Origin of the sequence: Blautia sp. JLR.GB0024, assembly GCF_037000545.1 — a bacterium.
Taxonomy (GTDB): Bacteria; Bacillota; Clostridia; order Lachnospirales; family Lachnospiraceae; genus Blautia; species Blautia celeris.
Window position 1 is genome coordinate 57,672 of record NZ_JBANBF010000010.1, and the last position, 57,671, is coordinate 115,342.

Genomic DNA, 57,671 nt, shown 5'->3' on the forward strand with positions numbered 1-57,671 from the left:
ATTTCCGGACTGCAGGAATACGAAGCCTTATCTTGAAAAAATCGGTGTTCCCTGTCCTGTCTGCGGGAAAGATGTGGTGCTGCGCAGGAGTAAGAAGGGGCGCCGGTATTATGGATGTGAGAATAATCCGGAATGCGAGTTTATGTCATGGCAGAAGCCTTCTAAGGAGAAATGCCCGAATTGCGGTGGGTATATGCTGGAGAAGGGGAATAAGATTGTTTGTGCGGATGAGCATTGTGGGTTTGTGATGATACGGAAGAAGGATGAGGTGGAGCAGGAGGCCTGATTTGTGTAAGTGAGAGGGTGGCAGGAGCGGAGGTTGTCTAAGGCGGACGATACCTGCCGCACAAAGTCCCTGGAGGCCAGTCGGCAGATGGGGATGGACTAATGGAAAAAAGCGGGAAGAATGGGTGAACCGGATAGAACCGCAGACAAAACTGATGTTTTGTCTGCTCAGCTATCCTTAGAATTTGCTTTTGTGAAGCAAATTCTATCACCCATTCTTCCCGCTTTTTCCCATAAGTCCATCCAGCCATCTGCCTCCAATGGCCCCCAGGGACTTTGTGCGGCAGGTATCTGGCAGTGAGAAAAACAGTGCGTGCGGAAAGTGCTGGATGGGTGTTTACACAGGTATTTGGTAGAGAGAAAAGAGATGTGGGAGGTGCTGGATAGATGGTCCACAGGTATCTGGTAGTGAGAAAAACAGTGCATGCGGAAAGTGCTGGATAGGTGTTAATACAGGTATCTGGAAGTGGGAAAGGCAGTGTATGTGGAAGGTGCTGGATGGGGGGCACACAGGTATTTGGCAGTGAGAAAAGGGATGTGTGGGGAAAGAGGAGTTGGGGGTAAGGTTGGGGGAAAAGGGGGTGGTATCTGACATTGGGGGATGGGGGGAGAGAAGAGTTGGAGAATGGGGGAAAGTATCTGACAGACGGGGAAAGTAAGGGAAGTCTGGGAAATTTCAATTGTTTTGAAAGTTAAGTTTGTGGGAAAGAGATAAATAGACAGAAAATAAAAAAATCATGCATTGATTTCAGAATAATTGTGTGTTAAAATAAAAAAGGATATAGAGAATAGAAATTAGCGGTTATATTCTGTAGGAATAGAGTGAAAGGAGGTCGCTATGAGCGTACAGTTATTGGATAAAACCAGAAAGATTAACAAACTGCTTCATAACAACAATTCTTCTAAGGTGCTGTTCAACGACATTTGTGAGGTGATGGTGGAGACTTTGGATTCTAATATCCTGGTTATCAGCCGGAAAGGAAAGGTGCTTGGTGTAGGTACCTGTCCGGGCGTGGAGGAGATTACGGAATTGATTGACAGTGAAGTGGGAGGATATATTGATAAACTGCTCAATGAACGTCTGCTGGGCGTGCTGTCAACAAAGGAGAACGTGAATCTCCAGACACTGGGATTTGAAGGCGAGAACATCAGTAAGTATATGGCGATCATCAGCCCCATTGATATTGCCGGCGAGAGACTGGGTACCCTTTTTATGTACAGGGATCAGAAAGGGTATGATATTGAGGATATTATTGTAAGTGAATATGGAACAACAGTGGTTGGGCTGGAAATGATGCGTTCTGTACATGAGGAGAATGCAGAGGAGAACCGGAAGATCCAGGTTGTGAAATCTGCGTTCAATACGCTTTCTTTCTCAGAATTGGAAGCGATCATCCATATTTTTGATGAGCTGGACGGGGACGAAGGAATTCTGGTTGCCAGCAAGATCGCAGACAGAGTGGGAATCACACGTTCCGTGATCGTCAATGCGCTGAGAAAATTCGAGAGTGCCGGCGTTATTGAGTCCAGGTCCTCAGGCATGAAAGGAACCTATATCAAAGTGCTCAATGAAGTGATCTTTGATGAATTGGAAGAGATCAAGAAACGCAAACTGGTGAAAAAACAGTAAATGCATGGAAAGAAAACCGGAGGTTATTCATATAGTAGGAAATAACCTCCGGTTTTCTTTGGGTTTTTATATTTTTACGGAAAATACTGTATGCGGTCAGCAGATTTGGGCTAAACTTTTGCTATGGGATGGCCCGGAACCCGGTTTTCATGCGGAAATATAAAGATTCTAAAATAAATATAAAATTCAATGAAAATTAAAAAGATGAGATAAAACGAGAATACAAGAGAAAAAATGAGAAATAATTAGTATTAACTCAATTAATTGGAGATGAAAGAAGTTGCAGAAATGCGGCAGATTCACTAATATATGACTAACGGTTAGCACTCGAATCAAATGAGTGCTAATAACAAGCAGAGAATTCTAAAAGGAGGCAATAGATATGAAATTAGTACCATTAGGAGACAGAGTTGTATTAAAACAGTTGGTTGCAGAAGAGACCACAAAATCCGGAATCGTGTTACCGGGCCAGGCACAGGAAAAGCCACAGCAGGCAGAAGTTGTAGCAGTAGGACCGGGCGGAGTGATTGACGGCAAAGAGATCAAAATGGAAGTTGCCGAAGGTGACCAGGTGATCTACTCCAAATATGCTGGTACAGAAGTGAAGCTTGACGGCGAAGAGTACATCATCGTTAAGCAGAGCGATATCCTTGCAGTAGTAAAATAACAGGAAGCTGTCGGCGAAGAGACAGCAGCAGAAGCTGATTTTACGGAAACTCTATTAACATGAATAAAACCAGAAAACAGAAATAGACATTATTTTAATTTCAGGAGGAATCGAATCATGGCAAAAGAAATCAAATACGGCGCAGAAGCAAGAGCTGCCCTTGAAAGTGGTGTAAACCAGTTAGCTGATACCGTTCGTGTAACTTTAGGACCGAAAGGAAGAAACGTTGTTCTTGACAAATCTTTCGGCGCTCCGCTTATCACAAACGACGGTGTTACAATCGCAAAAGAGATCGAGCTGGCAGACGGATTTGAAAACCAGGGTGCTCAGCTGATCAAAGAAGTTGCATCCAAGACAAACGATGTAGCAGGTGATGGTACCACCACAGCAACTGTTCTGGCACAGGCAATGGTAAACGAAGGTATGAAGAACCTGGCAGCAGGCGCTAACCCGATCATCCTGAGAAAAGGTATGAAGAAAGCAACAGATGTTGCAGTTGACGCTATTCAGAAGATGAGCGGCAAGATCGAAAGAAAAGACCAGATCGCAAGAGTAGCAGCTATCTCCGCCGGCGATGATGAAGTGGGCGAAATGGTAGCAGATGCTATGGAAAAAGTAAGCAATGACGGTGTTATCACAATTGAAGAATCCAAGACCATGAAGACAGAGCTGGATCTGGTAGAAGGTATGCAGTTTGACAGAGGTTATATCTCCGCATACATGGCTACAGATATGGATAAGATGGAAGCTGTTCTGGATGATCCTTATATTCTGATCACTGACAAGAAGATCTCCAACATCCAGGATTTACTTCCTATTTTAGAGCAGATCGTAAAATCAGGCGCAAAACTGCTGATCATCGCTGAAGACATTGAAGGCGAAGCTCTGACAACCCTGATCGTAAATAAATTAAGAGGAACCTTCTCCGTGGCAGCAGTCAAAGCTCCGGGATATGGTGACAGAAGAAAAGAGATGCTGCAGGATATCGCGATCCTGACAAACGGTACTGTGATCTCCGACGAACTGGGTCTGGAATTAAAAGACGTTACCATGGATCAGTTAGGACGTGCAAAATCTGTTAAAGTACAGAAAGAAAGCACAGTTATCGTTGACGGCGAAGGCAACAAAGAAGATATCAATGCAAGAATCGCTCAGATCAAACATCAGATCACTGAGACAACATCTGAATTTGATAAAGAGAAATTACAGGAAAGACTTGCAAAACTGGCCGGCGGCGTTGCTGTTATCCGTGTAGGTGCTGCTACCGAGACAGAGATGAAAGAAGCAAAACTGCGTATGGAAGATGCCCTGAATGCTACAAGAGCAGCAGTTGAGGAAGGTATCATCGCAGGCGGCGGATCTGCTTACATCCACGCATCCAAAGAAGTTGAGAAACTGATCGCAGGACTGGACGGAGACGAGAAGACAGGTGCTAAGGTTGTTCTGAAAGCTCTGGAATCCCCGCTGTACCACATTGCAGCAAATGCCGGTCTGGAAGGTTCTGTTATCATCAACAAAGTAAAAGAATCCGAGACAGGTGTAGGATTTGACGCATTAAACGAGAAATATGTGGATATGGTCAAAGAAGGTATCCTGGATCCTACAAAAGTTACAAGAAGCGCACTGCAGAACGCAACAAGCGTTGCAGGTACTCTGCTGACAACAGAAGCTGTTGTTTCCAACATCAAAGAAGAAACACCGGCTATGCCGGCAGGCGGTGCTCCTGGAATGGGAATGATGTAATATATAATAGAAATTTCACATTTCTTATGCCGGTGTCATATGGACACCGGCATTTCTTTGTGATAGACTTATAAGCAAAAGCTGATACTAAAGGAGGAAAACATGAACGACGCGTACTCAGAGCTGCTCGTGAAAAAGGAGCAGACGATGAAGGAGAAGGCAATCAAGGTACTGGTTATCGCATTGATCGTACTGGCTGCAGTTGCCGGTATTTTATTTACACCGATTGCCTTGGTTGTAGCTGTGGTTCTGGGAGTGGCTGCCTATTTTCTGCTGCCGAACCTGGATCTGGAATTTGAATATCTCTATGTGAATGGAGAACTGGACATTGACAGGATCGCTTCCAAGGCAAAGAGAAAGAGAATAAAGAGCCTGGACCTTTCAAAGATGGAAATTATGGCACCCCTCAAGTCACATCGTCTGGACTACCAGAATCATAATAAAAATATGAAGGTTTTTGATTTTTCATCCGGAAATCCATCTCATAATATTTATGCCATGATCATCCCGGACGACAAAGAGGTTTGTAAAGTGCTGATCGAGCCGGACATGGAATTGATCAAAAATATTGAAAAAAGCTGTCCGAGAAAAGTTTTTACGGATTGACAGGTTTGTCGTAATTTGTTATATTATTTTACTATAAACAAACGAAGGGAGAACGAAAATGGGTAAGATTATTGGTGAAGGCATTACTTTTGACGATGTGCTGCTGGTTCCGGCATATTCCGAAGTAATCCCCAATCAGGTTGATTTGTCGACGAATCTGACAAAAAAAGTGAAGTTAAATATTCCGATGATGAGTGCAGGAATGGATACAGTTACCGAATATCGTATGGCGATCGCCATGGCGAGACAGGGAGGTATCGGTATCATTCATAAAAATATGTCTATAGAAGCACAGGCAGATGAGGTGGACAAGGTAAAACGTTCCGAGAACGGTGTTATCACAGATCCTTTCTATCTCTCACCTGAACATACTCTGGAGGATGCCAACAATCTGATGGCAAAATTCCGTATTTCTGGTGTTCCCATTACTGAGGGCAGGAAGCTGGTAGGTATCATCACCAACCGTGATCTGAAATTTGAAGAGGATTTCAGTAAGAAGATCAAAGAGAGCATGACATCAGAGAATCTGGTCACAGCCAGAGAAGGAGTGACTTTAGAGGAAGCAAAAAAAATCCTGGCAAAATCAAGAAAAGAAAAACTTCCGATTGTCGATGAAAACTTCAACTTAAAAGGTCTTATTACCATTAAAGATATTGAGAAACAGATAAAATATCCGTTATCCGCAAAGGACGAGCAGGGAAGACTGCTGTGCGGTGCCGCAGTGGGTATCACAGCCAATGTCATGGCACGTGTTGACGCGTTAGTGGAGGCACAGGTCGATGTTGTTGTTGTGGACTCAGCCCACGGACATTCCGCCAACATTCTCAAAGCAGTCAGAGAAATCAAAACAAAACATCCGAATCTGCAGGTAGTTGCAGGTAATGTGGCAACCGGAGCAGCTACAAAAGCCCTGATCGAGGCTGGTGTGGATGCTGTCAAGGTTGGTATCGGACCCGGTTCCATCTGTACCACACGTGTGGTTGCAGGTATCGGTGTACCGCAGATCACTGCAATTATGGAATGCTATGCTGCCGCAAAAGAGGCAGGCATCCCGATCATCGCAGACGGCGGTATCAAGTATTCAGGAGATATGACAAAAGCCATTGCGGCAGGAGCCAATGTCTGCATGATGGGCAGTATCTTCGCAGGATGTGACGAAAGCCCCGGAGATTTTGAATTATACCAGGGAAGAAAATACAAAGTTTACCGCGGCATGGGTTCCATTGCGGCAATGGAGAACGGCAGCAAGGACCGTTACTTCCAGCAGGATGCCAAGAAACTGGTTCCGGAAGGCGTGGAAGGACGAGTTGCTTACAAAGGCCATGTGGAGGATACCGTATTCCAGTTAGTGGGTGGTCTCCGCTCCGGAATGGGTTACTGCGGTGCAAAAGATATCGAGACTCTGAAGCAGACCGGTCAGTTTGTAAAAATCACAGCTGCGTCTCTGAAAGAATCTCATCCGCACGACATTCACATTACAAAAGAAGCACCGAATTACAGTGTAGACGAATAATAGGAAGCACAGGCATTGTGTATCTCCTATCGATACAAGAACAGAGGCTGTTGCTAAAGTGGCAACAGCCTTTTGTCTTATAAAGGGGAAGCCTGTGATACAGGAAATGTACATAAATGGGGAGAAACGCTTATGGGACAAAGGAGAGGAAATACCAGAAGGGATTACAGAAGGATAAACAGAAGGAAACAGAGAAACAGAAGGCTCATGCTTTTCGGCCTGGTCCTGCTGGGAATCATTTTCGCAATAGGGGTTATAAAAATAATGACAGGAAAGATACAGGAGGCCAAACTGGAAAAACTGCAGGCCCAGGTCACCCAGGAGAACGGCAGTTTTATCGGCGCGCCGCCTTTTGACGTGAACCTGCTGGATGTAAACGAGTATTCCAGGCCGGGTATCCCTCTGAAGAAAATAAAAGGCGTTGTGGTGCATTATACCGCCAATCCGGGAAGCACGGCAGCGGAAAACAGAAACTATTTTGAGGGCCTGAAGGACAGCCACGAGACAAAAGTGAGCAGCCATTTCGTCATAGGAATCGAGGGCGAGATCGTCCAGTGTATTCCCAGTTCAGAGATCGCCTATGCCTCCAATTCCCGCAATGACGACACCTTGTCCATCGAGTGCTGCCACAAGGATGAGACCGGCGAATTTACCCAGGCAACCTATGACTCCCTTGTGAAGCTGGTTGGATGGCTCTGCTACCGTTTTGATTTAAAGAGCAGTGATGTGATCCGCCACTACGATGTGACAGAGAAAATCTGCCCCAAATACTTTGTGGACCACCCCGATGCCTGGGAGCAGTTTAAAAAGGATGTGGACGGGCAGATCCAGGTGGTGGCTGAGGAAGTGAAGGCGGCGGAAGGGTAACATCGTTTGGTCTTAAGGAGCCACCAGGGTGTGAACGCACTAACGGTATGGCTGTAAAAAGAAAAGGGGGGATTCGATGCGTATATACAGAAAGATAAAGACATATTTTGAAGAGCATATCGTTTCTTCTTTTGTTCTTGTGTTCACGCTGGCGGTTCTGGTGATGGCACTGGTTTTTCAGGGATATCTGAAAAATGAGTACCTGAACTATCTTGTGGAACAAAGCTTTGAAACAGAGAATGCAGTATTGGTATCTGTTCAGAAAAATGTGAATTATTCTATTAAAGAGCATATAAATTTTGGCAGTGAGATGGTGGTATCTGCGGATATATATAATAAAGTCCAATCTTTTTATGACAGCAATGGATATAGTGCATTATATAATACCCTGTCAGACTATGATTATATTAAGAATACAGTTGCCGTAGCCATTGTGGGTGAGGATGGCCTGATGTGCCAGTATGACCGTTATAAGCGTTCCGACGGGGCTATGTGGGATGATGACAACGATAAGTATCTGCGTGAAATGTTTCAGGAGGTCATGAACAATACGAATAACTACTATATTCCCCTGTACATGGCATCCACAGAGCCAAGTGTGCATCCGCAGGATTCTGACCTGCGCCTTTTTCACGTGGCATATCCTTTGATCGGCAACAGGACCGGGCTTAAAAAAGTGAAAAATGTTCTGATCGTCAGCTATAATATGGATGTCTTTAAAGAATTTTTAAACACAGTGGAGATACCAAAAGTTAAATATGCGCAGGGCTACATCGCAGATGAGAACGGACAGATTCTCTACCATAATATGGATAAATATATCGGTACCGCAGAGGACAGCCTGGTGCGTGATGATGAGATACAGGTGATCAGCCGTGAGCTGGGCTATTTTGGCTGGACTATGAATATTTTGATGGATGAGCATAAAATGCAGGAGCATGTGGACCAGATTTACAACAGGGGTGTCATCATCTATATTCTGATTCTGGCGGCCTACATATTTCTGACTGTTTTTTTCATGCGTTATCTTCTCAAGCCTGTGACAAAGATTTCAGAGTCTATTAAGACAGTGAAAAAAGGAAATTTCCACAGTAAGATTTCCATAGAAGGAAAACATGAAATCTGGCAGCTTGCGGATGAGTACAATAGAATGATCGAAGCACTGGAAGAGAAAAATCTTGCCATGAAACGACAGCATGAGGAGACACTGGCGTCCATTGAGCGCCAGCATCAGGCAGAGCGGGAGGCCCTGGAATCCCAGATCAATGCACATTTCATATGTAATACACTGGGTACGATCAACTATGAAGCTATAGAGGCGGGAAATCGTCAGGTATCTGTGCTGATCAAAAAGCTTTCCAACATACTACGCTATACCTTTGACCAGAAATGCCAGGATGTATATCTGTATCAGGAGATAGCCTGGATTGACCAGTATCTTTATCTGCAGAAGACAAGATTTGAGAATGTATTTGATTATTCTATTGATTTTGAAGAGGAATACGGTTATTGGCCATGCTGTAAGCTGATGTTCCAGCCATTTGTAGAAAATTCCATCCTTCATGGGTTTGAGGGAAGACATGAGGGGGGAATGGTGAAGATCACTGTTTCAGAGGAAAAAGGCCGCTTAAGAATAGAGATAAAAGATAATGGAAGCGGAATAGATTCTGAAACTGAAAAGGTAATAAAAAATATCCTGGAGTCAAAAGGAATGGCACCTGTGCTGCAGCGTCAGAAGGTAGGGATAGGAATATTAAATGTTGTTACAAGAATGCGTATGTATTATGGAGAAAATCTGGATATCCAAATGCAGACAAATCTGGATTCAGGAACCTCCTTTATATTCTGGATTCCAATCCCGGAATCAGAGTTGAAAAAACAGAGTGAGATATGCCAGGAGGAGGAATTAGTGTGAGAATACTTATAGCAGAAGATGAGAAGAGGGCCAGCAGAGGACTCAGAAATCTGATCATGATGGCTTCGGATAAGCATGAGGTCGTGGGTGAGGCGGCGGACGGAAAAGAGGCATTTGAACTCATGAAGCTATTAGAGCCTGATGTGGTCTTTACTGATATTAAAATGCCCTATATGGATGGAATCTCTCTGATTAGAGCAGCAAGAGCTCAGGATATGAAGACTAAGTTTGTGATCATCAGCGCGTATGAGGAATTTGAACTGGCCAGGCAGGCCATCTCTCTTGGGGTCACGGATTATCTGGTGAAGCCTCTGGTCCCTGAGGACATTGAGGATATTATACACAGACTGGAGGAGCACAACAGTGTGGTCTGGGATAAAGAGAACAGGGATTTAAAAAGCAGATATCCCAATGCGCATCCGCTTATTTTAAAGGCAATGCATATTATAGAATGCTCTTATGCATCTAAAATTTCACAGAAAGATCTGGCTGCAGACCTGGGTGTCAGTGCGGAATATTTCAGTTATCTGTTCAGCAGAGATGTGGGAGAGAATTTTTCCAGGTTCCTTCGGAGATACCGGATTGAGAAAGCCCAGGAACTTTTGCTGGAAGGGGAAATTTCTAAGGACGAGGTACTGTATAGTGTGGGATTTTCAGATCCCAAGTATTTTAACAAATGCTTCAAAGAAGAGACTGGAGTCAATGTGACGGAGTTTATAAAGGCGAGACGTTAGTGTCTCGCTTTTTTGTGTGTAAAATGCTGTCAATATATGCTGCAAATGTACAATATATACAATGAAAAATAAAAAATATTAATTTTTTACTCCAATATTAAAAAAATACCCTAAAAAATTAATCCGAATCTTAAAAGCGGCGGTTTTTGAAATATCATTTAAACGCTATAATAAGGACATCCTAAGAAACAAAAAAACAAAAGGAGGAAACAAAATGAAGAGGAAAGTTGTTAAGACATTGGCACTGACCATGACATCTGCAATGGTATTGACCATGACAGCAGGCTGCGGCAGTTCGGGAGGCAGCGACACTAAGACTGACAGTACAGATACCGGTACAGAGGATACCGCAGATGATGCGGACACCGGTTCCACAGAGACTGAAACAGGAACAAAAGCTACTGCAGCAGACATAGGTGAGCCCAATGGCGGAAAAGAAGTTACCCTCTGGCATTATTTTGAGCATGAGGCTGACGCATTAAATGCAGTTGTAAAGAAATACAACGAAGAGCAAAGTGATATCTACATTGTACCTACTTTTGTATCACGTGATGAATTGATGAAACAGTATACGATCGGTGCTGTATCAGGAGAGCTTCCTGACATCGGTATGGTAGATTCACCGGATATGGCTTCCTACATTTCTTTGGGAGTATTTGCGGACATCACCGAATATCTGGAGGGATGGTCTGATCTGGACCAGTTCTATGAAGGACCTCTGAGCAGTTGTATGGATGCTGACGGCAAATACTACGGACTGCCGAACAACTCAAACTGTCTGGCATTACTCTGCAACATGGACCTTTTAAAAGCTGCAGGAATTGAAAATCCGCCGACAACATGGGATGAATTCAAAGAAGCATGCGAGAAGACCACAGATGAGGCAAATGGTGTCTATGGATTTGCCATGTCAGCAATCGCCAATGAAGAGGGAACCTTCCAGTTCATTCCGTGGCTGTATGGAGCAGGAGCAGACATCACAGATGTTTCCAGTGACAAGGCAGTAAATGCGCTGACATTCTTAAGTGATCTGGTAAAAGACGGATATATGAGTAAAGAAGCTGTAAACTGGGGACAGGGCGATGCTTACAATGCCTGGATCGCAGGTAAAGCGGCAATGCTGGAATCCGGTACATGGCAAATTGCTACATTAGATACCGATAATAAAGACGATGTAACATGGGAATACAAATATACTCCAATGCCAAAAGGCGAGCAGCAGGCAACCGTTATCGGCGGCGAAAACTTCGGTGTATGCAGCGGTTCTGAAAATGTAGAAGAGTGTGCAGAATTCCTGAAATATATGCAGTCCGCACAGAACACGGCAGACTGGTGTGAAATCGCAGGAAAATTACCGGTTCGTGCAGATGCAGTTGAACTGAAAGACTTCTGGACAGCAGATGAAAGATACAAAGTATTCAACGATTCCATGGAATTTGCAGTAGCAAGGGGACCTCACGAGTCCTGGCCGACCATTTCCGAAGCCCTGTACAAAGCAGAGCAGGCAGCTTTACTGGGTGACAAAGACCCGGCAGAAGCTTTGAAAGAAGCCCAGGCAACGATTTCACCTATTTTGGAAGAAACACCTATTGCAGTACAGAAGTAATACAGAATAAGTCTGGATGCTGACTGTAAAACAAGGTTTAAGGTGTATCCCGGCGATACATCTTAAACCTTTTTAAAAGAAACAGATAGGAATTTGGAAGAGGGGTGAAATCCATGAAAATGTCGATGGCGGCAAAAAAAAGAAGAGAAGGCTATACCTTTATCCTTCCAGGATTCATTTATATGCTGGTGGTTCTTGGGTATCCGCTGATTTATAACTTTGTGCTCAGTTTCAGGAATGTAAATGTTAAAACGTTCAAAGGCGGAACCGATGTCTTTGTAGGTTTGTCCAACTACATAGAGTTATTCCACAATGAAACATTTTTGATGGTATTTAAAAATACATTTATATTTACCATTGGATGTTTGGTTGTACAGTTTACTATAGGATTTATATTTGCACTGTTTTTCTCAAAGAAGTTTACACTTGCCGGACCCATCCGTGGTATGATCTTGGTAGGTTATATGATGCCCATGTCTGTTACGGCTTTGCTGGGCAAGAATATGTTCGATGTATCCAGTGGTGTGATCAATGACCTGTTTATGAAGATTGGGCTGATCAACGCTCCGGTGGAATGGCTGCTGAACGGAAGTACAGCTATGATCGCGATCATTGCAGTGAACTGCTGGGTTGGAATTCCGTTCAATATGCTGCTGCTGACTTCCGGCCTGACAGGGATTTCCACGGAGATTTATGAGAGTGCGGAGGTTGACGGTGCTAATCCGTTCCAGCGATTCCTCTATATCACACTTCCGCTTATGAAACCGGCTATTTTGTCTGTGCTTATGTTAGGTTTTATTTATACCTTCAAAGCATTCGATTTGATGTTTGTTATGACAAGCGGCGGTCCTCTGAACTCTACTGATGTTCTTGGTACTTACGCTTATACATTGTCCTTCAAACAGTATGAATTCTCCTTAGGTTCTACAGCGGCGATCATCTTGTTCGCATGCCTGTTCATTGTCGGACTATTCTACTTGCGTCTCATATCAAAGGAGGATGATTAGAATGGCAGGAAAAGTGAAAATAACAAGCTCCAAAGAAAAAAGAAGAAATTTGATCAACTGTGTTATCGCAGTTATTGTTGCCATTCTGTTCCTGTTTCCGATTTACTGGATTCTTGCAATGTCCTTTAAATCAGATGCGGAATCGTTCGGCAAACTTGTGACATATTATCCGCACAATTTTACCTTAGAGCCCTGGATCAAGAACTTCCAGGATGCAGAATTCCTGTCTTCCCTGAAGAACAGTATCTGTATTGCTTTTTTATCCATGGTAATCTCACTGGTATTTGGTATTCCGGCAGCTTACGGCATGGGACGTTATAAAGTACCGGGCAGAAAAGTATTCCTGCTTACCTTCCTGGTAACCCAGATGCTTCCTGCATCCCTGATGCTGACTCCTATGTATCTGATCTTTAACAAGCTGCATTTATTAGGAACATATTTAGGACCATCCCTGGCAATTGCTTCAGGATCTGTTCCGTTTATCGTTGTAACTTTGAGACCTTATTTCAAGAGCGTGCCCACATCCCTGGATGATGCTGCCAGAATTGACGGCTGCGGTGTGTTCCGTTCCTTCTTCAAGATCATGATTCCGGCGATCAAGACAGGTGTTATCACAGTAGTAGTTATCTCCTTCCTGGGCGGCTGGAATGACCTGGCATACTCCATGACATTTAACGTAAAACCGGATATGCGTCCATTGACAGCAAATATCTATAAATTCCAGAGTAAATACGGAACCAAGTGGAACTGTATTATGGCATACGGAGCAATTTTGGTACTGCCTGTTATCCTGTTGTTTGTATTCCTGCAGAAATACATTGTAGGCGGCCTGACGGCAGGTGCAGTAAAAGAATAAGAAGTATAGGACAGTGAGGACAAAAAATGACGGATATTATAAAAAAAGAAGGTGCATCCACCGGAGATTTCCGTTCGGACAATCATTTTTTACTGGGATATTTTGAGGAAAAGGATCATGCATTGTATTACCGTTATGATGCGGAGCGCGTGATCGTGGAACCCTGGGGAAAGAACAGTCTCCGGGTCCGCGCCTCCAAGATGCCCGAGATGCCGGATGAGCTCTGGGCATTAGATGGAAAACCGGAGGGACGCGAAGAGGCAAGTATTGCAATACATGATTTTTCCGCAGAAATTACAAACGGAAAGATCAGGGCAGTAGTGAACAATATCGGAAAGCTTACTTTTTACAACCAAAAGGGGGAAGTACTGCTTGAGGAATATGTCCGCAACAGAGAGGATATGTTTGCGGATACTTGCAGCTCCCTGGAGGTTGAAGCAAGGGAATTCAAACCGATCATCGGGGGCGATTATCAGCTCACCATGCGTTTTGAATCCAATCCAAACGAGAAGATTTACGGTATGGGCCAGTATCAGCAGAAATTCCTAAATGTCAAAGGTGCAGAACTGGAACTGGCACACAGAAATTCCCAGGCAAGTGTTCCTTTTGCATTGTCTTCCCTTGGATATGGATTTTTGTGGAACAATCCTGCAATCGGGCGTGTCAGCTTCAATAAAAATATTACCACATGGGAAGCAAAATCCACAAAGAAATTGGATTATTGGATCACTGCAGGCGATACACCGGCTGAAATTGAGGAAGCTTACGCAGATGTAGCGGGAAAAGTTCCCATGATGCCGGAATACGGAATGGGATTCTGGCAGTGTAAACTCAGATATCAGACACAGGAAGAGCTTCTGGAGGTGGCAAGAGAATACAAACGCCGTCAGATTCCTATTGATGTCATTGTAGTGGATTTCTTCCACTGGCCGAAGCAGGGTGACTGGCGATTTGACGAGACATACTGGCCGGACCCGGATGCCATGATCGCGGAACTGAAGGAGATGGGTATTGAACTTATGGTATCCATCTGGCCTATGGTGGATTATAAGAGTGAGAATTTTGAGGAGATGAAGGCAAAAGGTCTCCTGACACGGGTGGAAAAAGGTGTCCGTATTGACAACACTTATATGGGCAATACCATCCAGTATGACCCGACGAATCCGGAAGCCAGAGAGTATGTGTGGAACAAGGCAAAACAGAATTATTATGACAAGGGTGTGAAGATTTTCTGGCTGGATGAAGCGGAACCGGAATATACGGTGTATGATTTTGAAAATTATCGTTATCATCTGGGACCGAATGTCCAGATCGGAAATGTCTATCCGGTAATGTATGCACAGACCTTCTTTGAAGGCATGAAAAAAGAAGGACAGGAAAACATCGTGAATCTGCTGCGCTGTGCATGGGCCGGAAGCCAGAGATACGGGGCACTTGTGTGGTCAGGTGATATCCATTCTTCCTTTGAAAGTCTTCAGAACCAGTTTGCAGCAGGCCTCAATATGGGAATCGCAGGGATTCCCTGGTGGACAACAGATATCGGGGGATTTTTCGGGGCTAATATCTATGATGAGGATTTCCATGAGGTTCTGATCAGATGGTTTGAATACGGTACGTTCTGTCCTGTTATGAGACTGCATGGCTATCGCATGCCGTATCAGCCTCAGTACGGAACAACCGGAGGCGCGGAGTGCGTATCCGGAGCGCCGAATGAAATCTGGTCTGATAGTGTCAAGTGATGTATGAAAAAACTGAGCCGAAAAAATAGGCTCAAATGAACCTTGAAAACTGCAGATATTTATACTTGAGCTCTCCAAGGGCATAGGGCTTTGCCCTATGTACCCACAAGGGACAAGTCCCTTGACCCATGATCGGGCTCTGCCCGAACCCGTCCTCGCCGGAAGGCAGGAAAAGGGCGCAGTTGCCCCTTTTCTTTGTAAAAAGGATCATCCGTGAACCTTATGTCAAGTAACTTTCGCGGCATAACGGAACTTCGTTCCATTATTCCACGCTTCACCTGACAACGGCTCCGCTCCGTTATGCTGATACCTGGTTCTGAAGATTCAGGATCGTCTGTTGTCCAAGAAAAATGAGAAGCTGCCACTTGCCCGGCATATTGTCCGCATCTTTGAGCATCTCAACCTCATTCAGGACTTTATAGCCAGCATGTTTATGAGGCCGGAGAAAGTTATAGTAGGCAACCCAGAGAGTCAGGTCATAGTTGGCACCGTCGATGTTATCAAAACCATTCGTAGATCTGTAAGTAGCCTTGTATGTACGGTTCAGCCGTTCAATCATCTGTTTGAACGGACGAAATTCTTCGGACACTTCATCGTCGTTGGTAAGCCCAATTACCTGAGTGATCTCAAACTTGAACTTTTCGCCAAACTCATGGAAGAACTGCTGGGCAGCGAGAGGGTAGGCACTATAGCCGTCAGCAATAAAACGGAAGTTCTTTGGAAGCTCCGTTAAGTGACGAAACGCCATTCTCATGGCAAGAATACAGGGGCCAACTCCACGGTTGTCAGATACCTGATAGCCGATGATGGAACGTTTGGCGGCATCCATGATGAACCAGATGTAAGCCTTAATACCACGGATTTTGATATAGGTTTCATCAGCAGTGAAGACACTGCCAGAGCCGTAATCGTAATGATCGACAAAGGGTTTCACACAGATAGCGGCTGTTTTGCAGTAATTCGCTATCTGCTGATGTGAGATGGAGATATTATACAAGTCCTTTAAAGCCTGGGAAGTTTTTCTGAGAGACAATCCAAGATTTACGTGGAGAGTCAGGCACAGAGCCATTGTGTTGGAGTCAAACTTACTGAACTTCAGGGAGGAGGCATTCTTTGGCAGGGAGTTTAAATCCATGCGAAAAAAATCTATCGTGAATTCACGGTAGATATAGTGGAGTTTGTATTTATTCCTGCCATAGTCCTCATCCAGATCTTTTTTATCAACTTTCCGAAGGTTGTGAAGATAGTAAGGGCATTTGGGATTCACACATTTATGGATGATGAAGTGTTTCCTGTTCTTTTTTGGAACAAGAGCATTTCCACAATGGGGACAACGCAGCTTAACTGAGGAAAAACGGCTTTGTTCCGGAGAGAATCTGGTATCACAGATCTTGCAGAGGACCTGCCCTTTGGAACCATTATTTTTGTATAGAAATGGTTTAGGAGCACCACAGCGTGGGCAGCAGCATTCGTCTGGGATATCACACTCGGACCGGCGGCTGACGGGACGGATCTTCTTACCATACCGTTTTTCAAAGTAAGGGATCAGCTCCTTATAAGTCCAGTCCTGACGGAAATCTGTAATGAGAGGAAGCGCATCCGTTTTGAATTTCTGATACTTCGGAGAGTGGGAATCATCAAAAGCCCACTGTCTGAGTGGTATATATCTGCAGATAAAAGAAAAAAGATAGCGGATAATTCGCTGTTGGTATTGAATGTAGTTAAGTAAATAAAGTATAATGTCCATGAGCAATGAAATCCTTTGGTATTTTGGTGTTTGTGGTGAACTCATTATACTATAAAAAGGGAGGTCATTGCTCTTTTTGTTGCAAACTCCCATTAAATCAAGGTTTAACAATAAAAAATGGTAGTGAAACTTGACACTACCTCTGGTCTTACGGAGATAAGGTTTATGAAATCTGTAAGAAATACATTGAAATGCGTGAGGCCATGCGTCCTTATGTGCGCAGGCTGATGGAAGAAGCGCATGAAAAAGGTACACCGGTCATGAGACCTCTGTTTTATGATTTCCCGGAGGATAAGACATGCTGGGAGAATGAGACACAGTACATGTTCGGACCTGAAATTTTAGTCGCTCCTGTTATGGAAAAAGGACAGGAGGAAAGAGAGGTCTATCTTCCCGCAGGGGCGGAATGGAAAAATGTGTGGACGGGCGAGTGCTTTAAAGGCGGACAGACAGTAACTGCGGCTGCACCTATCGAACAGATTCCACTGTTTACAAAAAATGAATTTGAACTGAACTTCTAAACGAAAAGGGTTGCTGCACGTAAAACTGGGGCAGCCCTTTCATAAAATAAGAAAGTCAATCAGGAGGAGGTATTTGAATGCTGAAACAAGTGGGCAACAAGTTATACAGGAGACAGGACAAGGAACTGCTCCTCATCGAACCATGGGGGAAAAACAGCCTGCGCGTGCGCGCAACACAGCGCAGTGAGTTTATCCCGGATACGGACAGCGCGCTTTTAGAACCGGAAGATACAGAGGTACAGATCACCATTGAAGGGAAAAAAGCAGTTATCACCAATGGGAAATTAACCTGTAAAATCATGGACAACGGGGTACTCCAATATTATAATCAGAATGGAAAGCTTCTTTTGGAGGAGTATGACCGCACCAGAGATATGTATGAGGGAAGTGATAAGTTCGCAAGCGCATTGGAGATCGTGCCGCGTACCTTTAACCCACGGCAGTGCTCTGATAATTTCAAATTGACAGTCCGGTTTGAGGCATATAAAGATGAGAAGATTTTCGGTATGGGACAGTATCAGCAGCCGTATCTGGATGTGAAAGGCTGTATCATTGAGCTGGCCCATAGAAATTCCCAGGCAAGTGTTCCGTTTGCCTTGTCAGACAGAGGGTACGGTATTCTGTGGAATAATCCGGCAATCGGTCAGGTGACATTTGGAAAGAACGTTACAGAGTGGATCGCTGAGTCAACAAAACAGATGGATTACTGGATCACAGCGGGAGATACCCCGGCTGAGATCGAAGAAGCCTATGCAGATGCCACGGGTAAGGTTCCCATGATGCCGGATTACGGAATGGGATTCTGGCAGTGTAAGCTGCGTTACCAGACACAGGATGAGATTCTGGAAGTTGCCAGGGAGTATAAGAGAAGAGGTCTTCCCATTGATGTCATTGTAGTGGATTTCTTCCACTGGCCCCATCAAGGCGACTGGAAGTTCGATAAAGATTATTGGCCGGACCCTGCAGCAATGGTGAGGGAATTAAAGGAGATGGGCATTGAACTGATGGTATCCATCTGGCCTACCGTTGACGCGGAGAGTGAAAATTATGAGGAGATGACAGAGCTGGGATACCTGACCCGTTCTGAGTACGGGAAACGGATCGGACAGCTTGGAGATGCCTGCATTATAGATGTGACCAATCCTGACGGAAGAAATTATGTGTGGGAGAAGATAAAGAAAAATTATTATGACCTGGGCATTAAGATTTTCTGGTTAGATGAGGCGGAGCCTGAGTTTACCGGATACGAATTTGAACATTACCGCTATTTCCTGGGAGCTGATATGGAAGTGGGAAATTTATATCCGAAATATTATGCCCGTATGGCATATGAGGGAATGGAAGCAGAGGGACAGAAAAATATTGTCAATCTTCTTCGCTGTGCATGGGCAGGGAGCCAGAAATACGGTGCGTTGGTATGGTCCGGTGATATTGACTCTTCTTTCCGTGCCCTGAGAAACCAGTTGGCAGCAGGATTGAATATGGGCATTTCCGGTATTCCGTGGTGGACAACCGATATCGGCGGTTTCCACGGCGGTAATATCCATGATGATGCATTTAAAGAATGTTTTGTCAGATGGTTTGCTTTCGGTGCATTCTGTCCGGTTATGAGGCTGCATGGATTCCGTGAACCATTCAAAGAACCTCTCGGCACTACAGGTGGAGGGAAACACATAAGCGGAGCAGAAAACGAGGTATGGAGCTACGGTGAAGAAGTATATGAGATCTGCAGGAAGTATATGGAGCTTCGCGAAAAGATGCGTCCTTATGTGAAGACTCTGATGCAGGATGCCCACGAAAAAGGAACACCGATCATGCGTCCCCTGTTCTATGATTTTCCGGAAGACAAAAAAGCCTGGGAAATTGAAGATCAGTACATGTTCGGCAGCAAGGTACTTGTCTGCCCGGTATTGTATGAAGGTGTTCGGGAACGTAAGGTATATTTGCCGGAAGGAAAATGGAAAAATATCAACGACAACAGGTTATATGAAGGCGGTGCAGAATATGTATGTGACGCGCCGTATGAGAGTATTCCTGTATTTGTAAAAGCAGGGGAACTGGAAGAGATTTTTTAAACAGTGATTGAAAAGGAAAGCAGGGATGACATATGGGCAATGGTACAATATTTGGTTATGACGGTAAGTATGTAAAGGTGATTGATAAGATATTCAATACAATAGTATTGAGTTTATTTTGGCTGATTGGATGCCTCCCCATCATAACGATTGGTGTATCTACAACTGCTATGTACTATACTGCAGTGAAGGTTATTAAAAATGAAGAGGGATATGTGCTGGAGCAGTTTCTGAAATCATACCGGAGAAACTTGAAAGACGGCATTCTTCTTGAAATACTCTTCGCCGTGGTTTTGTTTATCCTGCAGTTAAACGTGGGGATATTACAGGCGAAGACTTCAGGAAACGTGGGATTATTTTTTATCTGCCTTTACTATGGAGTCAGTATCTACGCGGCAGGAATGCTCTGCTATGTATTCCCTGCGCTTTCCAGATTTGAAATGCCTATGGGATGGATTTTAAAGCTGTCCATGTTCATGACAGGACGTTATTTCCTGACAACTGTTATGCTGCTGTTTATTTTAGTGTCCTCTGCTGCGATAGTGGCATGGATACCCTATACCATGATAGTTGTGCCCGGAGCTGCATCCCTGCTCTGCTCTGAATTTATGGAACGGGTATTGAAGAAGCATGAACCAAAAATAGAAGAACTGGAGGAACCACAGCTATGAAATTTACCAATGGATATTGGCTGTTAAAAGACGAAATGACCCCCGCCTACGCTGTAGAGTACGGCGGTCATACCGTAAAGGGAGATGAACTGACTGTTTATCTGCCCGGAAAACATATTGCAGGCAGAGGGGATGCCCTGAACATTCCCATGCTGACGGTCAAACTTTCCACACCTATGGAGGGCGTGATCAAGGTGTCTGCCGTCCACCACGCAGGAGCACTTTATAAAGGGCCTTTTGCGGAGATCACAAATGATCATCCCCATGCTCAGATCACAGAGACAGAGGAATGTCTGACCTTCGCCAGCGGAAGTTTAAGGGCAGTGATCGACAAGACGCCGAATGCGTATAAGCTGGCTTTTTATGAGGGGGACAAGTTCCTGACAGAGTCCAGCTTCCGCAACCTGGCACATATGCACAACAGGGAAACCGGAAAGAACTATATGGTGGAACAGCTTCTCATTGATGTGGATGAGTATGTTTACGGTCTTGGCGAACGGTTTACACCTTTCGTGAAAAACGGACAGACTGTGGAAATGTGGAATGAAGACGGCGGCACAGCCAGTGAGATTGCCTACAAAAACATTCCGTTTTATATTACCAACAAGGGGTACGGTGTCCTGGTGGATAATGAGGGCGACGTGGCTTATGAGATTGCCAGTGAGAAAGTGGAGAGAATCCAGTTCTCCGTGGAAGGGGAGCGTCTGGACTATTATTTCATCAGCGGTCAAAGCCCAATGGGAACCGTGGAGAAATACACAGAACTGACAGGGAAGCCTGCGCTGCCTCCTGCCTGGTCCTTCGGCCTCTGGCTCACCACATCCTTTACGACGGATTATGATGAGAATACTACGTCCGGTTTTATACAGGGAATGGCAGACAGGGATATCCCGCTGCATGTGTTCCATTTTGATTGTTACTGGATGGAGGCTTTTGAGTGGTGTAACTTCAAATGGGACCCCAATGTGACCACGGATCCCAAATCCATGCTGCAGAGATACCACGACAAGGGCCTGAAGATCTGTGTATGGATCAACCCTTATATCGGTCAGAAATCCTGCCTGTTTGAGGAGGGCAGCGAGAAAGGCTATCTGCTGAAACGCACGGACGGAAGCGTATGGCAGACAGATCTGTGGCAGCCGGGGATGGGGCTTGTGGACTTTACGAATCCTGATGCCTGCGCCTGGTACCAGAGCAAATTAAGGACACTTCTGGACATGGGTGTGGACTGTTTTAAGACAGACTTTGGTGAGAGGGTTCCGGTGAAGGATATCGCTTATTTTGACGGCTCAGATCCGGTTAAAATGCATAATTATTATACCTATTTATATAATCAGACCGTATTCCGGCTTTTGGAGGAAGTCAGAGGTGAGGGGGATGCCGTACTCTTTGCACGTTCCGCAACGGTTGGCGGGCAGAAGTTCCCGGCTCACTGGGGCGGCGACTGCTCCGCTACTTATGTTTCCATGGCTGAGACGCTGCGGGGCGGATTGTCTCTTTCCCTCAGTGGATTTGGATTCTGGAGCCATGACATCAGCGGATTTGAACAGACAGCTCCGGCAGATATTTACAAACGCTGGTGCCAGTTCGGGCTTTTGAGCTCACACAGCCGTCTGCATGGGTCTTCTTCCTACCGCGTGCCGTGGCTATTTGATGAGGAAGCCTGTGTAGTGCTGAAAGAGTTTGTGAATCTGAAATGCCGCCTGATGCCGTATCTGTACGGACAGGCTGTCCGTGCCCATGAATACGGCACACCGGTTCTGCGGCCCATGTTCCTGGATTTCCCTGAGGACAGAGCCTGTGATACCCTGGACCGTCAGTATATGTTCGGTTCTTCCCTGCTGGCGGCGCCTGTATTTAAAGAATCCGGTGAGGTGGATTATTATCTGCCGAAGGGAACCTGGGTGAATCTGATCACCGGGGAGACAAGAGAGGGCGGAACCTGGTACAGGGAAGTTTACGATTACCATTCCATGCCGCTTATGGTGAAGGAAAATACGATCCTGCCTGTCGGAAAGAATGACCGGGAAGCGGAATATGACTTTGCGGACGGTGTGACACTTCTGTTGTCTGTATTTGCCGATGGAAAAGAAGCAGATGTGGAGATACCGGACTGCAGAGGCAAAATTGTGATGAAAGCCCATGCAGAATGCAGGGACGGAGAGATTCTTGTACATATTGAAGGCGGAAACGATAACTATATGGTAAAGAGCCTTGGCGGACAGAAGTTTAAAATGGTATAAGAAAGTATAAAAGAAAATAAAAAGATGGCGCAGTACCGGAAAAAACGGTTCCTGCGCCATTTCTTTAAACAAATTTTACTGCGGTGCCGTAAGCCATGATCTCAGCTGCGGCCTGGGCAACAGAGGCAGATGAGTAGCGTACGCATACAATGGCATCTGCTCCCATGGACTGGGCTTCCTCCGCCATGCGTTTGGTTGCCAGGGCTCTGGCCTCATTCATCATCTCATTATATGAGGTCAGTTCGCCGCCCACCAGAGTCTTGAATCCGTTCATGATATCTTTGCCCATGTGCACGGTCTGGATGGTGCTGCCTTTTACCAGGCCAAGCATTTCAACATTTTTTCCGGTTATGTGATCTGTTGTGACTATCAGCATAAGCATTTCCCCCTTTTGATTATAAAAGTGTGATCATATGTCTTTATTCTACTCCAGGTTCAGTCTTTTTGACAAGATATATCTGCTTCCAAAGAAGAAGAAAATACCGGCTGCCAGATACCAGAGGGTTTCTATGATATAGGAATAATTAGTGACTCTTTCACCGGCACGTGTGATCATCATTACGGTTCCGAATCCGCCCGGAAGGGTAATACTTGTAATAATAAGGTCTACGATATTGCATAAAATTATAATACCAAAGAAAGATAACACGGACCCCATAACTTTGTGGGTCTTGAACTGGCTTCCGAGGCAGACAGCGAAGATCAAAAGCCCTGTGGAGAAGATGAAAAATTCTATACAGAGGGACAGCAGATATACAATATTGTTCAGGATATCCGACAGTCCGCTCAGGGAGGTCAGTGTGTGCCACATCTCCCGGAATCCGTAAACGATGGCGGGCCAGGTCTCTTTGTTCACCAGAAGGATGGCAATGGATGCAGCAACAAAGATCAGGTCAAGTATTGTCCATACCCAGTAAATAAATATTTTGGACAACAAAAGCTGTGTGGGAGATACCGGAAGCGTGTGCGTCAGGTAGCCTTCATCTGAAAAGAAACTTTTCTGTATGTGTATTGCCAGATACAGCATGGTCATAAGCAGGACTGCCATGATCCCGAATACGTAGACGACCACATAAAACATGGTTGTTATGCCCATAACGGTATTGGATGAGTCAGAAAGAAATTTTGAAAAATAAATTTGATATCCAATGCGCCCGATGAGTGCATAAACTAAAAGCGCTCCGTGTACAATTAATAGTAGCGTGGAAACAGATTTCCACTCATATTTGAATAGTTTCTTTAACATTTGAACACCTCCCGGAACAGACTGTCCACAGATACTCCTTTGGCCATGCGGATATTGTCCACGCTGTCCTGCATGCGGATATGCCCGTTCTGAATAAAAATCACATCATCCAGAATGTTTTCCACATCTGAGATCAAATGGGTGGAAATGAGGATGGTAGCATTTTCATCATAGTTGTTGATGATCGTGGAAAGGATATAATCCCTGGCAGCAGGGTCAACACCTGCAATCGGTTCATCCAGGCAGTACAGACTGGCTCTGCGGCTCATGACCAGAATGAGCTGTACTTTTTCCTTTGTACCCTTTGACATGGTGCTTAGACGGTCGTTGGGGTTGATATTCAGCTTCTGCAGCATGTCATAGGCCCGTGACCTGTCGAAGTCTTCATAAAAGTCACAGAAATAGGATATAAGATCTGAAACCCGCATCCAGCGGTTCAGATAGGTGCGTTCCGGCAGATAGGATACAATCCTCTTTGTCTCCACACCGGGTGCCTTGCCGTCAACAAAGATCTCTCCCTCAGTGGGAACCAAAAGGCCGTTCAGCAGTTTGATTAATGTGGTTTTGCCGCTGCCGTTTGGGCCCAGCAGACCGATGATCTTACCACGGTCCAGTGATAAGTCGATGTGGTCAAGTGCCAGTTTATTGCCATAACGTTTTGTCAGGCCCCGGCAGTCCAGAATCGTACTCATTTTTTCTCCTCCTCGCTCACTTTATTGATCAGCCCTATGATGTCCTCTTTAGACAGGCCTATTTTTTCCATTTTTTCAAGAAACTCCTTGATTTGTTCAGATGCAAGTTCTGTTTTCAGATCATCTATCATACTAAGGTCCTCCGTAATGAATCTTCCGCTGGTTCTCTGGCTGTACACCAGATTGGTACGCTCCATCTCTGACAGGGCTTTCTGCATAGTGTTGGGATTGACGCCTGCTGTCTGCGCCAAATCCCGCACAGATGGAAGTTTGCTTCCCGGCGGATAGATGCCAGCGATGATATCTGTTGTGATACGCTCGATCAGCTGTACATAGACAGGCCGATCAGGATTCAGTTTCCACGACATATAATGTAACACCTCCTGTATTACTGTACTAATTGCTTAATACAATAATACGCATTTACAGGTACTTTGTCAATAGGTTTTTAAAAAAATACAAAAGAATTTGAAAAACCATCCATTTAGGCATTGCAATTCCCCGATTATATGTTACAATATTGTTACGGAAAAATTAAAAGGTGAGAGTATGAACTTATACGAAGCGATATTTTCAAGAAAATCTGTCCGAAGCTATGAGATGGAACCGGTAAAGGCGGCTCTGCTGAGTGAGGTCAGAGAGTATTACAGCCAGATTGAAGGGTTGAATCCGGGTATCCATACGGAGATTTCTATTATAGATAATACTAAGGGACAAAATAAAAGAATACATCTGCTGGGAGCGAAGGCACCTTATTACATTGCCTTTTACTCAGAGGATAAAGACCGCGCTATGATGAACGCGGGATATATTATGGAGCAGCTTGCGCTCTTTATGTGTGCAAAAGGGCTGGGGACATGTTTTTTAAGCGGTGTGAAGCCAAAGGCAGGAAACCCTCACAAGGGGAATCTGAAATTTGTGATTCTCATGGCTTTCGGATACAGCCGGGGCAGCCATACAAGAAAGGCTGTGGAAGCAAAGCGCATGGATCTGCAGGAGCTTTGTGTGTACAAGGAGGTTCCGAGACAGTGGATGAAGCAGCTTCTGGATTCCGCACGCCTGGCGCCGTCCAGTATGAACAGCCAGCCATGGCGGTTTGTGGTTTACGATAACAGAATTCACGTATTTGCCAAGAAGCATAATATGAATCACCTGGGCAGGTATGAGGAGTTTAATTTTGGTATCATGTTTTCTCATCTTATGATCGTTGCAGAAGAATTGTGGCTGGACGTGGATTTGATACGCCTGGAGGATATCACACATAAGAATTTCCCCAACAGCCAGTATATATTGAGTGCTATTTTAAGGACGTGATGAAGAGTCACGTCCTTTTTTTCTGAATTCACGTACAATTATGCGCGCCGCGGCATATTGTGTAATGAGACATGCGTGTGAAGGAAGAGGGAATGCATGATAACTGTGAGTTTATGTATGATCGTTAAGGATGAGGAGGAGGTTCTGGATCGCTGTCTTTCAGGGATGAAAGACCTGGTGGATGAAATGATCATTGTGGATACAGGATCAAAGGACAGGACAAAGGAGATTGCAGGACGGTATACTGACAAAGTATTTACATTTGAATGGACAGATGATTTTTCGGCTGCCAGGAACTTTTCTTTTTCCAAAGCATCTATGGAATACTGTATGTGGATGGACGCGGATGATGTGCTGCTCGAGAAGGACAGAATGGCTTTTTTGACAATGAAACGTGATTTGTCTTTGGACACGGATATTGTGATGATGCGGTATCATACGGCATTTGACGAGAAAGGAAATGCAGTATTCTGGTATTACAGAGAGCGTCTGATCCGGAACGGACGTGGATTTTTATGGCAGGGCGCAGTACATGAGGTCATAACGCCCGGCGGAAATATTGTATACTCAGAGGCTGCTGTTTCACATAAAAAGATCGGTGCAGGGGACCCGGACAGGAACCTCAATATATATAAGAAGATGCTGGCACAGGGGAAGGTCCTGAATGCAAGAGAACTCTATTATTATGCCCGGGAACTATATTACCATGGGGCTTACGGGGAAGCTGTCGAGGCATTCGGCAGCTTTTTAAGGCAGCCGGATGCCTGGCTGGAAAATAAGATAGAGGCATGCCAGGTCATGGCGCAGTGTTATGAAAAAGAAGGAAACAGGGCAGCATCTCTGCAGGCGCTCTTAAGGAGCCTGGAATATGATGTGCCGAGAGCAGAAGTCTGCTGTGACATCGGGAAGCATTTTATGGAAGAGGATCAGTACGAAACGGCTGTCTTCTGGTATAAAACAGCTCTGGAATGCAGGCCGGATATCGAAAGAGGGGGTTTTGTCCTCCCAGACTGCTATGGGTATATTCCGGCAATGCAGCTCTGTGTCTGCTGTGATAAACTGGGAAGATACGCGGAGGCGGAGGCATATAACGAGAGGGGCGGGAAATATAAACCGGATTCCGCGGCTTACTTATACAATAGGGAATACTTTCGTGGAAAAAACATAAATTCCCAAAATTCTTAACATCCATTGGACAGCAACATACAATGTATTAGCAGTCTTGAACTGCTAATAGAAATGGATGTGATAATATGAAAGATAATTGTAGATATGGAAAAGAAGAGAGTGCTGCGGCAGAGAGAAATAATGATGTGCATGCAGCAGGATGCCAGGACACAAGATGTTGTCCGGTTTGTCATGAGAGAAGATGCTGCTGCCCGGGGCCTACAGGTCCCATGGGACCCATGGGGCCTATAGGTCCGAGAGGGCCTATCGGCCCAAGAGGTGCTACCGGTGCTGCGGGAGTTCCGGGAATGCGGGGAGCCACAGGACCTACAGGGCCAAGCGGAGCTACAGGCGCTAACGGAATGCGTGGTGCCACAGGCCCAACCGGAGCCCCTGGAATTGCAGGTGTAACGGGGGCCACAGGGCCTGCAGGAAAGACGCCTGTGATTACCGTGGCAGGTACAGTGACGGGAGAACCCGGCACAGAGGCGTCTGTTGATGAAACGTTTACACCGGATGGCGCTGAGTTGTTCTATACGATTCCGGCTGGTCCCACAGGTCCGACCGGAGCAGCAGGAGCGGCAGGAGTTACCGGGGCTACAGGGGCAACCGGTTCGGAAGGCGCTGCCGGTCCCACAGGTCCTACAGGTCCCACAGGTCCGACAGGTCCCACAGGTCCGACAGGTCCCACCGGAGCTACGGGTCCGACCGGAGCTGCCGGTCCAACGGGGCCGACCGGGCTCATAGGCCCTACGGGTCCCACCGGAGCCAATGGAGTCGCGGGAGCCACCGGAGCTACGGGAAATACAGGAGCCAACGGAGCAACCGGCCCAACCGGAGCCACAGGGGCAGCCGGGGCCACAGGCCCCACTGGGCCAATGGGAGCAAAAGGTGATACCGGAGCCAATGGAGCAACCGGCCCGACAGGTGCCGCAGGCCCTACGGGTCCCACCGGAGCCAATGGAGCCGTCGGAGCTACCGGAGCTGCAGGCCCAACCGGTCCGACCGGAGCCACAGGGCCTACAGGTATGAATGGAGCAGCGGGAGCCACAGGAGCCACCGGAAATACAGGAGCCACCGGAGCACCAGGACCTATGGGAGCCACAGGAGCTACCGGGGCCAACGGAGCTACGGGTCCGACAGGAGCAACCGGCCCGACCGGAGCCAATGGGGTAATGGGAGCTACAGGAGCAACCGGCGCTACCGGGGCCACCGGAGCCACAGGGAATACCGGAGCTACAGGCGCGACAGGTCCTGCAGGAGATACGGCATGTTGTGCATGTGTTGCGCAGATGAGAAACATCCTTCAGCAGATCATCACGCTTTATCCAACAGAAAATCTTGTGATATCCATGGAAAGCGGCAACAATGTGAGCGGCCGTCCGGGAAGCCTTCTTCCTGCCCCGAACACAAATCCAAATGCCGGTCTTTTCCAGATAGTAAACAGCCAGGGCGCAGCACAGGAGGCGGTATCAATCTGCAGAATCGCAGCCGTCAGAATCACCAGTGCTGCCTATAATAACGGAATCACGTATCTTCCGGCACCTGCTCCGGCACCTACAGGCTGCTGCGCAAACTGTGAGGCTGCTGTCCGTTCTTATCTGCCGGTGGGTACAACAGGAGCCGCTGTCAAGGCAGGCGGTCAGACCGTCGGACAGGGCAGTGTGCTGAGAAACGAATATGGCGTAGTGGTTCTTGTCGGCGCCAATAACAGTGATCCGACCTTTATCTCCACCTGCAAGGCCGAAAGTGTCACAAAGTAATTATTTACAAGGAATAAGCTTTAAACCATACGGGGGAGAAAATCTGTATATCAGGTTTTCTCCTCCTGTTTTTTATACTTTGATTGGAGGGCACTTGTTCCTTTTTGAGCGAAAGTATTTTCTTTTATCATAAGATGGTGAAAAGTTCCGATCAATCGATAAATGTTTCTTGACAAGTGAAAGTGTAACTGATATAGTTACAGTATAAGAGTAACAAAAAAAGTTACAGTAGCGTGATGAGGATTTATATTCTGAGTCATGGGCTCAGAAAGGAGCAGTTATGAATACGAAAGAACACGAAGTTATGAAAATGAGAGGCAGTGCAGATGTATCATATCTTGGGCAGAGCGTAGACTCCATGATATGGGAGTTTATGAAGGAAAAGGGGATTCCGGGACTTACCCTGGCAATTGTTCAGGCCCCCTATATTCCGAGAGTAGTGGGGTATGGGTTGTCAGATACAGGTGAGAGAAGGCTGGCTTCAGCCAATACAATGTGGCCGGCAGGCCCCATTTCCCAGGCGTTTGCGGCTGTGGCAGTCATGCAGCTTTTTGAGGATGGAAAACTGGGGCTGGAAGATAAACTGGGTGATCATATACCGGAGGTACCGGAGGAATGGTATGATATTGAGATTTTGCAGATGCTCCGCCATGCGTCGGGTCTGCCTGACTGCCAGACGGATGGATTTGACATTTACAGAGAATGGGAGTTTAAAGAGGTTCTTGATTTAATAAGCAAAGAAGCCCTGCATTTTACTCCGGGTACAGAGGTGGAATGGAGTGCGTCAAATTTCCTGATGCTGACAGAGATCGTGGAACGTGTAAGCGGTGAGACATATCATGATTTTGTGACAGAAAGGCAGATCCATTTCCTTGGACTGAAGAGGACAGGATTTGCGGAGGACCTGGAAAATTTCAGGCATGAGGATGTATCCCTGACGGAGAACATCCATCAGTTGTTTAAAAAAGACGGGACATACATTGACCCCACAGAACCGGCCGCAAGCTATGACGAACTCGGCAGAAGGACAGGGCGGGCAGCGTCTTCAGCCCTCAGGGGCGTGGGGGATGTCTGGGCGTCCGCGCAGGATATTTCCTTCTGGGATATCGGGCTGGCAGGAGGAGTGCTGATCCATGAGCCTGAGCACAGAAAGCTTGTCTACGCCCCGTGGAACCTGCCGGACGGCAGAGAGGTGCCGGGAGTGGCAGGCTGGCAGTTTTATAAGCACAGAGGACTGATGGATATCAAAGGTTCTGTTCCCGGGTATTCTTCTTTCCTGAGCAGGTTTACCCATCCGGATGAACTGGTGTGCGTTACGCTGCTGGCAAATAAGGAAGGTATTGACTTTACGAATCTGGGAAGAAGAATTGCGGGGGCGTTCGGAGATCTGCTGTCCACCAATTATGATGATAATAAATTGTATCTCTTTGAAGGGCAGTTTCCGGTAAAGGATATGGTCAGACGATTGAAAAACGTTCTGGAAGAAAAGAAAATTCCGGTATTTGCAGAATTTGACCATGCGAAAAATGCAGAGGAGGCAGGTCTGTCCCTGCGGCCGACCACAGTGGTCGTCTTTGGTGCTCCAAAAGTGGGAACCGGGCTGATGCAGGAGGATCAGAGCATTTCCCTGGAACTTCCGCTCAGGATTGCCCTCTGGGAGGATGAGACGGGCAGTACCTGGCTGGCATTTCCAAGAATGGAACGGCTGGCAGGAGAATATGGACTGGGCAGTCATCCGGTGGTTGGGAAGATGCAGGAGCTGCTGGAGGAACTTGTGAGAAAAGCGGGGAGTGTTTATGCATAGATAAATGCAGAACGCAAAAGGACGGACATCTTTTTGAGATGTCCGTCCTTTTCAAGAAATAAAAAGAGCGCGAGACGGGACTCGAACCCGCGGCCTCGACCTTGGCAAGGTCGCGCTCCACCAACTGAGCCACTCGCGCATGTCTTAACGACAAAACATAATATACTATATCTTTCGTCAAATGTCAACACGTTTTTTGAAAAAAATTAAAAAATATTTCTGGGGTATTTACCCTGTAAAAAAAGGAGGGCCGGGCTTTTTATAAAGCCCGGCGTATGAAAAAGAAAATTTTTATATAAAGGTGATTGCCTTTCTATGTATCTAATAATAAAGCACAAATGTGATGAAACTGTGGTGAAATATTAAAAGAATTGTGAATGGAATTTGAATGTTTTGTGAAAGGAGAAAATAATTTTCCATTATGCTCAATTTATGCTATAATAGACGAAAAGCTGGTCAGACGCCCACCGGCGCCTGGGGTCTGTGATAAGACCGGACGGGGGCAGAGAGCAGCACTGCATTAGGAGGTGCTTCATTATGAAAATGATTTTTGCGATCGTGCACAAGGAAGATGAAGGATTCGTGGTAGAACGTCTGAATAAGGAACGCATCAGTGTGACAAAACTTGCCAGTACAGGCGGATTTTTGAGAAAAGGAAATGCCACGCTGATGATAGGAACTGAGGACGACAAGGTGGAAATGGTGCTCCAGGTCATCAAGGAAGAGTGTTCCAGAAGAAAAGAGATGCTCATCAATCCAACTTATTCCGCCGGGACAAAAGGTCCGGTGCTGGGATATTCCGCACCGCCGGTCACCATTGATGTGGGCGGCGCTACAGTATTTATTGTGAATGTGGAACAATACCTGAAACTGTAAAGGCGGATACGAGAGATGATAGGAACACTGGTAAACTGCGCTACGATTTTGACAGGGAGCTTTATCGGCAGCAGATTGAAAAAAGGAATACGGGAGGAGCATCAGGAGATCATGATGCAGGCCATGGGGCTGGCAGCCACAGCGCTGGGAATCAATGCCATAGTCAAGTACATGCCCCAGAGTGAATACCCGGTTCTGTTTATTGTGAGTCTGGCACTTGGCGGGCTTCTCGGAGAGAAGATACATCTGGAGGACAAGTTTAAGAAGTTTGTCACCGGGTTTTCCAATGGGAATCTGGCTCAGGGCTTATCCACGGCGATATTGCTGTTCTGCGTGGGAACCCTGTCCATTCTGGGGCCCATGGAGAGCGCATTGAGAGGGGACAATACTTACCTGTTCACCAATGCCATGCTGGATTTTGTCACATCCTCTGTGCTGGCATCCACCTTTGGATTCGGTATCGCACTGGCAGCCATTGTCTTGTTTTTCTGGCAGGGATTTTTCTACTGCCTGGCACTGCTGCTGGCCGGTGTCATGAGTCCGGCGATCATGGCGGAGATTTCCATTATCGGAGGTATCCTGATCTTTAGTTCAGGCCTCAGCATCCTGGGAATCAAGAATTTCAGAACCATGAATATGCTTCCCGCATTTCTGGTTCCCGCAGTGTTCTTTATCGTCAAATCATTTTTATAAACAGAAAATCCACCCCCGGTCATAAGGGATGGATGCTATACGACAGAAGAAAGGGGATCAACATCGTGGTCAGAAAGACAAATGTAGTGGAACAGCAGAATGTGCGGGGCGGAGAAGGTACCGTGGAATTCCATCATATCCTGAAGGAGGAAGAGCTTTACGGACACGGCAAGTTATATGCCAAAGTAGTGTTAAAGCCGCACAGCTCCATCGGTATGCATCAGCATGTGGGCAACACAGAGCCGTATTTTGTGCTGAAGGGAACAGGAGTTTTCGTGGACAATGACGGCAGCCGTACAGAAGTGCATCCCGGAGATGTATGTGTCATTGAGCCGGGACAGAGCCACAGCATGGAGAATAATACAGACGAAGATTTTGAAATGATGGCTCTCATTTACAACGAAGCAGCAAAATAGACAGGACAGATTTTGCGGAGGAGAAAAGCCTCTGACGAAATCTGACAAAAAGGACGTTTTCGCATGGGCGGGAATGTCCTTTTTTGTAAAATGCACTTGTGAAACATAATATATAATGTTAAAATTGTCACATAAGCATATGCTTGTGTATGCTTCTTGGGCATACGAAAATTTCAGGAAAAAAGCGGAGGAATTCAAGATGAAAAAACTGAAAGTGACAAAAGGCGCAAAGTGTATGGCATGTCTGGAATGTGTAAGAGCCTGTTCAACAAGCTTTTACAAGGAGTTTGACCCGGACAAATCCTGTATCCAGATCATTGACAAAAAGGGCGATGCAAAACCGATGGTCTGCGTACAGTGCGGAAAGTGCGCAGAGGCCTGTCCAGAAGGTGCGATCACACAGAATGCAAAGGGCGTTTACATGATCAACAAGAAAAAATGTACCGGATGCGGCAAATGTGTTGAGGCATGTCCTTTCCATGTAATGGTGAAGGCAGAGGATTCACCGACAAGCAGCAAATGTATCGCTTGCGGTATCTGTGCGAAAGCATGTCCGATGGACGTACTGGAAGTTGTAGAGAGCTAAGCATATGTAACGGGGCTGCCGCGGGAATCATGCGGCGGCCTTTTGTGTTTTTGGATACCGGGAGATATTGGAAGAAAAGGGGGTTTTTGCATGGTACACGGTACAGCGGTACTGAAATCAGAATACGACGGCCTGGGGCTGTCCGTTTTATGGGTCGTGCCAAATGAGGGGACAAAAGGTGTGGTACAGATATCCCACGGCATGAGCGAGAACAAGGAGCGGTATCTGCCGTTTATGGAATACCTGGCCGAACGGGGATACATCTGTGTGATCCATGACCATCGCGGGCATGGCGGCAGTGTACATAACCGGGAGGAGCTGGGATATCTCTACGGCGGTAAAAATAAAGCCATGGTGGAGGATCTTCATCAGATCACCATCTGGATTAAAGAGATATTTCCGGATCTTCCGGTGTATCTTCTGGGGCACAGCATGGGCACACTGGTAGCCAGGAATTACCTGAAATATTTTGACAATGAGCTGGAAAAACTGATCCTTACCGGGCCGCCATGTGAGAATCCGGCAGTGGATCTGGGCCTGCTCATAGCCAGAACACAGAAAAGGCACAGAGGAGGCCGCTATCGCAGCAAACTTTTAGAGACCATGTCCTTTGGTACCTTTGCCAGCCGTTTTGCAGGGGAGAAGAGCCGGTTTGCCTGGATCTGTTCCGATGAGGAAGTGGTGAAGGCGTATGAGGAATCACCCCTGTGCGGTTTCACTTTTACGGCGGATGGGTTTGAGGGGCTTTTGATGCTCCTGAAGGAAACCTACAGGAAAGAGGGCTGGAGGCTGCAGAATCCCCAGCTGCCCATTCTGTTTCTGGGGGGCGAAGAGGACCCCTGTATCGGAAACGGCAGAAAGTTTGTGAAAGAGCTTCAGTACATGAGGCAGGTGGGCTACCGCCACGTGACGGGAAAGCTCTATCCGGGCATGCGCCATGAGATTTTAAATGAAAAAGATAAACTGACAGTATATCGGAATATTTATCAATATCTGGAAAAATAAGGCGATTATTTTGAAATTATCTCCAATATGCCGGTTGAAAAACAAAAAATATAATGTTATAGTTAATTTGTACTCATAAATAAAAAGAAAGTACAGGTGTTATAAAAGGAGGACGAGCATGAAGAAGAAAATTTTAGGTATCGTGTTATCTCTGACAATGGTCGGTGCCATGCTGGCAGGCTGCGGACAGCAGCAGGGAGCTGAGGACAAGAAGGAAGAAACCAAGACAGAAGATACGAGCAAAGAAGATACCAATGCGGACGACGCCGAAAAAGCGGATGATACGGACAAAAAAGAAGATGCTGCTGACGACAGTAAGACAGAAGCCAGCGGTAAATTCGCTCCGGTTGCAAAAGAAGACCTGAAGGTGGGCGTTATCCATATTTCCGATCCGGCAGAGGGTTCCGGATACACTTACACACATGACCAGGGCATCGTTGAGATGCAGAAGGAACTGGGACTGGAAGACAGCCAGATCATCCGTAAGAACAATATCCCGGATACAGACCCAACCATGACAGAACAGGCGATCAGGGAATGTATCGAGGACGGATGCCAGATCATTTTCGCCACCAGCTTTAACTACATGGACACCTGTGAGCAGCTTGCGCAGGAATTCCCGGATGTGATCTTCTCTCACGGCACAGGATATAAGTCCAATGATACAAACTTTAACAACTACTTCGGAAGAATTTACCAGGCAAGATATTTATCCGGTATCGTTGCAGGTATGAAGACAGAGAGCAACAAGATCGGCTATGTGGCAGCCATGGGTTCTGAGAACTCAGAGGTTACCGGCGGTATCGACGCATTTGCCATCGGTGTTGCAGAGGTGAACCCGGACGCGGAGATCCACGTAAAAGTAACGAACAGCTGGTTCTCACCCACAGAGGAGACCAACGCGGCAAAAGCTCTGATCGCAGAGGGCTGTGACGTGATCGGACAGCACTGTGACACACCCAACCCGCAGACTGAGGCAGAATCCGCAGGCGTATGGGGCGTAGGATACAATTCTGATATGAGTAAGGATGCTCCGGATGCTACACTTACCTCTGTTATCTGGAACTGGGGCGTATATTATACACAGGCAGTGCAGAAAGTCATTGACGGAACCTGGACACCGGAGATCTACTTCGGCGGAATGGATGACGGTCTGGTAGATATCACTCCTATCAATGAGGAGCTGTGCGCACCGGGAACAAAAGAGAAAGTGGAAGAAGCCAGAAGAAAGATCATGGAAGAAGGCTTCAATGTATTTGACGGAGTTCTGGAGACAAACGACGGCAAAGCTGTGGGAACAGAAGGCGGCACACTGGATGATGCGACCATTACCGGAGGAATCAACTGGTATTATAAGAATGTAATCGTAGATTGATCCATATTTCTTGTTTAGTGAAAAATACAAAGAGGGAATACAAAATGTGAAAAATCATTTTGTATTCCCTCTTTTCTTATGATACAATTATCCTGTATGTTTGTGTCTAAAATTGTAACGGATGGTGTATGCGTTACCAAAACAGAAAGAAACGAGAGGTGACACAGTTGGCTTTAGACAAGGTAGAGAATGCCATTGAGCTGAGAGGTATCACAAAGACATTTGGCAGTGTTGTGGCGAACGACCATATTGACCTGGATGTGAGAAGGGGAGAGATCTTAGCGCTTCTTGGTGAGAACGGGTCCGGAAAAACCACATTGATGAATATGATTTCAGGCATTTACCACCCCGATGAGGGCAGCATCCATGTAAATGGCAGGGAAGTGGTGATCAATTCCCCCATGGATGCCAAGAAGCTGGGAATCGGCATGATCCATCAGCATTTTAAGCTGGTGGATGTATTTTCAGCCATGGATAATGTGGTGATCGGTGCAGAGGGAAAAAGGATTAAGCCCAGGGAGCTGAAAGAGAAAATCCTGGAGCTGACCAAAAAATTCGGTCTTGAGGTTGACCCGGAGAAGAAGATATACAATATGTCCGTCAGTGAGAAGCAGACCGTGGAAATTCTGAAGGTACTGTACAGAAATGCGGATATTTTAATCTTAGACGAGCCTACAGCAGTGCTCACGCCCCAGGAGACCCAGAAGCTTTTTGCCATTCTGCGCAGAATGAAAGAGCAGGGAAGCGCCATTATCATTATCACCCACAAGCTGAACGAGGTTATGGAGATCAGCGACCGGGTGACGATCCTCAGAAAAGGAAAAAGTATAGACACGGTAAACACAGCCGAGACCAATGAAAAGCAGCTCACCGAGCTGATGGTGGGCCGTCCGGTCACCCTGGAGATAGACCGGCCGAAATGTGAGAATGTGCACACCAGGTTAAAAGTGGTGGATCTGTCTGTGAAGAAAGCGGACGGGACCATGGCCCTTAAGGATCTGTCCTTTGAGATTAAGGCGGGAGAGATCCTGGGCGTAGCAGGGATCGCCGGCAGCGGACAGAAGGAGCTGTGCGAGGCCATTGCGGGTCTTGTGCCTGTGGAGACAGGTGCAGTCCTGCACAATAAAGAAAATATCATCGGCAAGACGCCGAAGCAGATCAACAACCTGGGAATCAGCCTGGGCTTTGTGCCTGAGGACAGGCTGGGCATGGGGCTTGTGGCGTCCATGGGTATGGTGGACAACATGCTGCTGAAATCCTATGACAAGGCAAAGGGCATCTTTGTGGACAGAAAGCCCGCCAAAAAACTGGCTGAGGAGCTGGTAGAACGCCTGGAGATCATGACCCCCAATGTGGAGACGCCTGTGCGCCTGCTCTCGGGCGGTAATGTGCAGAAGGTTCTGCTTGGGCGGGAAATCGAATCAGAGCCGTCAGTGCTGATCACCGCTTACCCGGTCAGAGGTCTGGATATTAACTCTTCCTACACGATCTATGACCTGCTGAATGAGCAGAAGAAAAAGGGTGTTGCCGTTATGTTTATCGGTGAGGATTTGGACGTGCTTCTGGAAATCTCTGACAGGATCATGGTGCTCTGCCATGGAGAGGCGACCGGAATCGTGGATGCTGCCGTTACTACAAAGGAAGAACTTGGACTGATGATGACAGGATCAAAAAGGGAAGGGGTGAAGGCTGATGGATGAGACAAGAAAGAAAGAGCCTCTGATTCGTGTTGAGAAGAGAAAAGAGCGCCCCGCAAAACAGGTTCGGCTGCTGCGTCTGGCCTCAGTGCTGCTTGCCATTGTTGCCGGCGGCCTCTTTATCCTCTGTATCGGATATAATCCGTTTTCTGTGTATGCTACCATTGTATCAGGTGCATTCAGAAGCAGCATGGCATTCCAGGCGACGATCAAACTTATGGTGCCGCTGCTCATACCGGCGCTGGGACTTACCCTGGCATTTAAGATGCGTTTCTGGAATATCGGAGCTGAGGGGCAGATCATCATGGGCGCTGTGTTTGCCACATTTTTTGCCCTGTTCTGCTGGGATTTCCCTCATTGGCTTCTCATGATCTGCATGTTTTTGGCAGGTATGCTGGGAGGCGCTCTGTGGGGAATCATTCCCGCGTTTTTTAAGGCAAAATTCGGTACCAATGAGACACTTTTCACATTGATGCTGAACTATATTGCGCTGTATCTGATTTCCTTCTTAAGGGATGGTCCGTGGCAGGACCCCAACTCTTCGGGATTTCCTAAAATCGCCAGGTTTGGGGAGAATGCGCAGCTTGACAAGCTGTTCGGCGTGCATGTGGGATGGCTGATCGGGCTTGTTCTGGTAGTCATTGTGTATATCTATCTGAAATACACAAAACAGGGCTACGAGATCAGCGTGGTAGGCGAGAGCCGCGCCACAGCCCAGTATGCGGGCATGAACTATAAGAAGATCGTGCTGCGCACCATGGCATTTTCAGGTGCCATCTGTGGTATCGCAGGCATGGTACAGGCCAGCGGTTCGGACCTGACCCTTACCACTTCAGTGGCAGGCGGCGTGGGATTTACAGCTATCATCGTGGCATGGCTGGCCCAGCTTAATCCGGTGGGAATCCTGGTGGTTTCCCTGCTGTTCAGTGTGCTGGAAAAGGGAAGTACGGTTATGCAGTCCTCCTATGGGCTGTCCGCCTACTCGGCAGATGTGCTGCAGGGGATCATCCTGTTTTTCGTGCTGGGATGTGAATTTTTCGTCAGATACCGTTTTGTGACCCGTAAGAAGGGAGGAAAGGCGTAATGAATTTTTTTACTAACTTTTTTGTGGCGGCAGTTCTTGCCGGTACTCCGCTTTTGTTCGGGATCTTAGGTGAGATCATCAATGAAAAGTCAGGACATCTGAATCTGGGCGTGGAGGGCATGATGTCCATCGGTGCATGCGCAGGCTTCATGATGGGATATAAGACAGATAATCTGCTTCTGGCACTGATCGCCGCATTTGCGGCAGGTATGCTGGGCGCACTCATCTATGCTGTGCTCACCGTTACCTTTATGGCAGACCAGAATGTTACCGGATTGACGCTCACTATTTTCGGTATCGGCCTGAGCAACTTCTTCGGTGATTTTGTACGGGAGAAGTCAGGGGCCACCTCTCTGAAACTGCCGTCCGACATTTTAGACAGCCTTGGCAAAGTGGAGATTCCGCTGCTGTCCGATATTCCGGTACTGGGAAAACTGTTCTTTAATTATAATATTTTTGTGTATCTCGGAATCGTGGCTGCCATTCTGTGCGGCATTTATCTGCACAGGACCAAGGCAGGACTGAATATCCGGGCAGTGGGGGAGAATCCGGCGGCTGCGGATGCCGCGGGCCTTCCCGTCACAAGGCTGAAATATATCAATCTGATGCTTGGCGGAGGCATCTGCGGGATTGGCGGTGCGTACTGTTCCATGATCATCTGTAACGGTGTATGGATCAGCAATTGTGTAAACGGTCTTGGATGGATCGCTGTGGCTCTGGTAATATTCGCCACCTGGAATCCCAATAAGGCTATTTTCGCGGCACTGGTTTTTGGTGCGTTCAGCGTGTTGAAATACTATGTACCGAAGTCAGTCATCAGGATACCGGATTCCATTTTCGATATGGTGCCGTTCTTCATGACAATACTTGTGCTGATCATCACTTCCATCCGTTCCTCAAAGGAGAATTCCCAGCCGCAGTCCTGCGGTGTGAATTATTTCCGTGAGGAGAGATAGAATCGTTACAAGATACGAAAGAAAAGCCAGATTCCCGGATGGGAGTCTGGCTTTTCGCCAATGTGCAAAATCAGTGGATAGGAGGCGGGAAAATGTCAACAAAATCAGAGCTTTTGAAGCTGCTTGAGAGTCACAGAGGGGAATACCTTTCAGGGGAGGAACTGGCATCAAGGCTTGGATATTCCAGGACAGCGGTGTGGAAAGCCATGAAAAACCTGCGCCAGGAGGGATACCGGATTCTGGCTGTGAATAACAGAGGGTATGCCCTGGAGACGGATAATGATATTCTGTCCGTGGAGGCAGTGAAAATGCATCTGGAACATCGGAATGTGTTTATGCAGGTGGAAAAGGAAATCTCCTCCACGAACCAGTATTTGAAAAGGAAGGGGATTGAGGAAAATCTGCCCCATGGCTCCTTTGTGGCAGCGGAAGCTCAGACTGAGGGAAAGGGCAGGCGGGGGCGTACCTTTTACTCACCGGCGGGCAGCGGTCTTTATTTGAGCGTACTCATGCGGCCGAAAAGGACAGCGCAGGAGAGTCTGACCCTGACAGCCGCCGCTGCGGTGGCTGTCTGCCGCGCTGTGGAGGAAGTCTGCGGGGTATCTCTGGGAATCAAGTGGGTCAACGATCTGTATCTGGGGGAGCGGAAGGTCTGCGGAATCCTTACGGAGGCTGTGACAGACTTTGAGACAGGAGATATTGAGCTGGTGGTGGTGGGAATAGGACTGAATCTCCGTATGCCGGCCGGCGGTTTTCCCGGGGAGCTTTCAGAGGTTGCCGGAGCTATATTGGGGGATGATGTGTATGTGGACAGGAATCTGCTGACTGCAGGCATTATCAATTATCTCCTCGAAGAGGCGGAGAAGGAGGGAATCCCGGAAGCGTATATTTCCAGGAATATCGTGCCGGGCAGACGTGTGCGGGTGGCATACGGGACCCGGGTCAGAAGTGTGGAGGCAGAAAAAATCCTGCCGGACGGCAGGCTGCTTGTTAAAAATGAGCAGGGAGAGGAGGAAATCCTCCCCTGCGGCGATGTGTCCCTGAATCTGCATTAACGATTTTTCTTTCGGCTTCTGCGCAGGGTATTCCAGCAGACAAACTGGACCAGAAGGATGCCGGCAAAAGCGCCGATGCTGTCTATCATCACATCGCGTTTGGAAGGGCCTCTGCCCGCCACAAAGGACTGGTGGAACTCATCCGTACAGGCAAAGCCCACACTGATGAATCCTGCAAAGAGGATCAGCAGAATCCCGCGCAGGCCGTATACGTACAGGGGGAAGGAGACACAGACAGCCAGCACAAAGTATTCACTCATGTGCGCCAGCTTCCTGACAGGTGTGTGGATCTTGTCCGTGTAATAGGCGATCTGTTCTTCGCTCATATTTTTATCCAGTACAGTATCTGCGGTCACTATGATCTTATGGCTTATTTTATAGCTGAGATTTCCCGATTCGGTTCCCGTCTGGCTGGAAAAGGAGAATATCAAATACATCACCAGAAGTGCCGGCAGAAAAGAAAAGGGCTTCAGCAGCAATATGAAAAATTTCTTCATGTTGGGTTCCTCTTTCGTCTTATCAGGTTATAGGTTGCTTCCTGGTGACTATATCACGTTTCAGGAAATGTGTAAAGTGCCGGGGACAGGCGGACCGGGAGAGAAAACCCCCTTGGATTACCTAAAAACCGTTTGACAAGGAAAAAGAACCGCTTTATACTATTATTAAAATATAAAGAAAAAGGCAAAGAAAAGAAGAGTACATTCTGCAGACTGGCAAAGAGAGCTTCGATCGGTGGGAAGAAGTGCAGCAGGCTGGATGGAAGATGGTCTTGGAGCCGCGTACCGACTACAGAAGTATAGGCTACGATGGGAGCGCCCATTACAGCGCCGGAGTATAAGGATATCCATGGAGTGGTTTGGATTTCCCGTACTTGCAAAGGTCTGTGCCGTGAGGCGCGGATGAATCAAGGTGGTACCACGAAGCATAATGCTCTCGTCCTGATTGTATGTCAATTATGGACGGGAGATTTTTTTTGCCGGAAAAGGAGGAGATTATGAGTAAACAGACACAGGAAACAGGAGGAGCGCCCAAATGGTCGGGCAGCTTCGGATTTATTATGGCAGCAGCGGGTTCTGCTGTGGGAATGGGAAACTTATGGCGTTTCCCCATGCTTGTGGGGGAGAGCGGAGGCGGAGCCTTTGTTCTTGTGTACCTCATCTGCATCTTTCTGGTGGGGATTCCGCTGATCATTGCCGAGATCAGTATTGGCCGCGCCGGAGGAAAAGACGCCTTCGGAAGCTATAAGGCCCTGAATTCCAAATGGGGCGGTGTGGGTATTCTGGCGGTGATCACAAGCTTCATCGGCCTTTCTTACTACGCCGTGCGGGGCGGCTGGGTGATCCGGTATATTTTTGTCTCCGTGACAGGGCTGCCAAAGAGCAGTGAAGCCTTTTTTACATCGTTTACAAGCAATACGGGCAGCCAGATCATCTATTATCTGGTGTTTATGGTCATCACAGTGGCTATTGTTGTAATGGGAATCCAGAAGGGGATTGAGAAGTCATGCAAGATCATGATGCCGCTTCTGATCGTCTGCCTGATCGTCATTGTCATTCGTTCCTGTACACTTCCGGGTGCCGGGGAGGGAATCAAATTCTTCCTGAAACCGGATTTCTCAAAATTGACGCCGGGAGCCTTCCTGTCAGCACTTGGACAGGTATTTTTCTCCCTGTCACTGGGTACAGGGGCCACGATCACATACGGGGCCTATCTGGGGAAAAATCAGAATATTCCCAAGAGTGCCGCAAGCATTGCGTTTTTCGATACCATGGTGGCCATGATCGCGGGATTTGCCATTCTTCCTGCTGTGTTCGCATTTGGATTTTCACCGGAGAGCGGACCGAGTCTTATGTTCCAGACACTGCCTGCAGTGTTTGATGAGATGGCAGGCGGAAAGATTTTCGGAGTGGTGTTCTTTGTGCTGGTGCTGTTTGCCGCGGTTTCCACAAGTATTGCGTTTTTAGAGGTAGTGGTCTCCTTTGCTGTGAACACATTCAAGGTAAGCCGTGCAAAGGCATCCGTCATTTCCGCGGCACTCATCACCTGTCTGGGAATCCCCTGCGCGCTCAGCTTCGGTATCTGGAACGATATTAAGATCGCCGGAAGAACCTTCTTTGACCTGGGAGATTATCTGGTGTCCAATGTATCTCTGCCGATTGGCGGGATTCTGGCCTGTATCTTTATCGGATGGGTATGGAAGAGGAAAAATGCAGAGAAGGAAGTTACGAATGACGGAAAGATCAGCTTTAAGCTGGTTTCCGCCTGGTCAGTGCTGGTGAAGTTTGTACTGCCGGTTGTGATCTTTATTATCTTTGTAACCTCCAACCAATGGATAAAAAAACTGTTTGAAGATCTGTTTGGCAATCTGTTTAAGTAATAACGGGACAGGAACCGTCCGGATGCATGGCAGCAGAGCCGCATCCGGGCGGTTTTTCTTCTATTGTCAATTTCAATAATTAATGATATTCTGTATAGGACAAAAGATGATTAGAAACCTATTATAGAAAAGCGAGGACAAGGCATGAGTCTGGCAGATCATATTTTTATGGATATGTGCCGCGATATTCTGGAGAACGGCACGGACACAAAAGGCGAAAAGGTCCGCCCAAAATGGGAGGATACCGGGGAGAGCGCGTACACGATCAAACGTTTCGGAGTTGTGAACCGCTATGATTTGAGAAAAGAGTTTCCCGCGCTGACACTGCGGAAGACAGCTCTTAAAAGCTGCATGGATGAGATCCTCTGGATATACCAGAAAAAGTCCAACAACATCCACGACCTGAATTCCCATATCTGGGATGCCTGGGCGGATGCGGACGGCTCCATCGGAACCTGTTACGGCGATGTGGTGGGGAGGAAGTTCATCTACAAGGGGGAGGAGACAGACCAGATGGATTATGTACTGCGGCAGCTAAAAGAAAACCCGTACAGCCGCAGGATCATGACCAATCTGTACCAGTTTGAATATCTGCACAGCGGTGCGCTGGACCCCTGCTGTTACAGCATGACTTATAATGTGACAAAGGACGCGGCAGAGGACAGGCTGGTACTGAACGGTGTTTTGAACCAGCGCTCCCAGGATGTTCTGGCGGCAAACAACTGGAATGTGTGCCAGTATTCCATCCTTCTTATGATGGTGGCCCAGGTAAATGACATGATCCCCGGGGAACTGGTGCATGTGATCGCGGATGCCCATATCTATGACCGCCACGTGCCGGCTGTCAGGGAACTGATTTCCAGGACACCTTATGCGGCGCCAAAGGTAACCCTGAATCCGGAGATAAAGGATTTTTATGACTTTACCACAAAGGATCTGATCGTGGAGGATTACCAGGCGGGGCCGCAGATCAGGAATATACCCATAGCAGTTTGAGGCGGCAGTCCGAGAATCTGCATGACAAAGGAGAGAGACAAGATGAATATAATCGTAGCTGTAGATAAGAACTGGGGAATCGGCAAAGACAACCGTCTGCTTGTGAGCATTCCGGCTGACATGAAATTTTTCCGCACCACAACCACCGGCAAAGTGGTTGTTATGGGAAGAAAGACTCTGGAGAGCTTTCCGGGCGGACAGCCCTTGAAAAACCGCACGAACATTGTGCTCACAAGGGATGAAAATTACAAGGTAAAAGACGCTGTGATCGTGCACAGTGTGGATGCGCTTATGGAAGAACTGAAACAATATGACAGCGAAGAGGTTTATGTCATCGGCGGTGACAGCGTATACAGCGCCCTGCTGGACTACTGTGATACCGCTTATGTAACGAAGATCGACTTCGCCTATGAGGCAGATACCTGGTTCCCAAATCTGGATGAGAGAAAGGACTGGTCAGCAGCTGAGGCCAGCGAGGAGCAGACCTATTTTGACCTGGAATACCAGTTCGTAAAATATAAGAAAAACGGCAAATAATACCTGCGGCTCTGCCGCGGACACAAAACAGGCCTCCGGAGGAAAAATTCCCGCCGGAGGCCTCTGATTTATTCAATAATTATTCAATAACCTGAATCCATCCCTCAGGAGCTTCCAGTCTACCCATCTGGATGCCTGTGAGTGTGTCATACAGTTTCTGGGTTACAGGGCCCATCTGTTCCATGCCTGCCGGCAGTATGATCTCTTTGCCGTGGTCAACGATCTTTCCTACCGGGGAGATAACTGCAGCTGTGCCGCAGAGACCGCACTCGGCAAAATCTTTTACTTCCTCGAAGAGAACCTCCCTCTCCTCAACCTTCAGGCCCAGATAATGTTCCGCAACATAGATCAGGGAACGTCTGGTGATGGACGGCAGAATACTGCTGGATTTTGGTGTTACTACGGTGTTGTCTTTGGTGACAAAAAGGAAGTTGGCGCCGCCTGTCTCCTCCACCTTGGTTCTTGTGCCCGGGTCCAGATACATATTTTCATCAAAGCCCTGGTTGTGGGCATCCACGATGGCGTGAAGGCTCATGGCGTAATTCAGGCCTGCTTTGATATGGCCCGTGCCGTTTGGTGCTGCACGGTCAAAATCGCTGACGCGGATGGTCAGAGGCTTTACGCCGCCTTTGAAGTAAGGGCCAACAGGAGTGGTGAATACACGGAACTGGTATTCATCGGCTGGTTTTACGCCGATAACCGGGTTGCTTCCGAACATATAGGGACGGATATACAGTGTGGCTCCTGAGCCGTAGGGCGGTACATAGGCAGCATTTGCCTTTACAGTTTCCTTCACTGCCTGTATGAAGCGCTCTTTTGAGAACACAGGCATTTCCAGGCGGCGGGCAGAATTCTCCATGCGCTCACCGTTTAAGTCAGGGCGGAAGGTGACGATGCGTCCGTCTTCCGTTGTGTAGGCCTTCAGTCCTTCAAAAACCGTCTGTGCGTACTGCAGGACACCTGCGCACTCGCTGATGGTCACTGTGTCATCTGTGATCATTGCGCCCTCGTCCCAGGCTCCGTCCTTATAATTAGAAACATAGCGGTAGTCGGTTTTCAGGTATGAAAATCCGAGATTAGACCAGTCAATGTTCTTCTTTTCCATAGTAGTTCCTCCATTCTGCCGATAGATACGGTATGTAATCATAATTTTTTATCATTATAAAACTTTAACGTATGAATTGCAAGAGATGCCGCATTGCTTTTTTCTCTTATTTCATATATAATCGTAATCAAACGGACAAGTATGTCTGATAGCTAATAGTTTTATTCAAAACTGGAGAGATAAAAGATGGCAAATAATGATTGGAATAATCTGGGCAGGGATATTAAAGATATCGTACAGGATGCCCTGGATACAGGAAATTTTAACCGGTTGAACCGAGACCTGGGAGCCACGCTGGAGGATGCGCTGGGCAATGTGGCCAACAGCGTGAAAGACGCGGCAAAAAGCGGCATGGACCAGGCAAAAAACAGTATGAACCAGGGTTCATGCTGCGGCGGGCGGGACAGGATCCGAAGACCAAACAGCGGGGCAGGCTCCCGCAGGACTTACACAGGCAGCTCTTCGTGGAATGACAGGACCTATTCCCCGGATGGGTTTCAGTCAAGACCAAGATACCGGTACCCCGAGACAAAGCGGGTAAAAGAGGCAAGGGAAAAATTTGCCCTCTATATTAATACCAGCGGGCCGAGAGCCATGGGCATACTCTTTACCACCCTGGGTTTTGCGCTGTTCGCCATGTTCGGCGTCACGCTGACGGTGCTGGGAATCTGTTCGCTGTTTATCGGTTCCCTGGCTGATAAGATGGGAATCTTTCTGTCCGTGTTCGGTCCGGCTATCGGCATCAGCGGAATTATGGGAATCTGCGGGAATAAGCTCAGAAAGAAAATAAACCGTTTCCGTTCCTACATACACACCCTGAACGGCAGGACGTATGCGGAGATCTCGGAGCTGGCAAAGGGTGTGAGAAAGCCGGAGAAATTTGTCCGCAGGGATTTGAAGCGGATGATCAAGAAATATATGTTTCTGGAGGGACATCTGGATGAGTCGGGCACCTGCCTGATCACCAGTGATGAGTCTTATAAACAATATCTGGAGACAAAGAGACAGGCGGAGATCCAGCAGAAAGAAAAAGAGCAGGAGATCCGGCAGGAAAAAGAAACAGACAGCGATGAGAATTTGTCCAAGGAGGCCCGTCAGGTCATAGAGGAGGGCAATGCCTACATTGAGCAGATAAGAAAAAGCAATGACGCCATCCCGGGCGTGGAGATATCCAACAAGATGTATCATCTGGAAAATGTGATCAAGCGTATCTTCAAGCGTGTGGAACAGCATCCGGAACTGATCGATGACCTGCACAAATTCATGGATTATTACCTGCCCACCACAGTGAAGCTTCTGCAGGCCTATGAAGAGCTGGACAAACAGGATGTGGAAGGCGACAACATCATAATGGCAAAGAAAGAAATTGAAAATACACTGGACACTATTAATGAAGCATTTGAGAATCTTCTGGACAGCTTTTTCAGGGATACGGCGTGGGATGTAGCCACAGATATTTCGGTCCTGAAGACCATGCTGGCACAGGAAGGTCTCACAGGCGGCAAGGATTTTCAGCAGGATAAGTGAGATCCGGGCTGTGAATGGAAATGAACCGAAGAAGGAGTAAGAGATGAGTGACGAATTCAAAGATTTTACGGTAACACCCACATTGACATTTGACGCGCCCCAGGAGGCGGCGCCGGTTGTGGAAATAAAAAAGGAAGAGCCGGTGGAACCGCAGCTTGACGAGAGTGTGCTCTCCGATGCGGAGCGGAAAATGGTGGATGATTTTTCAAAACAGATTGATATCCGCAATTCCGCAGCCATTCTGCAGTACGGGGCAGGAACCCAGAAAAAGATGGCGGATTTTTCCGAGGAGGCTCTGGAAAAGGTAAAGACAAAGGACCTGGGTGAAGTGGGGGACCTTCTGGGCGATGTGGTGACACAGCTCAAAAGCTTCGATGCAGCCGAGGAGGAAAAGGGACTGCGCGGCCTGTTCAAACGCGGCTCCAATAAAATAGAAGCTATGAAGACAAAATATGCCAAGGCGGAGACAAATATCGCGAAGATCGTACAGACCCTGGAGCAGCACCAGATTCAGCTTATGAAGGACGCTGCCACCATGGACAAGATGTATGCGCTGAACCTGAATTATTTTAAAGAGCTTTCCATGTACATTCTGGCCGGAAAGAAGAAACTCCAGGAAGTGCGCAGCACAGACCTTCCCCAGCTTATGGAGAAAGCCCAGAGAAGCGGTCTTCCGGAGGATGCCCAGGCAGCCAAGGACCTGGATTCCATGTGCCAGAGATTTGAGAAGAAGATCCATGACCTGGAACTGACCCGCATGATTTCCATCCAGACAGCACCCCAGATCCGTCTGGTACAGGGCAATGACACCCTGATGGCAGAGAAGATCCAGTCCACTTTGGTCAATACCATTCCTCTTTGGAAGAGCCAGATGGTTCTGGCACTGGGCGTTGCCCATTCCTCTGAGGCGGCAAGGGCACAGAGACAGGTGACCGATATGACAAACGCTCTTCTCCAGAAAAATGCGGAGACACTTAAGATGGCCACCATCGAGGCCGCGAAGGAATCCGAGCGGGGCATTGTGGATATTGAAACGCTGAAGAAGACAAACGAGTCCCTGATCAGCACTTTTGATGAGATCATGAACATCCAGAAAGAGGGCCATCAGAAGCGTATGGAAGCTGAGGTGGAGATGAACCGTCTGGAAGGCGAACTGAAGAATAAGCTTTTAGAGATTAACCGGTAAATGCAGAACGGGCGTGTTTAGGTCAGAAAAGCCTGAACACGCTTTTTATACAGGAGGCAGTGAAATGTATCGTGACCATACAAAAGTGGTACAGATAGGTGATAAAAAAATAGGCGGGGGCAATCCGATCCTGATCCAGTCCATGACCAACACGAAAACAGAGGATGTGAAAGCCACAGTGGCACAGATTCATGCTCTTGAGGCGGCAGGGTGTGAGATCATTCGCTGTACGGTTCCCACGAAAGAGGCGGCAGAGGCGCTGGGGGAGATCAAGAAACAGATTCATATCCCTCTGGCAGCGGACATTCATTTTGACTACAGAATGGCTGTGGCAGCCATGGAGAACGGGGCAGATAAAATTCGTATCAATCCCGGAAACATCGGCGGTCCTGAGAAGATAAAAGCAGTGGTGGACACAGCGAAGGAGAGGAATATCCCCATCCGTGTGGGCGTCAACTCCGGCTCCCTGGAAAAAGAGCTGGTGGAAAAGTATCACGGCGTGACCGCGGAGGGACTTGTGGAGAGCGCGCTTGACAAGGTGAAGATCATAGAGGACTTTGACTATGACAACCTGGTCATCAGCATAAAATCCTCAGATGTCCTTATGTGCGTCAAAGCCCATGAACTTCTGGCAGAGAAGACAGCATATCCCCTTCATGTGGGCATCACAGAGGCAGGCACCCTGTATTCCGGCAATATCAAATCCGCTGTTGGCCTGGGCATTATCTTATACCAGGGGATTGGCGATACCATCCGTGTATCCCTCACCGGAGACCCGGTGGAGGAGATCAAGTCCGCTAAGAGGATCTTAAAGACACTGAATCTGAGAAAAGGCGGTATCGAGGTGGTTTCCTGTCCGACCTGCGGAAGGACGCAGATCGATCTGATCGGACTGGCAAACCAGGTGGAGACCATGGTGCAGAAGTTCCCGCTGGACATCAAGGTAGCTGTCATGGGCTGCGTGGTCAACGGTCCGGGAGAGGCAAAAGAGGCGGATATCGGCATTGCAGGCGGCAAAGGTGTGGGTCTGCTGATCAAAAAAGGCGAGATCATCAGAAAAGTTCCGGAGGCGGAGCTTTTAGATGTCCTTCGGCTGGAACTGGAAAACTGGGAGAAATAGTGTTTTACGGAAAGGAAGCTTAAAGATGGAAAAGAATTTTCTGGATGTCTTCCCCAATCTGGAAATGGGGCAGGAACTTGCCGCCCTGCTGGAAGAGGTGGTGGTGACAAAAGTTGCCGTCAATCCGGAAAAAGACCATATCAGAATCTATATCCGGAGCAGGCAGTGGATCCATAAGAAATACATCTATTCCCTGGAGGAGACCATACGAAACCAGTTCTTTCCCGGTGTGCCCATGTCGGTGAAGATCATTGAAAAGTTCACTCTGACCGGGCAGTACACTCCAAAACTGTTTTTTGACGCGTACCGCACTTCCATGTCCATGGAACTGAAAAACTACAGCATTCTGGTGTATAACATGTTCCGCACAGCCCAGATAACCTTCCCGGAGGAACAGAAGATGGAGCTTAAGATGCAGTCCTCCGTGCTGGCAAAGAGCCGGGAGGAGGAGCTGGTCTCCTATATCGAGAAGGTATTCTGCGAGCGTTGTCCCTTCTCCCTGATCGTGGAGCCGGAATATGTGGAGGCCAGTGAGAGTAAAGTCCGTAAAAACAGTGAGATCCGTATTATGCAGGAGGCTGCTCACGTGATTGAGCAGTCTTCTTTCGGGCAGCAGGAGGAGGGCGGAGAAGTTCCGGAGGAGGAAGCCGCTTCTGCCGGGGAGACTTCAAAGGAAGAGAAAAAGGCAGACGCTCCTGCGGGAAAAACATCCGGGGAGGAGAAGAAAGCCCCGAAAGACCGGAAGGAAGACAAAGGGAAGGACGGAAGGGGCAGGAAGAGTTTCGGAAAAGGAGACCGCGGTTTCGGCGATTATAAGCGCAGCATCAAGCGCTCCGACAATCCGGATGTGATCTACGGCAGAGATTTTGAAGATGAGACCATTCCCCTGGAAAGCATCCAGACGGAGATGGGAGAGGTCTGCATCCGCGGTCAGATCATGACACTGGAGACCAGGGAGATCAGAAATGAGAAGACCATCATCATTTTTGCCATCACGGATTTTACGGATTCCATCACAGTGAAGATGTTCGCCAGAAATGACCAGGTGAGTGAGATCCTGGAGGGCGTGAAGGAGAAAGCCTTTCTGAAACTGAAGGGTGTGACCACCATTGACCGGTATGACAGTGAGCTGACCATCGGAAGTGTGGTGGGAATCAAGAAGATTGCCCCCTTTACCAGTTCCAGGGCAGACACCAGCCCGGAGAAGAGGGTGGAGCTTCACTGCCATACCAAGATGAGTGACATGGACGGTGTGTCTGATGCGAAGGCCATCATTAAACGGGCCTATGAGTGGGGACACAGAGCCATTGCCATTACAGACCACGGTGTGGTGCAGGCTTTCCCGGAGGCCAACCACTGCTTTGATTCCTGGGGCGGTGTTGTACCGCCGGATGCGGATTTTAAGGTGATCTACGGTGTGGAAGCTTATCTGGTGGATGACATGAAAGGAATCGTGCAGAACAGCAAAGGGCAGTCCATGCGCGGAACCTTTGTGGTATTTGATATTGAGACAACAGGATTTTCCGCTCTCAGGGATAAGATCATCGAGATCGGAGCGGTCCGGGTGGAGGACGGTAAGATCGTGGGGCGTTTCTCCGAGTTCGTAAACCCCAGGATACCCATTCCCTTCAGGATTGAAAAGCTTACCAGCATCAATGACAGTATGGTGGCAGGCGCTGATAGTATAGATGTGATCCTGCCGCGGTTTGTGGAGTTCTGCAGAGGGGCAGTCATGGTTGCCCACAACGCGGAATTTGATATGAGCTTTATCGAGAAAAACTGCGGGGATCTGGGGATCGAGACAGATTACACATCTGTGGACACTGTGGGAATGGCCCGCTTTCTGCTTCCCCAGCTAAACCGTTTTAAGCTGGATACCGTCGCAAAGGCGGTGGGCGTTTCCCTGGAGCATCACCACAGGGCTGTGGATGATGCGGAGTGTACGGCTCAGATTTTCCAGAAGTTCATTACCATGTGTGAGGAGAGGGAGATCAGCACCCTGGATGAGCTGAATGAGAAGGGCGCTGTCTCTGTAAACGCAGTGCAGAAGATGCCCACTTACCATGCCATTATTCTGGCTAAAAACGATACGGGCAGGGTTAATCTCTATCATCTGGTGTCAGATTCCCATCTGATCTATTATCACAGAAGGCCGAGAATACCAAAGAGCCTGTATCTGAAATATCAGGAGGGTCTTATGATCGGTTCCGCCTGTGAGGCCGGAGAGCTGTACCAGGCTGTTTTAAATGGCAGGCCCGAGCCGGAGATCGCCAGACTGGTGAACTTCTATGACTATCTGGAAATTCAGCCGATCGGCAACAATGCCTTCATGCTGCGGGATGAGGACAGGACGGATATTCAGACAGAGGACGATCTGCGGGAAGTCAACCGGAAGATCGTAAAGCTGGGGGAAATGTTTAATAAGCCGGTGGTTGCCACCTGCGATGTGCATTTTCTGGACCCGTCGGACGAGGTCTACCGAAGGATCATCATGGCGGGAAAAGGCTTTGACGACGCGGATCTGCAGCCGCCCCTGTTTCTCCACACAACGGAGGAAATGCTGGAGGAATTTTCCTATCTGGGCAGCGAGAAGGCCGAGGAGGTGGTCATCACCAACCCCAACAGGATCGCGGATATGGTTGAGAAGATATCTCCCATCCACAAGGGAAAATGTCCCCCGGTCATTGAAAATTCAGATGAGATGCTGAGGGAGATCTGCTACAGCAAGGCCCATGAGATATACGGAGAGAAGCTGCCGAAAGTGGTTGAGGAGCGCCTGGAGAGGGAGCTGAATTCCATTATCTCCAACGGTTATGCGGTTATGTACATGATTGCCCAGAAACTGGTATGGAAGAGCAACAGTGACGGTTACCTGGTAGGGTCACGAGGTTCGGTAGGTTCCTCCTTTGCGGCCACTATGTCGGGTATCACGGAGGTAAACCCTTTAAGTCCCCATTATTACTGTCCCTCCTGCCACTACTGTGATTTTGACTCCGATGAAGTGCGGGCGTACTCCGGCAGGGCAGGCTGTGATATGCCGGATAAGAACTGTCCCGTGTGCGGAAAGCCGCTGACAAAAGAAGGATTTGACATTCCCTTTGAAACCTTCCTGGGATTCAAGGGGGACAAGGAGCCTGATATTGACCTTAACTTTTCCGGTGATTACCAGGGAAAGGCGCACCGGTATGTGGAGGTTATATTCGGCGCCGGGCAGACTTTCAAGGCAGGCACGATCGGTACGCTTGCGGAGAAGACGGCGTTCGGATACGTGAAGAATTACTTTGAAGAGCGGGGAAGCCGCAAGCGTTACTGCGAGATAAACAGAATCGTGCAGGGCTGCACAGGCGTCCGCAGAACCACGGGACAGCATCCCGGAGGTATCATCGTTCTTCCCATCGGCTGGGATATCGAGGAATTTACCCCGGTGCAGCATCCGGCCAATGATATGAGCAGCGATATTATCACCACACACTTTGATTACCATTCCATTGACTCCAACCTGTTAAAGCTGGATATTCTGGGACACGATGATCCCACAATGATCCGTATGCTGGAGGATTTGACCGGCATCAATGCCAGGGAGATCCCTCTGGACAGCAAAGAGGTTATGTCTCTTTTCAAAAATACGGATGCATTGGGTGTCACACCGGATGATATCAGGGGCTGTCCGTTAGGCTGCCTGGGGGTACCGGAGTTCGGAACGGATTTTGCCATGCAGATGTTGATTGACGCCAATCCCACATCTTTTTCTGACCTGGTGCGTATTTCCGGCCTGTCCCATGGTACAGACGTGTGGCTTGGAAACGCGCAGGATCTGATCAAATCAGGGACGGCAACTATTACTACATGTATCTGTACCCGTGATGATATTATGATCTACCTGATCAACAAGGGCCTGGAACACGGGCAGGCGTTCACCATCATGGAGAGCGTGCGTAAGGGAAAGGGCCTGAAACCGGAGTGGATTGACGATATGAAGGCACACGATGTGCCGGACTGGTATATTGATTCCTGTAAGAAGATCAAGTACATGTTCCCAAAGGCCCATGCGGCGGCTTATGTAATGATGGGATGGAGAATCGCCTACTGTAAGATCTATTATCCGCTGGCATATTATGCGGCGTTTTTCAGTATCCGCGCAACGGCTTTTTCCTATGAACTGATGTGCCAGGGAAAAGAGAAGCTGGAATATTTCATGGATGACTATGAAAAGCGCAAGGATACACTGAGCAAGAAGGAGCAGGATACTTACAGAGACATGAAAATCGTGCAGGAGATGTACGCGAGAGGATTTGAGTTTGTACCCATTGACCTGTATAAAGCCAATGCCCATACCTTCCAGATCATGGAGGATAAGCTGATGCCCGCCCTGGATACCATAGAGGGACTGGGGGACAGGGCAGCCGACGCCGTGGTGCTGGCCGCGGAGGAAGGGGAGTTCCTGTCAAAAGACGATTTCCGAAACAGAACCAAGGTCAGCAAGACAGTGATCGATCTGATGGATGATCTGGGTCTGTTCGGGGATCTGCCGGATTCCAACCAGATGTCACTGTTTGACTTTCAGTAAAAGCAAAGCCGGGAGGGGTATGCCATGAAGAAAAAGATAGCACCTGTGATCATAACAATTGTAGTAAGCCTGCTGATCATTCTGTGGGCCTGTACGGGGCTGCGGGAGACGGCAGGCCTGGATGGATTTTCCTCAGCCGGATTGCTGTTTTTGCTGGCGGGGATCGGGGGCGTGGGCGTCCTGGTGGCAGTGCTCTTTATCAGACTGAAGGAGATTGACCATGAAGATGAGGACGACCTGAAAAAATATTAGCGTGTGTATGAATATGGTTCAGGAGTTTGGAAGTACCGCAGCACTGTTTGGCAAACAGTGAGTGCGGTACTTTTGCATCTGGCATAATATTCCATACAATAGATATATTTCTTGAACACACAGGGGAAAAGTAATATAATGGGAACGATATAGAGACGGACAAAAAAGAGGGCCGCCTCGGATAGGAGAAACATGAATTACAAAGAAGCAAGAGTATATTTGGACGAAGTGTCCAAATACGGAAGTGTACTTGGTCTGGATAACATGAGAGAGCTGCTTGAGCGGCTTGGAAATCCCCAGGATGATTTGAAGTTTATCCATATTTCCGGTACCAATGGAAAGGGGTCAGCACTCTCATATATGTCCACAATCCTTTCCGGTGCGGGCTTGCGGACAGGCCGGTACATATCTCCAACCCTATATGCCTACCGGGAACGGATTCAGGTGGACGGGAAAATGATAGACAGGGAATCCCTGGCTGCTCTGGTGACGGTTGTCAAAGAGGCAGTGGACGCCATGGAGGCGGAGAAGAAGGGGAGTCCCACAGTATTTGAAGTGGAGACCGCCCTGTCCTTTTTGTACTTTAAAGAGAAGAAATGCGACATCGTGGTATTAGAGACAGGACTCGGAGGAACATTAGACGCCACCAATGTTGTGAAGACGACAGTGATGGAAATGATATCTTCCATAGGCATGGACCACATGGAGTTTCTGGGCGGTACCCTTCAGGAGATCGCGGAGAATAAAGCAGGTATCATCAAACCCCGCACATGGGTGGTAAGCGCGGAGCAGGACCCCCAGGCGGCAGCGGTGATCAGGCGCGTCTGCCGTGAGAAGGAGTGCAGGCTTTCAGTGGTGGACCCGGATGCTTTTCAGGATGTGCACTACGGGTATGACAGGCAGACTTTTTCTTACAAGGACTGGAAGGACGTGGAGATCACCCTGGCAGGCACTTACCAGGTCACCAACGCGGCACTGGCACTGGAGGCTGTGGAGGCCCTGCGAAATCTGGGATATTCCCTGACAGAGGAACAGGTGAGAAAAGGAATGAAGGAGGCTTTCTGGAGAGGGCGTTTTTCTGTTATCCACAAAAATCCTGTGGTAGTCATAGACGGTGCCCATAATCCGGCGGCGGCTAAGGTGCTGAAGGATTCACTTGAGACATATTTTCAGGGCAAAGACCTGCATTTTATTTTCGGTGTGTTTGCGGACAAAGATTATCAGAGCGTGATCAGCATGACAGCGCCTCTGGCAAAACACATCATCACCATACAGACACCGGACAACCAAAGAGCACTTCCGGCAGAACAGTTAAGAGACGCTGTGGCAAAGGTGAATCCCAGCGTAGAGGCAGCGGGAAGCATACGGGAAGCTGTGAGGAAGAGTATGGAAAATGCACAGAAGGATGACGTGATCGTAGCGTTTGGCTCTCTGTCCTTTTTAGGGGAGCTGGACCGGGAAGTACAGGCCATGGAGGGAGAGTAATACATGAACCAGGATAAGATAAAAGAGGGAGTACGCCTGATTCTGGAAGGAATCGGGGAGGATATAAACAGAGAGGGGCTTTTGGAGACACCGGACAGGATTGCTCGTATGTATGAGGAGCTGGCTGCCGGTTATACCGACGATGCGGCAGTGCATCTGAAGAAACGTTTTCATGTGGATAATAATGATATGGTGATGGAAAAGGATATTCATTTCTATTCCTTCTGCGAGCATCACATGCTCCCTTTCTACGGAAACGCGGCTATCGCCTACATTCCCAACGGGGAAGTGGTGGGCCTGAGCAAGATTGCCAGGACTGTGGAGGTGTTCGCAAAACGGTTCCAGCTTCAGGAGAGACTGACCGCCCAGATCGCGGATGCCTTTATGGAGGAGCTGAAGCCAAAGGGCGTGATGGTGCTGGTCCAGGCAGAGCATATGTGCATGACCATGCGCGGCATCAAAAAACCGGGAACCAGAACCGTATCTGTAGTGACCAGAGGTATCTTTGACGACAATGAGAGCCTGCAGAATTCTTTCTACAGAATGCTGGAGTGCTGACAAGGGTTCCGCCGGGCCTGCGCATTTCCCGTACTGACCATGTATAGGAATTTGCCTGACAAAATTGCCGCGGCGGCTGATAAAAGAGGACAAGAAAAGTGGAAGACAACAGGCAGGATATGACAAGGGTAAACCGGATCCGGAACCATCCGCTTTACCGGGAAAGTTTACATAATATAGAAAAGCTGGAGCAGGAGCGCATCTTCTGCGGCCACAATGCACAGCATCTGCTGGATACCGCCAGACTGGCTTATATTGAGAACCTGGAGCGGAATCTGGGAATTTCCAAAGAAATGATCTATGCGGCAGCTCTTCTGCACGACATCGGCAGGGGCCTGCAGTACACTGAGGGCATTCCCCACCACGAGGGCGGAGTAAAACTTGCCGCTCCCATACTGAAGGACTGCGGCTTTACAGATGCGGAGTCAGAGGAGATCCTGGATGCCATCGGCGGCCACCGCGACACGTCGGCCAAAGGGAAAAGGAACCTGGCAGGCATCCTATACCGGGCTGATAAAGGTTCCCGCTGCTGCTTTTCCTGCCCTGCCCAGGCGCAGTGCAGCTGGAGTGCAGAGAAGAAAAATATGTATCTGACCGTATGAACCGGCATACAGACCGCAGCGGCAGACAAAAATACAGGAAAAAGGAGACAACAGGAAATGAAAATCGGAAACAGAATTTTTGACACAGAACATGACTGTTACATAATGGCTATTTTAAATGTAACCCCGGACTCCTTTTCAGACGGCGGAAAATGGAACGACGTGGAGCGTGCAAAACAGCATGCAGCCCAAATGATCGCCGAAGGGGCAGCCATCATTGACGTGGGAGGAGAATCCACCCGCCCGGGACATCAGCAGATCACCGTACAGGAGGAAATCGACCGGGTAGTGCCTGTCATCGAAATGTTGAAACAGAACTTTGATATCCCCGTATCCATAGACAGCTACAAAAGCCAGGTAGTGGAAGCCGCCCTGAAGGCAGGCGCTGACATGGTAAATGATATCTGGGGCTTCAAATACGACAAAAAAACAGCAGAACTCACCGCCCGCTATCAGGTACCCTGCTGTCTTATGCATAACAGAGACAAGGCAGAGTACACAGATTTCATGCAGGAAATGTGTGAGGATTTAAGAGAATGTGCCGCCATCGCAAAAGAAGCAGGCGTTGCAGACGACAAAATTATCCTGGATCCGGGTGTGGGCTTCGGAAAGACCTATGAACAAAACCTGACTGCCATAAACCACCTGGAAATGCTGAAGGAGATCGGATACCCTGTTCTTCTTGCAACTTCCAGGAAATCCGTGATCGGCAATACCCTGGATTTGCCCGCTGACCAGAGAGTGGAGGGAACACTTGTAACCACAGTCATGGGTGTAGAAAAGGGAGCGGCATTTGTGAGAGTCCACGACGTAAAAGAAAACCTCCGTGCCATCCGCATGACACAGGCCATTCTTTGCGAGAGAAAGGGATAATAGCATATGAATCTGGAAAAATACGATAAGATAAACATAGAAGATCTGGAAATATTCGCAAACCACGGCGTATTTCCGGAGGAAAACAAACTGGGTCAGAAGTTCATGGTATCAGCCACACTGTACACAGATACCGTACACGCCGGCAGGACCGATGAGCTGGCAGCGTCCATAGACTACGGGGCTGTGAGTCATTTCATAACTTCTTATATGCAGAAGCACACCTTCAAGCTTCTGGAGGCCGCTGCGGAGCATCTGGCAGAGGAAATGCTTTGCAGCATTGCCCATCTGGAAGCAGTCACCCTGGAGATCAAGAAACCCTGGGCGCCGGT

General features: G+C 47.8%; 51 protein-coding genes and 1 tRNA gene (2 of these 52 cut by a window edge). 44 read left to right on the top strand and 8 right to left on the bottom strand.

Going from position 1 to position 57,671, the window contains the following annotated elements:
* The 13 genes from topA to V8Q34_RS19695 all read left to right on the top strand — a co-directional run.
* A protein-coding gene (gene topA / locus V8Q34_RS19635; protein WP_118593773.1) for a type I DNA topoisomerase crosses the window boundary here: on the top strand, nucleotides 1–286 show its final stretch. 1,805 nt of this gene lie to the left of the window's left edge; 286 of the gene's 2,091 nt are visible here — the last part of the coding sequence; the start codon falls outside the window, past its left edge; its stop codon occupies nucleotides 284–286.
* A gap of 837 nt (nucleotides 287–1,123) precedes the next feature.
* Nucleotides 1,124–1,915 carry a GTP-sensing pleiotropic transcriptional regulator CodY gene (gene codY, locus V8Q34_RS19640; RefSeq protein WP_018596076.1) on the top strand — a complete coding sequence of 264 codons (792 nt, stop codon included), beginning with the start codon at nucleotides 1,124–1,126 and terminating at the stop codon, nucleotides 1,913–1,915.
* 382 nt (nucleotides 1,916–2,297) lie between these two features.
* A complete protein-coding gene (gene groES, locus V8Q34_RS19645) occupies nucleotides 2,298–2,582 on the top strand; it encodes a co-chaperone GroES (RefSeq protein ID WP_033143764.1) in 285 nt (94 codons plus the stop codon).
* Between the two features lie 117 nt (nucleotides 2,583–2,699).
* Nucleotides 2,700–4,325 (top strand): chaperonin GroEL, encoded by a 1,626-nt coding sequence (groL, locus tag V8Q34_RS19650; RefSeq protein WP_033143763.1) that lies wholly within the window; start codon nucleotides 2,700–2,702, stop codon nucleotides 4,323–4,325.
* A 102-nt stretch (nucleotides 4,326–4,427) separates the two neighbouring features.
* Nucleotides 4,428–4,931: a DUF6106 family protein gene (locus V8Q34_RS19655; RefSeq protein WP_033143762.1), complete on the top strand. Its 504-nt coding sequence runs from the start codon at nucleotides 4,428–4,430 to the stop codon at nucleotides 4,929–4,931.
* A gap of 58 nt (nucleotides 4,932–4,989) precedes the next feature.
* Complete coding sequence (guaB, locus tag V8Q34_RS19660) at nucleotides 4,990–6,444, top strand: IMP dehydrogenase (protein ID WP_033143761.1); 1,455 nt, start codon at nucleotides 4,990–4,992, stop codon at nucleotides 6,442–6,444.
* Between the two features lie 132 nt (nucleotides 6,445–6,576).
* Nucleotides 6,577–7,311, top strand: coding sequence for a peptidoglycan recognition protein family protein (locus V8Q34_RS19665; RefSeq protein WP_033143760.1), 735 nt, complete (start codon nucleotides 6,577–6,579; stop codon nucleotides 7,309–7,311).
* A 76-nt stretch (nucleotides 7,312–7,387) separates the two neighbouring features.
* Nucleotides 7,388–9,226, top strand: coding sequence for a sensor histidine kinase (locus tag V8Q34_RS19670; RefSeq protein ID WP_103732562.1), 1,839 nt, complete (start codon nucleotides 7,388–7,390; stop codon nucleotides 9,224–9,226).
* Complete coding sequence (locus V8Q34_RS19675; RefSeq protein ID WP_033141039.1) at nucleotides 9,223–9,960, top strand: response regulator transcription factor; 738 nt, start codon at nucleotides 9,223–9,225, stop codon at nucleotides 9,958–9,960. Before V8Q34_RS19670 ends, V8Q34_RS19675 begins: the two co-directional genes overlap by 4 nt.
* Before the next feature lie 214 nt (nucleotides 9,961–10,174).
* Nucleotides 10,175–11,566, top strand: a complete 1,392-nt coding sequence (locus V8Q34_RS19680) for an ABC transporter substrate-binding protein (RefSeq protein WP_052099400.1) — start codon at nucleotides 10,175–10,177, stop codon at nucleotides 11,564–11,566.
* A gap of 113 nt (nucleotides 11,567–11,679) precedes the next feature.
* Nucleotides 11,680–12,573, top strand: a complete 894-nt coding sequence (locus tag V8Q34_RS19685) for a carbohydrate ABC transporter permease (protein ID WP_118593771.1) — start codon at nucleotides 11,680–11,682, stop codon at nucleotides 12,571–12,573.
* A 1-nt stretch (nucleotide 12,574) separates the two neighbouring features.
* The gene (locus V8Q34_RS19690) at nucleotides 12,575–13,429 is read left to right on the top strand and encodes a carbohydrate ABC transporter permease (protein ID WP_033141041.1); all 855 of its coding nucleotides are present in this window, start codon (nucleotides 12,575–12,577) and stop codon (nucleotides 13,427–13,429) included.
* Between the two features lie 26 nt (nucleotides 13,430–13,455).
* On the top strand, nucleotides 13,456–15,168 hold the full coding sequence (locus V8Q34_RS19695; protein WP_335836163.1) for a glycoside hydrolase family 31 protein: 1,713 nt from the start codon (nucleotides 13,456–13,458) through the stop codon (nucleotides 15,166–15,168).
* A 298-nt stretch (nucleotides 15,169–15,466) separates the two neighbouring features.
* On the opposite strand, the gene V8Q34_RS19700 is transcribed toward V8Q34_RS19695, so the two are convergent.
* The gene (locus tag V8Q34_RS19700; protein WP_335835843.1) at nucleotides 15,467–16,915 is read right to left on the bottom strand and encodes a DDE-type integrase/transposase/recombinase; all 1,449 of its coding nucleotides are present in this window, start codon (nucleotides 16,913–16,915) and stop codon (nucleotides 15,467–15,469) included.
* Between the two features lie 191 nt (nucleotides 16,916–17,106).
* Between V8Q34_RS19700 and V8Q34_RS19705 the strand changes: the two genes are divergently transcribed.
* From V8Q34_RS19705 to yicI, 4 genes are all read left to right on the top strand, one after another.
* Complete coding sequence (locus V8Q34_RS19705; protein ID WP_335836164.1) at nucleotides 17,107–17,436, top strand: hypothetical protein; 330 nt, start codon at nucleotides 17,107–17,109, stop codon at nucleotides 17,434–17,436.
* 77 nt (nucleotides 17,437–17,513) lie between these two features.
* Nucleotides 17,514–19,511 (top strand): glycoside hydrolase family 31 protein, encoded by a 1,998-nt coding sequence (locus V8Q34_RS19710; RefSeq protein WP_298076599.1) that lies wholly within the window; start codon nucleotides 17,514–17,516, stop codon nucleotides 19,509–19,511.
* Between the two features lie 32 nt (nucleotides 19,512–19,543).
* A complete protein-coding gene (locus tag V8Q34_RS19715) occupies nucleotides 19,544–20,182 on the top strand; it encodes a YesL family protein (RefSeq protein ID WP_033141043.1) in 639 nt (212 codons plus the stop codon).
* Nucleotides 20,179–22,425, top strand: coding sequence for an alpha-xylosidase (gene yicI / locus V8Q34_RS19720; protein ID WP_103732519.1), 2,247 nt, complete (start codon nucleotides 20,179–20,181; stop codon nucleotides 22,423–22,425). The genes V8Q34_RS19715 and yicI overlap by 4 nt, the downstream gene beginning before the upstream one ends.
* A gap of 64 nt (nucleotides 22,426–22,489) precedes the next feature.
* On the opposite strand, the gene V8Q34_RS19725 is transcribed toward yicI, so the two are convergent.
* Genes V8Q34_RS19725 through V8Q34_RS19740 form a run of 4 tightly spaced genes read right to left on the bottom strand, consistent with a single transcriptional unit; the run spans nucleotide 22,490 to nucleotide 24,731 of the window.
* Complete coding sequence (locus V8Q34_RS19725) at nucleotides 22,490–22,801, bottom strand: YbjQ family protein (protein WP_033141045.1); 312 nt, start codon at nucleotides 22,799–22,801, stop codon at nucleotides 22,490–22,492.
* A 48-nt stretch (nucleotides 22,802–22,849) separates the two neighbouring features.
* Nucleotides 22,850–23,671: a hypothetical protein gene (locus V8Q34_RS19730; RefSeq protein WP_103732563.1), complete on the bottom strand. Its 822-nt coding sequence runs from the start codon at nucleotides 23,669–23,671 to the stop codon at nucleotides 22,850–22,852.
* Complete coding sequence (locus V8Q34_RS19735) at nucleotides 23,665–24,363, bottom strand: ABC transporter ATP-binding protein (protein ID WP_033141047.1); 699 nt, start codon at nucleotides 24,361–24,363, stop codon at nucleotides 23,665–23,667. Before V8Q34_RS19735 ends, V8Q34_RS19730 begins: the two co-directional genes overlap by 7 nt.
* Nucleotides 24,360–24,731 (bottom strand): GntR family transcriptional regulator, encoded by a 372-nt coding sequence (locus V8Q34_RS19740; RefSeq protein WP_033141048.1) that lies wholly within the window; start codon nucleotides 24,729–24,731, stop codon nucleotides 24,360–24,362. Before V8Q34_RS19740 ends, V8Q34_RS19735 begins: the two co-directional genes overlap by 4 nt.
* 181 nt (nucleotides 24,732–24,912) lie before the next feature.
* On the opposite strand from V8Q34_RS19740, the gene V8Q34_RS19745 reads away from it, so the two are divergent.
* From V8Q34_RS19745 to V8Q34_RS19760, 4 genes are all read left to right on the top strand, one after another.
* Entirely contained in the window at nucleotides 24,913–25,677 is a 765-nt protein-coding gene (locus V8Q34_RS19745) for a nitroreductase family protein (protein ID WP_335836165.1), read from the top strand.
* Between the two features lie 96 nt (nucleotides 25,678–25,773).
* The gene (locus V8Q34_RS19750; RefSeq protein ID WP_335836166.1) at nucleotides 25,774–26,862 is read left to right on the top strand and encodes a tetratricopeptide repeat-containing glycosyltransferase family 2 protein; all 1,089 of its coding nucleotides are present in this window, start codon (nucleotides 25,774–25,776) and stop codon (nucleotides 26,860–26,862) included.
* Nucleotides 26,863–26,930: 68 nt separating this feature from the next.
* The gene (locus V8Q34_RS19755) at nucleotides 26,931–28,607 is read left to right on the top strand and encodes a collagen-like protein (protein WP_335836167.1); all 1,677 of its coding nucleotides are present in this window, start codon (nucleotides 26,931–26,933) and stop codon (nucleotides 28,605–28,607) included.
* 280 nt (nucleotides 28,608–28,887) lie between these two features.
* The gene (locus V8Q34_RS19760) at nucleotides 28,888–30,411 is read left to right on the top strand and encodes a serine hydrolase (RefSeq protein WP_033141051.1); all 1,524 of its coding nucleotides are present in this window, start codon (nucleotides 28,888–28,890) and stop codon (nucleotides 30,409–30,411) included.
* A gap of 66 nt (nucleotides 30,412–30,477) precedes the next feature.
* Here the strand turns inward: V8Q34_RS19760 and V8Q34_RS19765 are convergent.
* A tRNA-Gly gene (locus V8Q34_RS19765) sits at nucleotides 30,478–30,550 on the bottom strand.
* Nucleotides 30,551–30,948: 398 nt separating this feature from the next.
* Here V8Q34_RS19765 and V8Q34_RS19770 point away from each other — a divergent pair.
* The 10 genes from V8Q34_RS19770 to V8Q34_RS19815 all read left to right on the top strand — a co-directional run bounded on the left by V8Q34_RS19770 (nucleotide 30,949) and on the right by V8Q34_RS19815 (nucleotide 40,154).
* Entirely contained in the window at nucleotides 30,949–31,287 is a 339-nt protein-coding gene (locus tag V8Q34_RS19770; RefSeq protein ID WP_018596100.1) for a cyclic-di-AMP receptor, read from the top strand.
* A gap of 15 nt (nucleotides 31,288–31,302) precedes the next feature.
* On the top strand, nucleotides 31,303–31,980 hold the full coding sequence (locus tag V8Q34_RS19775) for a DUF554 domain-containing protein (RefSeq protein WP_033141052.1): 678 nt from the start codon (nucleotides 31,303–31,305) through the stop codon (nucleotides 31,978–31,980).
* Between the two features lie 65 nt (nucleotides 31,981–32,045).
* Nucleotides 32,046–32,396: a cupin domain-containing protein gene (locus V8Q34_RS19780; RefSeq protein WP_033141053.1), complete on the top strand. Its 351-nt coding sequence runs from the start codon at nucleotides 32,046–32,048 to the stop codon at nucleotides 32,394–32,396.
* Between the two features lie 199 nt (nucleotides 32,397–32,595).
* Nucleotides 32,596–32,982: a 4Fe-4S binding protein gene (locus tag V8Q34_RS19785; protein WP_033141054.1), complete on the top strand. Its 387-nt coding sequence runs from the start codon at nucleotides 32,596–32,598 to the stop codon at nucleotides 32,980–32,982.
* A 90-nt stretch (nucleotides 32,983–33,072) separates the two neighbouring features.
* Nucleotides 33,073–33,987 (top strand): alpha/beta fold hydrolase, encoded by a 915-nt coding sequence (locus V8Q34_RS19790; RefSeq protein ID WP_033141055.1) that lies wholly within the window; start codon nucleotides 33,073–33,075, stop codon nucleotides 33,985–33,987.
* Between the two features lie 118 nt (nucleotides 33,988–34,105).
* On the top strand, nucleotides 34,106–35,362 hold the full coding sequence (locus tag V8Q34_RS19795; protein ID WP_103732349.1) for a BMP family ABC transporter substrate-binding protein: 1,257 nt from the start codon (nucleotides 34,106–34,108) through the stop codon (nucleotides 35,360–35,362).
* Nucleotides 35,363–35,490: 128 nt separating this feature from the next.
* Complete coding sequence (locus tag V8Q34_RS19800) at nucleotides 35,491–37,062, top strand: ABC transporter ATP-binding protein (protein WP_335836168.1); 1,572 nt, start codon at nucleotides 35,491–35,493, stop codon at nucleotides 37,060–37,062.
* Nucleotides 37,055–38,143 carry an ABC transporter permease gene (locus tag V8Q34_RS19805; protein ID WP_033141058.1) on the top strand — a complete coding sequence of 363 codons (1,089 nt, stop codon included), beginning with the start codon at nucleotides 37,055–37,057 and terminating at the stop codon, nucleotides 38,141–38,143. Before V8Q34_RS19800 ends, V8Q34_RS19805 begins: the two co-directional genes overlap by 8 nt.
* Complete coding sequence (locus tag V8Q34_RS19810; RefSeq protein WP_335836169.1) at nucleotides 38,143–39,099, top strand: ABC transporter permease; 957 nt, start codon at nucleotides 38,143–38,145, stop codon at nucleotides 39,097–39,099. Before V8Q34_RS19805 ends, V8Q34_RS19810 begins: the two co-directional genes overlap by 1 nt.
* A 92-nt stretch (nucleotides 39,100–39,191) precedes the next feature.
* On the top strand, nucleotides 39,192–40,154 hold the full coding sequence (locus tag V8Q34_RS19815; protein ID WP_227242531.1) for a biotin--[acetyl-CoA-carboxylase] ligase: 963 nt from the start codon (nucleotides 39,192–39,194) through the stop codon (nucleotides 40,152–40,154).
* Here V8Q34_RS19815 and V8Q34_RS19820 read toward each other — a convergent pair.
* Nucleotides 40,151–40,651, bottom strand: coding sequence for a VanZ family protein (locus V8Q34_RS19820; protein WP_033141061.1), 501 nt, complete (start codon nucleotides 40,649–40,651; stop codon nucleotides 40,151–40,153). The two genes, V8Q34_RS19815 and V8Q34_RS19820, sit on opposite strands and share 4 nt — an antisense overlap.
* 497 nt (nucleotides 40,652–41,148) lie before the next feature.
* Between V8Q34_RS19820 and V8Q34_RS19825 the strand changes: the two genes are divergently transcribed.
* The 3 genes from V8Q34_RS19825 (at nucleotide 41,149) to V8Q34_RS19835 (ending at nucleotide 44,064) form a co-directional block, all read left to right on the top strand.
* Nucleotides 41,149–42,531, top strand: coding sequence for a sodium-dependent transporter (locus V8Q34_RS19825; protein ID WP_335836170.1), 1,383 nt, complete (start codon nucleotides 41,149–41,151; stop codon nucleotides 42,529–42,531).
* 144 nt (nucleotides 42,532–42,675) lie between these two features.
* Nucleotides 42,676–43,527, top strand: coding sequence for a thymidylate synthase (thyA, locus tag V8Q34_RS19830; protein ID WP_033141062.1), 852 nt, complete (start codon nucleotides 42,676–42,678; stop codon nucleotides 43,525–43,527).
* Between the two features lie 42 nt (nucleotides 43,528–43,569).
* On the top strand, nucleotides 43,570–44,064 hold the full coding sequence (locus V8Q34_RS19835) for a dihydrofolate reductase (protein ID WP_033141063.1): 495 nt from the start codon (nucleotides 43,570–43,572) through the stop codon (nucleotides 44,062–44,064).
* 79 nt (nucleotides 44,065–44,143) lie between these two features.
* Here the strand turns inward: V8Q34_RS19835 and V8Q34_RS19840 are convergent, their stop codons facing one another.
* Complete coding sequence (locus V8Q34_RS19840) at nucleotides 44,144–45,169, bottom strand: branched-chain amino acid aminotransferase (protein ID WP_033141064.1); 1,026 nt, start codon at nucleotides 45,167–45,169, stop codon at nucleotides 44,144–44,146.
* Nucleotides 45,170–45,355: 186 nt separating this feature from the next.
* On the opposite strand from V8Q34_RS19840, the gene V8Q34_RS19845 reads away from it, so the two are divergent.
* From V8Q34_RS19845 to folK, 10 genes are all read left to right on the top strand, one after another.
* The gene (locus tag V8Q34_RS19845) at nucleotides 45,356–46,696 is read left to right on the top strand and encodes a 5-bromo-4-chloroindolyl phosphate hydrolysis family protein (RefSeq protein WP_103731265.1); all 1,341 of its coding nucleotides are present in this window, start codon (nucleotides 45,356–45,358) and stop codon (nucleotides 46,694–46,696) included.
* Nucleotides 46,697–46,739: 43 nt separating this feature from the next.
* Nucleotides 46,740–47,882, top strand: a complete 1,143-nt coding sequence (locus V8Q34_RS19850) for a toxic anion resistance protein (protein ID WP_033141066.1) — start codon at nucleotides 46,740–46,742, stop codon at nucleotides 47,880–47,882.
* Nucleotides 47,883–47,946: 64 nt separating this feature from the next.
* A complete protein-coding gene (gene ispG, locus V8Q34_RS19855; RefSeq protein ID WP_335836171.1) occupies nucleotides 47,947–49,002 on the top strand; it encodes a flavodoxin-dependent (E)-4-hydroxy-3-methylbut-2-enyl-diphosphate synthase in 1,056 nt (351 codons plus the stop codon).
* A gap of 25 nt (nucleotides 49,003–49,027) precedes the next feature.
* Nucleotides 49,028–53,569, top strand: a complete 4,542-nt coding sequence (locus V8Q34_RS19860; protein WP_335836172.1) for a PolC-type DNA polymerase III — start codon at nucleotides 49,028–49,030, stop codon at nucleotides 53,567–53,569.
* Between the two features lie 24 nt (nucleotides 53,570–53,593).
* Nucleotides 53,594–53,821 (top strand): hypothetical protein, encoded by a 228-nt coding sequence (locus V8Q34_RS19865; RefSeq protein WP_033141069.1) that lies wholly within the window; start codon nucleotides 53,594–53,596, stop codon nucleotides 53,819–53,821.
* 192 nt (nucleotides 53,822–54,013) lie between these two features.
* Complete coding sequence (locus tag V8Q34_RS19870; RefSeq protein ID WP_335836173.1) at nucleotides 54,014–55,306, top strand: bifunctional folylpolyglutamate synthase/dihydrofolate synthase; 1,293 nt, start codon at nucleotides 54,014–54,016, stop codon at nucleotides 55,304–55,306.
* 3 nt (nucleotides 55,307–55,309) lie between these two features.
* Nucleotides 55,310–55,864, top strand: coding sequence for a GTP cyclohydrolase I FolE (gene folE, locus V8Q34_RS19875; RefSeq protein WP_033141071.1), 555 nt, complete (start codon nucleotides 55,310–55,312; stop codon nucleotides 55,862–55,864).
* A 98-nt stretch (nucleotides 55,865–55,962) separates the two neighbouring features.
* Nucleotides 55,963–56,466 carry an HD domain-containing protein gene (locus V8Q34_RS19880; RefSeq protein WP_317430433.1) on the top strand — a complete coding sequence of 168 codons (504 nt, stop codon included), beginning with the start codon at nucleotides 55,963–55,965 and terminating at the stop codon, nucleotides 56,464–56,466.
* Nucleotides 56,467–56,523: 57 nt separating this feature from the next.
* On the top strand, nucleotides 56,524–57,339 hold the full coding sequence (gene folP, locus V8Q34_RS19885) for a dihydropteroate synthase (protein WP_054351954.1): 816 nt from the start codon (nucleotides 56,524–56,526) through the stop codon (nucleotides 57,337–57,339).
* 6 nt (nucleotides 57,340–57,345) lie between these two features.
* Nucleotides 57,346–57,671, top strand: partial view of a 2-amino-4-hydroxy-6-hydroxymethyldihydropteridine diphosphokinase gene (folK, locus tag V8Q34_RS19890; protein WP_199688303.1) — the start only. 502 nt of this gene lie beyond the right edge of the window; only the first 326 of its 828 coding nucleotides appear in the window; it begins with the start codon at nucleotides 57,346–57,348; the stop codon falls past the right edge of the window.

Bases quoted from the DNA above. Each gene is read 5' to 3' on its own strand.
- V8Q34_RS19795 (WP_103732349.1), top strand. From the start codon at position 34,106: ATGAAGAAGAAAATTTTAGGTATCGTGTTATCTCTGACAATGGTCGGT.
- V8Q34_RS19790 (WP_033141055.1), top strand. From the start codon at position 33,073: ATGGTACACGGTACAGCGGTACTGAAATCAGAATACGACGGCCTGGGG.
- V8Q34_RS19850 (WP_033141066.1), top strand. From the start codon at position 46,740: ATGAGTGACGAATTCAAAGATTTTACGGTAACACCCACATTGACATTT.
- codY (WP_018596076.1), top strand. From the start codon at position 1,124: ATGAGCGTACAGTTATTGGATAAAACCAGAAAGATTAACAAACTGCTT.
- V8Q34_RS19685 (WP_118593771.1), top strand. From the start codon at position 11,680: ATGAAAATGTCGATGGCGGCAAAAAAAAGAAGAGAAGGCTATACCTTT.
- V8Q34_RS19750 (WP_335836166.1), top strand. From the start codon at position 25,774: ATGATAACTGTGAGTTTATGTATGATCGTTAAGGATGAGGAGGAGGTT.
- V8Q34_RS19735 (WP_033141047.1), bottom strand. From the start codon at position 24,363: ATGAGTACGATTCTGGACTGCCGGGGCCTGACAAAACGTTATGGCAAT.
- groES (WP_033143764.1), top strand. From the start codon at position 2,298: ATGAAATTAGTACCATTAGGAGACAGAGTTGTATTAAAACAGTTGGTT.
- V8Q34_RS19810 (WP_335836169.1), top strand. From the start codon at position 38,143: ATGAATTTTTTTACTAACTTTTTTGTGGCGGCAGTTCTTGCCGGTACT.
- V8Q34_RS19695 (WP_335836163.1), top strand. From the start codon at position 13,456: ATGACGGATATTATAAAAAAAGAAGGTGCATCCACCGGAGATTTCCGT.
- V8Q34_RS19740 (WP_033141048.1), bottom strand. From the start codon at position 24,731: ATGTCGTGGAAACTGAATCCTGATCGGCCTGTCTATGTACAGCTGATC.
- groL (WP_033143763.1), top strand. From the start codon at position 2,700: ATGGCAAAAGAAATCAAATACGGCGCAGAAGCAAGAGCTGCCCTTGAA.
- V8Q34_RS19835 (WP_033141063.1), top strand. From the start codon at position 43,570: ATGAATATAATCGTAGCTGTAGATAAGAACTGGGGAATCGGCAAAGAC.
- V8Q34_RS19670 (WP_103732562.1), top strand. From the start codon at position 7,388: ATGCGTATATACAGAAAGATAAAGACATATTTTGAAGAGCATATCGTT.
- V8Q34_RS19845 (WP_103731265.1), top strand. From the start codon at position 45,356: ATGGCAAATAATGATTGGAATAATCTGGGCAGGGATATTAAAGATATC.
- thyA (WP_033141062.1), top strand. From the start codon at position 42,676: ATGAGTCTGGCAGATCATATTTTTATGGATATGTGCCGCGATATTCTG.
- yicI (WP_103732519.1), top strand. From the start codon at position 20,179: ATGAAATTTACCAATGGATATTGGCTGTTAAAAGACGAAATGACCCCC.
- V8Q34_RS19690 (WP_033141041.1), top strand. From the start codon at position 12,575: ATGGCAGGAAAAGTGAAAATAACAAGCTCCAAAGAAAAAAGAAGAAAT.
- folE (WP_033141071.1), top strand. From the start codon at position 55,310: ATGAACCAGGATAAGATAAAAGAGGGAGTACGCCTGATTCTGGAAGGA.
- V8Q34_RS19775 (WP_033141052.1), top strand. From the start codon at position 31,303: ATGATAGGAACACTGGTAAACTGCGCTACGATTTTGACAGGGAGCTTT.
- V8Q34_RS19745 (WP_335836165.1), top strand. From the start codon at position 24,913: ATGAACTTATACGAAGCGATATTTTCAAGAAAATCTGTCCGAAGCTAT.
- guaB (WP_033143761.1), top strand. From the start codon at position 4,990: ATGGGTAAGATTATTGGTGAAGGCATTACTTTTGACGATGTGCTGCTG.
- V8Q34_RS19840 (WP_033141064.1), bottom strand. From the start codon at position 45,169: ATGGAAAAGAAGAACATTGACTGGTCTAATCTCGGATTTTCATACCTG.
- V8Q34_RS19760 (WP_033141051.1), top strand. From the start codon at position 28,888: ATGAATACGAAAGAACACGAAGTTATGAAAATGAGAGGCAGTGCAGAT.
- V8Q34_RS19680 (WP_052099400.1), top strand. From the start codon at position 10,175: ATGAAGAGGAAAGTTGTTAAGACATTGGCACTGACCATGACATCTGCA.
- V8Q34_RS19725 (WP_033141045.1), bottom strand. From the start codon at position 22,801: ATGCTGATAGTCACAACAGATCACATAACCGGAAAAAATGTTGAAATG.
- V8Q34_RS19665 (WP_033143760.1), top strand. From the start codon at position 6,577: ATGGGACAAAGGAGAGGAAATACCAGAAGGGATTACAGAAGGATAAAC.
- V8Q34_RS19700 (WP_335835843.1), bottom strand. From the start codon at position 16,915: ATGGACATTATACTTTATTTACTTAACTACATTCAATACCAACAGCGA.
- V8Q34_RS19655 (WP_033143762.1), top strand. From the start codon at position 4,428: ATGAACGACGCGTACTCAGAGCTGCTCGTGAAAAAGGAGCAGACGATG.
- V8Q34_RS19710 (WP_298076599.1), top strand. From the start codon at position 17,514: ATGCTGAAACAAGTGGGCAACAAGTTATACAGGAGACAGGACAAGGAA.
- V8Q34_RS19755 (WP_335836167.1), top strand. From the start codon at position 26,931: ATGAAAGATAATTGTAGATATGGAAAAGAAGAGAGTGCTGCGGCAGAG.
- V8Q34_RS19800 (WP_335836168.1), top strand. From the start codon at position 35,491: ATGCGTTACCAAAACAGAAAGAAACGAGAGGTGACACAGTTGGCTTTA.
- V8Q34_RS19820 (WP_033141061.1), bottom strand. From the start codon at position 40,651: ATGAAGAAATTTTTCATATTGCTGCTGAAGCCCTTTTCTTTTCTGCCG.
- V8Q34_RS19785 (WP_033141054.1), top strand. From the start codon at position 32,596: ATGAAAAAACTGAAAGTGACAAAAGGCGCAAAGTGTATGGCATGTCTG.
- V8Q34_RS19865 (WP_033141069.1), top strand. From the start codon at position 53,594: ATGAAGAAAAAGATAGCACCTGTGATCATAACAATTGTAGTAAGCCTG.
- V8Q34_RS19870 (WP_335836173.1), top strand. From the start codon at position 54,014: ATGAATTACAAAGAAGCAAGAGTATATTTGGACGAAGTGTCCAAATAC.
- V8Q34_RS19770 (WP_018596100.1), top strand. From the start codon at position 30,949: ATGAAAATGATTTTTGCGATCGTGCACAAGGAAGATGAAGGATTCGTG.
- V8Q34_RS19815 (WP_227242531.1), top strand. From the start codon at position 39,192: ATGTCAACAAAATCAGAGCTTTTGAAGCTGCTTGAGAGTCACAGAGGG.
- V8Q34_RS19860 (WP_335836172.1), top strand. From the start codon at position 49,028: ATGGAAAAGAATTTTCTGGATGTCTTCCCCAATCTGGAAATGGGGCAG.
- ispG (WP_335836171.1), top strand. From the start codon at position 47,947: ATGTATCGTGACCATACAAAAGTGGTACAGATAGGTGATAAAAAAATA.
- V8Q34_RS19715 (WP_033141043.1), top strand. From the start codon at position 19,544: ATGGGCAATGGTACAATATTTGGTTATGACGGTAAGTATGTAAAGGTG.
- V8Q34_RS19825 (WP_335836170.1), top strand. From the start codon at position 41,149: ATGAGTAAACAGACACAGGAAACAGGAGGAGCGCCCAAATGGTCGGGC.
- folP (WP_054351954.1), top strand. From the start codon at position 56,524: ATGAAAATCGGAAACAGAATTTTTGACACAGAACATGACTGTTACATA.
- V8Q34_RS19730 (WP_103732563.1), bottom strand. From the start codon at position 23,671: ATGTTAAAGAAACTATTCAAATATGAGTGGAAATCTGTTTCCACGCTA.
- V8Q34_RS19805 (WP_033141058.1), top strand. From the start codon at position 37,055: ATGGATGAGACAAGAAAGAAAGAGCCTCTGATTCGTGTTGAGAAGAGA.
- V8Q34_RS19705 (WP_335836164.1), top strand. From the start codon at position 17,107: ATGCGTGAGGCCATGCGTCCTTATGTGCGCAGGCTGATGGAAGAAGCG.